Raw genomic sequence first — 56089 nt, forward strand, 5'->3', positions numbered from 1 at the left:
CTGCTGGTGACCCTGGCCAAGGCCGGCCGCTACCTGGCGGTGGCGGCGCTGACCCTGGGCCTGGCCTGAGGCTATTTCTTCTTCAGGCAGTCGCTGAGGAAGGCCTTGCGCTCATCGCCCTTGAGGGCCTTCTCGCTGGCGGTCTTGTTGCAGCTGATCATCTTCTCCTGCTGGGTCGCCTTGAGGCAGTTGCTCATGAAGGTCTTGCGCGCATCGCCCTTGAGTTCCTGGGCGGTGGCCTCGGCGTTGCAGCTCTTCATCTTCTCCTGCTGGGTCGCGGCGAAACCCTGGCTGGCGGCCAGCAACGCGAGTACGAGCAGGGGCAGGCGGATCGACTTCATGGGTGGTCTCCCGGGTGGTCCATGGGGGCATGACGAAGCGTCGACTGGAGTCTAGCCACTGCGACGAACTGCGCCTCGCCGCCTGAGCAAAGCGCCTTCGGCTCGCGTACACTGCGCGGCCGTTTTTTCCACCGGACTTCTCGCGCCATGAGCAACTTCACCGCAGCCCGTGCCCTGGGCATCGACTTCGGCACCTCCAACTCCACCGTCGGCTGGTGGCGCCCGGACGTGGAGCCGCTGATCGCACTGGAAGACGGCAAGATCACCCTGCCCTCGGTGATCTTCTTCAACATCGAAGAGCGCCGCCCGGTCTATGGCCGCCTGGCCCTGCACGAGTACCTGGAAGGCTACGAAGGCCGCCTGATGCGCTCGCTGAAGAGCCTGCTGGGCTCCACGCTGCTGAAGAGCGAGACCACCGTGCTGGGCAGCGCCATGCCCTTCAAGGACCTGCTGGGCCTGTTCATCGGCGAGCTGAAGAAGCGTGCCGAGGCGCTCGCCGGCCATGAGTTCGACCAGGTGGTGCTGGGCCGCCCGGTGTTCTTCGTCGACGACGACCCGGCCGCCGACCAGGAAGCCCAGGCGACCCTGGTGGCCGTGGCCAACAAGCTCGGCTTCAAGGACGTCTCCTTCCAGTTCGAACCCATCGCCGCCGCCTTCGACTACGAGCGCAGCATCGAGCGCGAAGAGCTGGTGCTGATCGTCGACATCGGCGGGGGTACGTCCGACTTCTCCCTGGTGCGCCTGTCCCCCGAGCGTCGCGACGTGGCCGACCGCCAGGGCGACATCCTCGCCACCGGCGGCGTGCACGTGGGCGGCACCGACTTCGACAAGCAGCTCAGCCTGCAAGGCGTGATGCCGCAATTCGGCTACGGCAGCCGCATGAAGAGCGATGCCCTCATGCCCACCAGCTACCACCTCAACCTCGCCACCTGGCACACCATCAACGCCGTCTATGCGCAGAAGTCGCAGCTGTCGCTGAAGAACATGCGCTACGACATCGTCGACACCCGTGGCATCGACCGCCTGTTCCGCCTGATCGAGCAACGCGCCGGGCACTGGCTGGCGATGCAGGTGGAAGACAGCAAGATCGAGCTGACCGAAGCGCGTCACCGCGTGATCGACCTCGAACGCATCGAGCCGGGCCTGCGCGTGGAACTGACCCGCCACCTGTTCGAAGACGCCATCGAGCCGCTGCTGCAGCGCATCCGCGACAGCGTCACGCGCCTGCTGGCCGATGCCGGCATCGGCGTGGAACAGGTGGACACGGTGTTCTTCACCGGCGGTTCCAGCGGCATCCCCGCCCTGCGTGACAGCGTCGCCGCCCTGCTGCCCAATGCCCGCCATGTCGAAGGCAACACCTTCGGCAGCATCGGCAGCGGCCTGGCCATCGAGGCGCGCAAACGCTACGGCTGAGCCGGACGTCGGGCGCCCCACGACGTTCGTGCGGCGCCCCTGGCGGCGACCCCGCCGCTGGATTACCTTCGCCGGCATCGCCCACCTGCGGAGCCCCGCCATGAAACGCCTGCTGACCTGCCTCCCCTTCCTCCTGCTCGCCGGCTGCGGCCTCGGCGAAACCGCCGCCACCGGTGCGGCCCAGGCCAAGCTGCAAGCCGAGCAGGCGCAGCAGGCCCAGCAGCAGATGGACCAGCTCAAGCAGCAGATCGACCAGGCCAACGCCGTCAACCAGCAGCGCCTGCAGGATGCCGAGAAGGCCGCCCAGTAGCCCGGGGCGACAAATTCTTCGAACTCGTCTGGCCATTCGCCACTCAGAAGTCGTGACGGCTTCAACGGCCACTACGAGGAAAAACACCATGTACAAGGAAACGCTCGCGGCAGTGTTCGTGCTGGCATCGGTAGCCGGTTGCAGCACCAAGTTCGAGAACCCCACCGACTACGTCACCTACCGCCATGAACCCCTGGTGGAAAAGGTCGAGGACGGCATGACCAAGGACCAGGTGCTGACCATCGGCGGCCCGCCGTCCACTGAAATCCAGCGCACCGTGCACCCCGGCACCTGCAACAACTACGTGCTGAACAAGGAGGGCCACCAGCAGCCCTACTACGTCAGCTTCAGCGATGCCGGCCGAGTCGACAGCAAGGGTTTCATGACCTGCGAGCAATGGCAGAAACACGAAGCCGAGGCGGCGAAGATCTGATCCGTTGCGGCGCCCGGATCACCGGGCGCCGCAGTGGCCAAATGCCAGAATTGCCAACCCACGCACAGCCCCGGCGCAAATAAATAGCGAACCGGCGAGCCTCGTTGATGTCCAAGCGCTGTTATTTACAGCGGATCATCGAGGACCATCAGCATGTTCAAGCGCGCGCTCCTGCTCGCGGCCGCTCTGGGCTCGGTGTCCGGTTGCGCCAGCAAGATCGAGAACCCCACCGACTACATCACCTACCGCAACGAACCCCTGGTGCGGCAGGTGGAAGAAGGTATGACCAAGGAGCAGGTACAGGCCATCGGCGGGCGCCCCTCCTCCATCGTCCAGCGCAGCGTGCACCCCGGCTCCTGCAACAACTACATCCTCAATCACGAGGGCCACCAGCAGGCCTACCACGTCAGCTTCGGCGCCAGCGGCCGGGTCCAGCACATGGGGTTCATGACCTGCAGGCAGCGCGAGAACGTGGAACGCGATCGCCTGGACTGACGCCCCGGGTGCGCAGATTTCCTAAACTTTTCCCGCTGCGTATCACTCACATCCCAGGTAGGGCCCACGACGCCACCGGCCGCCAGAGCCAGGCACCCGGGCCTGATTAGCCAAGGAGAACCCTGATGAGTGATGTGCAACTGACCGATGTGAACACCCTGCGTCAGCGCGCCCGGCAGAACGTGCTGGACGGCGCCGTGACCGAGGGCTACCACGCTGACCGCGCCACCGTGCTGCGCCTGCTCAACGAGTCGCTGGCCACCGAGCTGGTCTGCTACCTGCGCTACAAGCGCCACTACTACATGGCCACCGGGCTGAAGGCGAGCATCGCTGCCAGCGAATTCCTCGAACACGCCCAGCAGGAACAGCAGCATGCCGACCGCCTGGCCGAACGCATCGTGCAACTGGGTGGCGAACCGGACTTCAACCCCGCCGGCCTGGAGGCCCGCTCCCATGCCCAATACGTCGCCGGAGAAAACCTGCGCGAGATGGTCACCGAAGACCTGATCGCCGAGCGCATCGCCGTCGACAGCTACCGCGAGATCATCCAGTACCTCGGCGACAAGGACCCGACCACCCGCCGCCTGTTCGAAGAAATCCTCGAGCAGGAGGAAGAACACGCCGACGACATGGCCGATATCCTCGCCGACCTGAAGTAACCCTCCCCCACCCCGTCGCCCGGGCTTCAGCCCGGGTCACGGGCACCCCACCAGCCCCCGCACGAACGTCGCAACCGGGTAGCCCGGGCTTCAGCCCGGGAGTCACGAGCACCGCACTAGCCCGCGCACGTGCTTCCCGCAGGTTGGGTAGAGGCACGAAACCCAACGCAGCGATGCCAAGCGCCGCATCGTTGGGCCTCGCTACGCTCGGCGCCAACCTACGGAAAGCCCCCGCCTCAATTGGCCTTGCGCATCTTCTCCAGCAGCGGCGTGCAGGTGTTGGTGACATCGCCGCCGCCACTGGGGGCGACCAGGGCCAGCAGCCCGGCGGCCGGGGCCACCACGGCGCCCAGCACCACCATGCCGGCGCCACGGGCGATCAGCGGCACCGCCTTGACCCCTGCATCCGGTTTCTTGAAGGTGCCGCGCACATAGAGCGGCGAGCGCAGGGAGAAGATGCGCACGCCCTTTGATTCCGGGGTGACGGTCATGTCCAGGCGCTCGCTGGCGAGGTTGGCCGACCCGTCGATCTGGATCAGCGCGTTCTCGGTATCGAAGATGAACACCCGTGGCGTCACCAGGCCCTTGGTCAGCTTGAGGTCGGCAGCGGCGCAGTTGATCTTCACCTCGTCGTCGCCGAACAGCTTGCCCACCAGGTAGTTGCCCACGTTGAGCCCGGCGATCTCCATCAGCCCACGGCTCACCGCACCGTCGTTGATCAGCAGCTTGAGGTTGCCGTTGGCGCTGCCCAGCAAAGCCGCCACCGAGTTGCCGGTGCCCGCCAGGTCGGCGTCACCGTTGAGTTCACCGAAGCTGGTGCGCATGGGCTCGAAGCTGGGGAACAGCTGCTTGAGCTTGAAGTGCCGCGCGCTGAGCCGGGCACTGCCCTGCAGGGGCACGCTGCTGCCGTCCAGGCGGATGGTGGAATCCAGGCTGCCGCCGGCCATGCCGAAGCGCAGGGGCTCCAGGCTCAGCTTGCCGTCGTTGAGCACCACGTGGGTGTCGAGGTCATTGAAGGGCAGCTTGTCGCTGTGGACGATGCGCTTGCCGGTGAAGCGCACGTCGGCATCCATCTGCCGCCAGCGCTCGGTGCGGAATTCCTCCACCGGCAGCACCTTGTCCGCCGGCTGCTTGCTGGCCACGCCGCGCTCCTTCTTCTCGGCATTGGAGTCGGCACCGATCAGCGGCGCCAGGTCGGCGAAGCGCAGCTGGTTGGAGGTCAGCGCACCGGACAGCTTGGGCCGGGGCTGGCGGGCGACGAAGTGCAGGTCGCCATGGATGTCACTGTCGCCAATGGCACCGTTGAAGCCCTGGTAGTGGAACTGCGGGCCCGCCGGGTCCTGCAGCTGCGCCACCAGGCGGCCATCGGTGGAATAGGCCGGCGTATCGGGCAGGGTCACGCCGGTCAGCGGGTAGAGGTTGCCCAGGCTGTTGCCGGCCAGTTTCAGGCGCAGGTCCAGGGCGCCCAGGTGGGTCGGGTCGGTGAGGGTACCGGCCAGGGCGATGCGGGTGGCGCCGATGCGCAGGTCGGCCTGCAGGGGGAAGGGCTTGCGCGCGTCCTGGAGCGCCAGCAGCCCGCCGATCTTGCCGCTGCCATCCAGCGCCTGGCCCTTGTAGCTGCCCTTGACCTTCCAGCCGAAGGCGTAGTCCTGGGGCGCGTCGCCCTGCTCCGCCGCCTTGCCGGCGACCTTCTCGCCAACGATGTCGCTGAAGGGGATCGGCTTGCCCAGCGGGTCCACCAGCACTTCCAGGCGCGTCTGCGTGGGCTGGTCGTCCACCTTCACCTGGCCCTTGTCGAAACCGATGGCGCCGATGTCCAGGGTCCAGGCGGAGGGTTTCTCGTCGGCCTGCTCGGGGGTGCTGGCGAGCTTATCGAACGTCCAGTTGTTGCTGCCGTCGGCGCGGCGCTTGAGGTCGGCGCGCGGCTCGGTCAGGTCGATACGCGGGATGGTCACGGTCTTCCACAGCAACGGCAGTGGCGACAGGCTCGCCTCCACGCGCGCGAGGGTGACGAACTGCTGCTCCTTGGCCCATTCGGGGTTGCCCAGGGTCAGGTCCTCGGCCTTCACGTGGGGCCAGGGCACCCAGGCGCGCAGGCCCTCTTCCTCCGGCTCGCGCTGCCACCTCACGCTAAGGTCGCCATTGATGGCGAAGGGGCGGCCCAGGGTTTCGGAAACCCGGGCATTGAGCGTCGGCTTGATGCGGTTCCAATCGAAGGTGGCGACGAACACCACCAGGGCGGCCAACAGCAGCACCAGGCTGGCGGTGGTCCAGGCGAGGATCCTGCGTCCACGCGACATGCACGTCTCCTTCTTATGGCGGCATCGGGCCCCGGAGGCGGGTTCGATACACGAGGCTTGTTGATCTATCGACTGGCAAACGCGGCGGATGACTCCGGTAAATACAGGCGGAAATTCACCGGGGCGCGCAGCTTAAACCGCCCAAGGCCCCCTCAGGAAGCGCCATGGAAACAAGCAAACGATTGATTCGAAAGCGCTTTTCCAATCATCACCGGCGTCGATGCCGACTATCGCGAGTGATCACTTTTTAATCGCCTGGCCGTCCGTAACATGGGCCCCGTAGCCACTTGCTACCCCCCACAACCCAGGAGATACCGACATGAAAACCCAAGCCCTCGCCACCCTGTTCCTCACCGGCCTGTTCGCCATCCCGGTCGTCCAATCCGCTGTTTCCTATCCGCTGGTCGCTGAAGGGGAAGGCGCCTACATGGTCATCGACCGCGTCGCCGAGGGCGGTGCAGAGCGCACCCTGAACCGTGTTGCCGAAGGTGGCGCCGAACGTACTCCTGGCTTCCGTGTCGCTGAAGGCGGCGCTGAACGTACCCCTGGCTTCCGTGTCGCTGAAGGCGGCGCCGAACGTACCCCTGGCTTCCGTGTCGCCGAAGGCGGCGCCGAACGTACCCCTGGCTTCCGCGTTGCTGAAGGTGGTGCCGAACGTACCCTGAACCGCGTTGCCGAAGGTGGCGCCGAACGCACCCCGGCTTTCCGTGTCGCTGAAGGCGGTGCCGAACGCACCCTGAACCGTGTTGCCGAAGGTGGCTCCGACCGTCTGCTGCAAGCCCACGGCGTGGTCTGACAGCACCCCTGCTTCACCCTGCAGTCAAAGCCCGGCACCGGCCGGGCTTTTTATTGCCCGCCATTCAACTCCGCTCCGATAACCGCTACACCCTGCCCGACACCCACGCGGGCTTCACCCGCCCTGCGCCCCCATCATCGGTAACCGGAACCTGTAGGTCGGGTCCAACGCGCGCGCATCCATCGCTCACCGACTGCCACGGCCCGCATCACCGCCATCGATGAGAAGCCCGAAAAGCCTGTTCCAGGCCTGCGAAGAAGTGCCCAAAAAACATTCAACCCATTGATCTTGAATGGAAAATTCAACCATTAAAGAGATCGATGCTCACTATCGCCCGCCTTCACTTCTGGCCTTTCCGGGGGCTCCGTAACATTGGCTCCGTAGTCACTTACCAGCCCCCCACGAGGAGCCACAGATCATGAAAGCCCATGCCATTGCCGCCCTGTTCCTGACCAGCCTTTCCGCCACCGCCTTTGCCCTGCCCTCCGAGCCGCAACCGGTTCTGGGCGAATCCCGCGACAACAGCGGCTTCATCCAGGTCGTCGAGCCGGTTGCCGAAAACGGCTCCGATCGCACCCCCGGCCTGCGCGTTGCTGAAGGCGGTGCCGAACGCACCCTGAACCGTGTCGCCGAAGGTGGCGCCGAACGTACTCCCGGCTTCCGCGTTGCCGAAGACGGCGCTGACCGCACCCCTGGCTTCCGCGTTGCTGAAGACGGTTCCGATCGCACCCCGGGGTTCCGCGTCGCTGAAGGCGGTGCCGAACGCACCCTGAATCGTGTCGCCGAAGGCGGCGCCGAACGTACTCCCGGCTTCCGTGTTGCCGAAGACGGCGCTGATCGCACTCCTGGCTTCCGTGTTGCCGAAGACGGTTCCGATCGCACCCCGGGCTTCCGTGTTGCCGAAGACGGTTCCGATCGTACCCCGGGCTTCCGCGTCGCTGAAGGCGGTTCCGACCGTACCCCTGGCTTCCGCGCCGTTTGAGGTGGGTTCGCTCACCGAGGCGAAAACCTGCACGCCGCCCGATCGGCACTCCTCCACAGACTGAAAGCCCGGCACACGCCGGGCTTTCGCATTTCTGGGGTCAGGCCGGGACGGCCGCCGGTGGCGAACGGTAGATCCAGATGCGCTTGAGCACGGTGGCGAACTGCGCCGAGAGCAGGCCGCTGTTGTAGACCTGGCCGTAACGCCGGGCGATCTCCCTCACCTCCCGCGACAGGGCGGCATAGCGACGCGCCGGCAGGTCGGGGAACAGGTGGTGCTCGATCTGGTGGCTGAGATTGCCGGTGAGGATATGCAGCAGCGGCCCACCGGCGAGGTTGCTGGAGCCGCGCAGCTGGCGCAGGTACCACTGGCCCCGGGTCTCGCCTTCCAGCACTTCGGGCGGGAACACCACGGCCTGCTCGGTGAAGTGACCGCAGAAGATCACGGTGAAGGTCCACAGGTTGCGGATCAGGTTGGCCAGGGCATTGCCCGCCACCACCGCCCAGGCGTTGGCACCCAGCGCCAGCGCGACCATTGGGAAGAACAGGTAGTCCTTGACCAGCTGGCGCAGCACCTTGGCATTGAACTGGCGCAGGCGCGGGCGCAGCTCATCGCGGCTCATGCGGCCCTTGAAGTACTGGTCCAGGCGCAGGTGCTGCACCGCCACGGAGAACTGGAACAGCAGCGCCTGCAAGGTCACCCACAGCGGCTGCCAGCGGTAGAAGGGCTTCCAGCGCTGCTCGGGGAACAGCCGCACCAGGCCATAGCCGACATCGTCGTCGCGGCCCAGCACATTGGTATAGGTGTGATGGATGTGGTTGTGGGTGTGCCGCCAGAAATCCCCCGGCCCGACGATGTCCCACTCGTAGCGCTGCCCGGAGAATTCCGGGTCGTTCATCCAGTCGTACTGGCCGTGCATCACGTTGTGGCCCAGTTCCATGTTCTCGAGGATCTTGCCCAGCCCCAGCAGGGCGCTGCCCAGCAGCCAGGTGGGCGGGAACCAGCCGAGCAGCAACAGCAGCCGGCCGGCCCAGCAACAGGCGCGGGTCACGGCACGGATGCGGCGGATGTAGCGGGCGTCCGCCTCGCCCAGGTCGTCCAGGGTGCGCTGGCGCAAGGCGTCCAGTTCGGCAGCGAAGGCCTGCAACTCTGCGGGGCCCAATTCTCGGTCGATACGCATGTCGTTCTCGCTCGTTGAGGCGTTGTCGGCGTCGCGCCGGTTCAGAGGTCGATCACCAGGTCGCTGTGGGGCGCGCTGACGCACAGGCGAATGGGCTGGCCCGGTTCGGCGAACAACGCGCCGGTGCGCAGGTCGCGCACCGTGCCGCTGACCAGCTGGCAGGTGCAGGCGGTGCACACGCCCTGGCGGCAACCGTGGGCCGGGCGCAGGCCATGGGCCTCGGCCTGCTCCAGCAGGTTGTAGCGGCTGTCGCCCTGCATCTCGCTGCGGGCGCGGGCGAAGCCCAGGCGCACCTGGCGCGCGGGCTCCGCCGTGTTCACCGGCGCGGCACTGAAGGCCTCCAGCTGCACGCTGCCCTGGCGCGGTTCGGCCTGCCACCACTGGCGCACCAGGGAAACGAAACCATGGGGCCCGCAGGCCAACAAGTCGCTGGCGACGCTGTGCCGCACATGATCGGCCTGGAAGCGCCCGGTCAGCTCATCGGCAACCGGCGCTTCACCACTGATGGACCAGCGCACAGTGAAGTTCGGGTAGCGCCGCGCCAACGCCTGCAGCTCATCGGCGAAGGCCCGCTGGCCGCGCTGGCGCACGTAGTGCAGCAAGGTCACCGGCGCGGTGAAGCCCTGGGCCAGTGCCTCGCGCAGCATGCCCAGCACCGGCGTGATGCCGCTGCCGGCGGCCAGCAGCAACACGCCGGCAGCCTCCTGCGGCCAGTGCAGTTCGCCATCGGCCTGGCCCATCTCCACCAGCGTGCCGATCTCGAGGAAATCCACCAGGCGGTTGGACAGGCGCCCGCCGGGCTGGCGCTTGATCGCCAGCTCCACGCGGCCATCGCCGTGCACGGCGGTCAGGCTGTAGCTGCGCCCCAGGCGTACACCATCGAGGGTCTGGTGCAGTTGCACATGCTGACCGGGGCGCCAGCCCCGGGCGTTGCCGTTGACGCGAAAGGTCAACGCCAGCATGTCGTCCGCGACCCATTGGCGCGCCTCCAGCCGGGCGAAGACACGGTTCAGGCGCAACAGCGGGTGCAGCGCGGCGAGAAAGAAATCGACCTCGGCTTCACGCAGCCAGGCACGCTCGGCGAGCGCCCGCAGGGGCTTCAGGCCGGGCGCCAGGTGGCGGGCGAGGGACAGGGGAATGAGGGGCATCGGCAACACCAGTGAACACTTGTTCACTAGCCTGCATGAGCGCCCCGCTTTCAGTCAACAACTGTTCACTGAAAGCGGTTCGCACCGACAGGGGGCATTTGCTAGAGTGCGGCGCAACCTCACCCCGCGAACCGGCTCCATGACCCCACGCTCGGAACAGAAACAGCAGACCCGTCAGGCCCTGATGGATGCCGCGCGCATGCTGATGGACAGCGGCCGCGGTTTCGGCAGCCTGAGCCTGCGCGAAGTGGCGCGCACCGCCGGCATCGTGCCCACGGGCTTCTATCGCCACTTCGTCGACATGGACCAGCTCGGCCTGGAACTGGTCAGCGAAGTGGGCGAGACCTTTCGCGACACCATCCGCATGGTTCGCCACAACGAATTCGAGATGGGCGGCATCATCGACGCCTCGGTGCGCATCTTCCTCGACGCGGTGCAAGCCAATCGCGGCCAGTTCCTGTTCCTCGCCCGCGAGCAGTACGGTGGCTCGCAGCTGGTGCGCCAGGCCATCGCCACCCTGCGCCAGCGCATCACCGACGACCTCGCCGCCGACCTGCGCCTGATCAACCGCATGCCGCACCTGGACGAGCCCGCCCTGGACGTGATCTCCGACCTGGTGGTGAAGACGGTGTTCGCCACCCTGCCGGAACTCATCGACCCGCCCGCCCAGGGCCTGCCCGCGCACCTCACCCCCGAGGTGAAAATGATCCAGCAGCTGCGCTTCATCATGGTCGGCGGCAAGCACTGGCAAGGCCTCGGCAAGGCGAAAAGCTGACCGAGCCGACAGCGCGCACCAAAACGGAACAGCGCGCACCAGGACAACGCAGAACCACGCCCCGATAACAGGCAGCCTCTGCCCCAGAGCCCGCGCTGCGGGGCTCTGCTGTGTCTTGGCAAGCACCTTGCTCTAGCACCGGCATTGCACACTGCCGGAACCACCCCATGCTGGTCATCCAGGAAAGAACCGAAGCCCGCGCGCGCTGGGACGAAGAACTGCTGCTCACCTATGAGGCGCGCAGCAAGAGCCGCCTGCGCTGCTTCAGCGTCAAGGGTGAAGACGTCGGCCTGTTCCTCGAGCGCGGCCAACCGCCCCTGCGCGATGGCGACTGCCTGCTGGCCCAGGACGGCCGCGTGGTGCGGGTGTGCGCCCGCCCCGAGGCGCTGCTCCACGTCACCTGCGCCAATGCCTTCGAGCTGACCCGCGCCGCCTACCACCTGGGCAACCGCCATGTCGCCCTGCAGATCGGCGATGGCTGGCTGCGCCTGCTGGACGACTACGTGCTGCTGGCCATGCTCGAACAGCTCGGCGCCCAGGTCGAACGCATCGAAGCCGGCTTCCAGCCGGAGCACGGTGCCTACGGCGGCGGCCACCACCACTCCCACCACGGCGACGCCGACTTCAACTACGCCCCGCGCCTGCACCAGTTCGGAGTGCGGACGTGAACAACGCCTGGCAACTGTTGCGCCTGGCCAGCCCGCAACTGCCCATCGGTGGCTACAGCTACTCCCAAGGGCTGGAGCTGGCGGTGGACCAGGGCCAGGTGCATGACGCGCAGAGCGCCGAACGCTGGATCGCCGACCAGCTGCGCCTCAACCTCGCTCGCTTCGAAGCCCCGCTGCTGCTGGCGCTTTGCGAAGCCGCCGCCGAGGAAGACTGGGCCGGCCTCGCGCAACTGGGCGGCTGCCAGCGCGCCAGCCGCGAAACCCGAGAGCTGCAGCTGGAAAACCGGCAGATGGGCTACTCGTTGCAGCAGTTGCTCGAAGGCCTGCCCGAGCTGGACGAAGCCGGTCGCAACGCCCTCACCGCCCTCGACGAACCGGTGCTAGGCGTGGCCTGGGCCCTGGCCGCCCGCGCCTGGGGCATCCCCCCGCAGGACGCCCTCGCCGCCTGGCTCTGGGGCTGGCTGGAAAACCAGCTGGCGGTGCTGATGAAAACCCTGCCGCTGGGCCAGCAAGCCGCCCAGCGCCTGACGTCCACCTTGTTGCCGGCCCTGCAGAAGGCGCAGGAGACGGCCAGCGAGATTCCCGAAAACCAGTGGGGCAGCGCCGCCTTCGGCCTGGCCCTGGCGAGCATGGCGCACGAGCGCCAGTACAGCCGTCTGTTCCGTTCCTAGGAGAGCAACATGCACAGCCAACCCCTGCGCGTCGGCATCGGCGGCCCCGTCGGTTCCGGCAAGACCGCCCTCACCCTGGCCCTCTGCCGCGCCCTGCGCGACCGCTACAACCTGGCCGTGGTGACCAACGACATCTACACCCAGGAAGACGCCCAGTTCCTGGTGCGCAACGAGGCCCTGGACCCCGAGCGCATCATCGGCGTGGAAACCGGCGGCTGCCCGCACACGGCTATCCGCGAAGACGCCTCGATCAACCTCGAAGCCGTCGACCAGCTCAACCGCCGCTTCCCCGGCCTGGAGCTAATCATCGTCGAGTCCGGTGGCGACAACCTCTCCGCCACTTTCAGCCCGGAGCTGTCGGACCTGACCCTCTACGTGATCGACGTCTCCGCCGGCGACAAGCTGCCGCGCAAGGGTGGCCCGGGCATCTGCAAGTCCGACCTGCTGGTGATCAACAAGGTCGACCTGGCGCCCATGGTCGGCGCCTCCCTTGAGGTGATGGACCGCGACGCCCGCAAGATGCGCGGCGACAAGCCCTTCGTCTTCAGCAACCAGAAGGTCGGCCAGGGTCTCGACGAGATCATCGCCTTCATCGAGAAGCAGGGCCTGCTCGGCGCTGCCTGACCCGCACAACAAGGAGCCACACATGACCCTTCGCAAAGCCCTCTACGCCCTAGCCCTGTTCCTCACCCCGGCGCTGGCCTTCGCCCACCCCGGGCATGATTCCTCGGGCCTGATGGCGGGCGTCGCCCACCCCATCACCGGTCTCGACCACCTGCTGGCCATGCTCGCCGTGGGCCTCTGGGCCGCGCAGCAGCAGGGTGCCGCGCGCTGGGCGCTGCCGGTGACCTTCGTCGGCACCATGCTGCTCGGCGGCCTGCTGGGCTTCGAAGGCCTGGAGCTGCCCTTCATGGAAACCGGCATCGCCGCCTCGGTGCTCGCCCTCGGCCTGCTGGTTGCCGTGGCCGTGCGCCCGCCGATGTTCGTCGCCGTCAGCCTGACCGCCCTGTTCGCCCTGGCCCACGGCGTCGCCCACGGCCTGGAGTTGCCTGACCTCTCCAGCCCCTGGGGCTATGCCGCCGGCTTCGTCGCTGCCACCGCCGCCCTGCACGCCGCCGGCTACGGCCTGGTGCGCGTGCTGCCGCAAGCCGCCGCACCCCTGGTTCGCGTTGCCGGTGGCGCCTCCGCCGTGGCCGGTGCCTGGCTGCTGGCGGGCTGATTTCCCCCCGCGTTGCAGCGGCTGGCCAGGGGCTCCCCCATCCTTCCCTGGCCGGCCGCTCTCCTCTGCTCCCGCCGTGTTTCCCCCGTGTGCACAAGCGCAGCGGCAGGGCCTCGCCTTCCCGTCACACCTTTGTCATAGTCCTCGCGTCTGATTCGGCACGCCCGTCCCTCTTCCTCGGAATATCGCCATGCGTTTCGCCCGTTTCCTGCTCATTCCCCTGCTGCTGATCGCCGTCGCCATCGTGGTACTCGCCTTGACCAGCCAACCGGCCTCGCCGCCGCCGGTGATCCAGGCCCTGGGCGACCAGCCGCTGGTGATCGCCCATCGCGGTGGCCGCGGCCTGTGGCCGGAGAACACGCTGTTCGCCTTCGAGCGCGCCGATGCGCTGGGCGTGGACATGCTGGAGATGGACATCCGCCTGACCGCCGACGGCCAGATGGTGGTGCTGCATGACGAAGACGTGGACCGCACCACCGATGGCAGCGGCCCCATCGCCGGGCTGACCCTGGAGCGCGCGCAACAGCTGGACGCCGGCTACCACTGGACTGCCGACGGTGACGAGAACCACCCCTATCGTGGCCAGGGCATCCGCATCCCCACCTTGCAGGCGGTGCTGCAGCGCTTCCCGGACAGGGCCAAGGTCATCGAAATCAAGGTGCCCGACGTGGGCCTGGAGGATCGCCTCTGCGCGGCGCTGACCGAGGCGAAGCAGCACGACAAAGTGATAGTCGGCAGCTTCTACGAGCGCAGCCTGAAACGCTTCCGCGAGCAGTGCCCGGACGTGGCCACCTCGGCCAGCCCGGGCTCGGTGAAGCTGCTGCTGGCGTTGAACTGGGTGGGCCTCGGCCGCCTGCTGTCACCCTCCTACCAGGCGCTGCAGATTCCCGAGCGCAGCAGTGGCCTGGAAGTGGCCACGCCGAGCCTGCTGGCCACCGCCCTCGACCGCGGCCTCAACGTGCAGCTGTGGACCATCAACGAGCAACCGGCCATGCGCCACCTGCTGGACATGGGCGCGAACGGCCTGATCACCGACTACCCGGATCGCGCCCTGCAACTGCTCGGGCGCTCGACCCGCATCACTTCACTGAGCGATCAATAGAGAAGCCGGCCCAGGTCTGGCTCACCGGCATCAGCTCCAGGGTGTTGATGTTGATGTGTGCCGGCTGGTTCAGCACCCAGAAGATGGTCTCGGCGATGTCCTGCGGCTGGATTGGCTCGGCGCCCGCGTAGGTGGCGTCGTACTTGGCCTGATCGCCGCCGAAGCGCACCAGGGAGAACTCGCTCTCGCACAACCCCGGCTCGATGTCGGTGACGCGCACGCCGGTGCCCACCAGGTCGTTGCGCAGGTTCAGCGAGAACTGCCGCACGAAGGCCTTGGTGCCGCCATACACGTGGCTGCCCGGATAGGGGTAGCTGCCGGCGATGGAGCCGAGGTTGACGATGCCGGCGCCGCGCCCGTGGGCGATCAGCTTCGGCAGCAGCAGGCGGGTGGTGTAGAGCAGGCCCTTGATGTTGGTGTCGACCATGGTGTCCCAGTCATCCAGGCTGCACTTGGGCGCCGGGTCGGTACCCAGGGCCAGGCCGGCGTTGTTGATCAGGCCACGCAGCTTGCCGAAACGCTCCGGCAGGCCACCGATGGCCGCCTCCATTGCCGCACGGTCACGCACGTCGACCACCAGCGGCAACACCTCGACCTTCTCGCCAAGCTCCTCGGCCAGTGCCTGCAGGCGCTCCTCGCGGCGGCCGGTGATCACCAGCGACCAGCCCGCCTCGGCGAAACGACGGGCGCAAGCCTCGCCAAAGCCGGAAGTGGCACCGGTGATGAACAGGGTGGACGTCATGGAAATCTCCTCGGATCGTTGGCCATTGGACGCATCAGGCAGCGCTCGGCCGGATGGGCATGCAAGGTATCCACAGTGCCAGAAACCGGCGCCCTTCTCATAGCCCGGGCAACGCCGGCCGGACGATGGCTGCACAGTTTGGCGGAGCCCTTGCCAGGCCTGCATCAGGGCCATCCATACCCAGCTTATCCACAGCTCGATAACAGCTTGATCCACAGCGATTGGGGACAAGTCCGCGCTTAGCGCAGACGCGCCCGCAGAGTTTCCCGAAAACCCTCAAACCCAGCATTAGCGCTGCCTGCAGGCCGGCACCCAGGACAAGAGCGGCTGATTTTCGACCAGCCCGCGCCAGCCCCTGGCGATACTGGCGCCTGGCCAGGGCTCCAGAGCTTGCCCACAGAGTTATCCACAGCTCGCGGGGATAACTGCAGGAGCACTTCAAGGGTCTCCGCCAAGTAACTGTTCCGCTTGAAAAAAGCATGACTGTACGAATCTCGACCAGACCGCCCGGACGACCGCCGGTCCGGCCTGGCAGCCACCTGCCCACACCTTTTCCACAGTTCGCTCCACAGATTTTGTGGGTGGCCCAGCTCGGTTCAAGGCGCGATGGCCGGTCTCACGTAGGGCAGCCCGACACGGCGTCCGGCCTGCAACGCTGTAGGGGCGAATTCATTGGCTATGTCTGCGTTAGCTGTTGCACTGGATAGCCGCCGAGCGATTCCTCCATACAAATCAACGGGTTGAGATCATTTCCATAACGCTCGAGCAGGCGTCGCCAGCCCAGGTAGTTCTCCAGGTACTTGGTCGCGACACCGTTGAAGCGCTTCATCCAGAGCTTCAAGCGGCCGTGATAGGCGTTGACGTTCTGGATGTGAAAGGCGCCATCGGTGCGGCGCTTCTGGCGCAGATTCACGCGATGGTGGGTAATGCCCTCTGCCTTGGCGAAGCTCTGGTAGATCGCGGCGCTGTCCGTGCACAGCACCGCGTCGGGATCGAGCAACGGCCGTAGCACTTCACCTATGTGCGCGGCATTGAGTTGTTTCAACTGGAAGTCGGCGTGCTGCCCACTCCGATCACGTACCACCAGGACCGGGATCTGCTCGGCCGTGAATCCTTTGCGCCGTGCTCTGCCCCCGCGCTTGCGGGCCTGACGTGACAGTTTTCGCTGACCTTTGAATGACTCCAGGAAGAAAGTCTCGTCGGCCTCGACAATCCCTGATTCATGCTGTGCTCGATGCTCGGCGATCAAGCGCAAGAAACGGTGCCTCCAGCGGAATGCGGTGTTCTTGTGAACCTCGCAATGTTCAGCGGCTTTGCGCACCGTCAGGCTTTTCACCATGGCTTCGGCATAGCGCCCCCAACACTCCCGATGACGCAGTCGAGCCAATGGCGTGCCCGTCAGCGCATTGCACGTGCGCCTGCAGGTTCGGCATCGGTAGCGGGCCAAGCCGTGACTGGAACCCCATGGGCATAAGGCCGTGGCTTGGCAATGGGGGCAATGCTCGGGAGGCTCCAGCGCCTCCTCCAGCATGCCCTGGGTGCAGGACAGCTGCGTTTGAAGCTGATCCCGCTGGGTTTGGTTGAGCTGAGTCAGGCGAGATAGCCAGCTCCGAAACTCTGTCGCACGCATGGCAGACCTCCTGAAAGAGATGCCGTAACGACAAGTCTAGAAGCTAGCAACACTTAACGCAGACAGAGCCAATTCATTCGCCCAGGCAGCACAAGGCGCCGCCCAGAGGCTTCGCGAGCAGAGCTCGCTCCTACAGGGCGTGTCCCGGTGTGAGGTCGGTGGTGGGATCGAACTCCGTTGGTGGATGAAAAGAGCGTCATCCACCCTACAAAGCCCCTAGATCAGGCGCTGGCCAGCAGCAGGCGTGCCGCCACCAGGTCTTCCAGGGCATAGCCCACGGACTTGAACAGGGTGATTTCCTCGGCGTTACGCCGGTGGCCACGGCCGTGCAGAAGCTCGCGCAGCTCGGTGCCGATCGCGTCTTCGTCGAGCAGGCCGTCGGCGATGGCGAAGAGCAGGTCGCCGGCTTCCTCCAAGGCTCCCTCGCGGGTGTCGACGACGATGCGCGCGCGGGCCACGGCGGCGGAGTCGGTCTCGCGCATGCTGGGCAGGAAGGCACCCACCAGGTCCAGATGGGTGCCGGGGCGCAGCCAGTCGCCCAGCACCAGCGGCGAGCGCGAAGTGGTGACGCAACTGATGCAGTCGGCCTGCTGCACCAGGCTTTGCAGGTCGCCGCCCACCTGCACCGGGTAGCCCTCTTCACGCAGGGCCGCCACCAGCTGGGCGGACTTGTCGGCGTCACGCCCCCAGATATCCACACGCCGGTAATCACGCACCTGGCAATGGGCACGGACCATGTGCGTGGCCAGGGTGCCATTGCCCACTACCAGCAGGCGCTCGGCGTCTTCGCGCACCAGGTGAGCGGCCGCCAGCGCCGAGGTGCAGGCGGTGCGGCGAGCGGTGAGCTCCGAGGCTTCGAGCACGGCCAGGGGCTGGCCGGTCTCGTCATCGAACAGGGTGAACAACGCCGCAACCGACGGCAGCCCCCGCGCGCCATTGCCGGGGAACACGGTGACCAGCTTGACGCCGACACCCTGCCCCGCCTGCCACACCGGCATGGTCAGCAGGGACGCGCCCTCCGGCAGCTCATGACAGCCCCGCATCGGCGCCGCGCAAGGCTCGGCGAGGCCAACCCGCAGCGCTTCGATCAGAGCGGGATAGCCGAGGGCACCGGCGACCTCGGCGTTGGTGAAGAAACGAAGGTGGGACATTCACATTCTCCGAATGAGCCGGAAGCCAGAAGCTGGAAGCCTGAAGCGAGCGGCTCCTACCTCCAGCTTCTGGCTTCCAGCTGCTTTAGTGCCCCCCCAGATACGCGTTGCGCACGTCCTGGTTGCCGAGCAGTTCCTCACCCGTGCCGCTCATGCGGATTTCCCCGGTGACCATCACGTAGGCGCGGTCGGAGAGGCGCAGGGCGTGGTTGGCGTTTTGCTCCACCAGGAAGATGGTCATGCCGCTCTTCGCCAGCTCGCGCAGGGTCTGGAAGATCTGCTTGACCACGATGGGCGCGAGGCCCAGGGAGGGTTCGTCGAGCAGCAGCAACCGGGGCCGGCTCATCAGCGCGCGGGCGATGGCGAGCATCTGCTGTTCGCCACCGGACATGGTCATGGCGCGCTGGTTGCGCCGTTCCTTGAGCCGCGGGAAGAGGTCGAACATGCGCTGCATGTCCTCGTCCGCGTGCTCGGCGCCGATGGGGATGGTGCCCATCAGCAGGTTCTCCTCCACGCTCATGTCGGGGAATACCCGGCGCCCTTCCGGCGACTGCGCGATGCCGTTGGAGGCCACGTAGTGCGAGGACTTGCGCGAGATATCCACACCGCCGTAGAGGATCTCCCCGGCGGCGGCGCGGGGCTGGCCGAAGATCGACATCAGCAGCGTCGACTTGCCCGCGCCGTTGGAGCCGATGAGGCTCACCGTCTCGCCTTCGTTGATGTGCAGGCTGACCTTCTTCAGCGCCTGGATGGGGCCGTAGAAGACGTCGACGTCCTTGAATGCCAGGAGGGGTGCGGTCATGCCACTTCCTCCTCGTCGGCGCCCAGGTAGGCGGCTATCACCTTCGGATCGTTGCGGATCGCCTCGGGGCCGCCCTGGGCGATCACCACGCCGTGGTCCAGCACCACGATGTGGTCGGAAATGCTCATTACCATGCCCATGTCGTGCTCGATCAGCAGTACGGTCAGTTCGTGTTCGTCGCGCAGCTTGCGGATGATCCGGCTGAGCGCCTCGGTTTCCGCCGGGTTGAGGCCGGCGGCGGGTTCGTCCAGGCAGATCAGTTGCGGCCGCGTGCACATGGCGCGGGCGATCTCCAGGCGGCGTTGCTGCCCGTAGGAGAGTTCGCCGGCCAGGCGGTTGGCGCAGTCCACCAGGTCCACCACCTCCAGCCAGTAGAAGGCGTGGTTCAGCGCGTCTTCCTCGGCGCGGCGGAAGCCCGGGGTGTTGAGGATGCCGGCCAGCAGGTTGCGGTTGACCCACATGTGCTGGGCCACCAGCAGGTTTTCCACCACCGACATCTCCCGGAACAGGCGGATGTTCTGGAAGGTGCGCGCGAGGCCGGCGCGGTTCACCAGGTGGGTGCCGCCGAACATCTTGAACCAGAGGCGGCTGCCGAACTGCGCCGGGTTGATGAAGTCGGTGGCCTGGAAGGGTTCGCCCAGCACCTTGATCACGTCGGTGCTGGTGCCCCGGGCGTTGAGCTTGATGCTGCCGCCGGTGGCCTTGTAGAAGCCGGTGAGGCAGTTGAACACCGTGGTCTTGCCGGCGCCGTTGGGGCCGATCAGGGCGGAAATGGAATGGCGCTTGATGTCGAGGCTGACGTCGTTGAGCGCCTTGATGCCGCCGAAGTGCATCATCAGGCGTTCGACGCTGAGGATGTTGTCGTCGCTCATGGCGCTACTCCTTTACGCGGGGTGAAGCCACTGCGGCTGATGCGGATCAGCCCGCGCGGTCGCCAGATCATCATCACCACCATGAGGATGCCGAACAGCAGCACGCGGTAGTCGGCGAAGCTGCGCAGCAACTCCGGAGCGACGGTGAGGACGAAGGCGGCGATCACCACGCCCACGGTCGAGCCCATGCCGCCCAGCACCACGATGGCGAGGATCAGCGCCGACTCGAAGAAGGTGAAGGACGACGGGTTGACGAAGCCCTGGTAGCTGGCGAAGAACACCCCGGCCAGGCCGGCGGTGGAGGCACCCAGGGTGAAGGCGGAGAGTTTCACCAGCACGTGGTTGAGGCCCAGGGAACGGCAGGCGATCTCATCCTCGCGCAGCGCTTCCCAGGCGCGGCCGACGGGCATGCGGGTCAGGCGGTGCTTGATGTAGAGCACCAGCATCACCACCAGGAACAGCACCACGTAGATGAACAGGAACTTCAGGTTGGGGTTGTAGGCGATGCCGAAGAACTCATGGAAAGGCACGCCCCCGTCCTTGGCGCGACGGCCGAATTCCAGGCCGAGGAAGGTCGGCGACGGCACCGGCATGCCGTTGGGGCCACCGGTGAAGTTCAGCCAGTTGTTGAGCACCAGGCGAATGATCTCGCCGAAGCCCAGGGTGACGATGGCCAGGTAGTCGCCGTGCATGCGCAGCACCGGGAAGCCCAGCAGGCAACCCGCCAGCGCGGCGGCCAGGGCCGACAGCGGCAGCACCGTCCAGAAGCCCAGCCCCAGGTACTGGTAGCCGAGCGCCAGGCCATAGGCGCCTATGGCGTAGAAGGCAACGTAGCCCAGGTCGAGCAGGCCGGCGAGGCCGACCACGATGTTCAACCCCAGGCCCAGTAGCACGTAGATCAGCCCGAGGATGACCACCGCCAGCAGGTACTTGCTGGCGAAGAACGGGAAGATCACCGCCGCCACCAGGATCAGCGGCAGCACCCAGCGCAGGTTGCTCTTGAAGTCCGGCGAGCGCACATGGACGCCGGAGCCGGCGCTTTCGAAACGCTCCAGCAACGCGGCGCCACCGGCGCTCTGCAGGTACAGGCTGAGCAGGAAGCGGCCGAGCATGACGATGCCGACCATCCAGCCGACACGGCCGAACTCCAGGTTGAAGCTGTAGCCGTCGAGCACCACGCCGACGATGGGGCCGAAGACGATGAGCGCCAGCAGCCCGGCGAGCACCGCATCGACGATGCACTTCTTGATATCGATGGGTTTTCTAGCGATGGCAGAGGACATGCTTACACCTTGGCGACATGCGGGCGGCCAAGCAGGCCTTGGGGACGGAAGATCAGGATCAGCACCAGCAGGGAGAAGCTGAACACGTCCTTGTAGTCGGTGTTGACCATGCCGGAGAACTGCGCCTCGGCAATGCCGAGGATGATCCCGCCGAGCATCGCGCCGGGCAGCGAGCCGATGCCGCCGAGCACCGCGGCGGTGAAGGCCTTGATGCCGATGATGAAGCCGGCATAGAAGTCGAAGGTGCCGTAGTTCATGGTGATCAGCACGCCGGCCAGCGCGGCCATGGCGGCGCCGATGACGAACACGTAGGAGATCACCCGGTCGGTGTTGATGCCGAGGATCGAGGCCATCTTGCGATCCTGCTGGGTGGCGCGGCACATGCGGCCGAGCTTGGTGCGCTGGATCACATAGGTCAGCACGCCCATGCCGAGGAAGGCGGCCACCAGGATGAACACCTTGGTGTAGGTGAGCTGGACGAAGCCGTCACCGACATGGAACTTCAGCGCGCCGTCGAGCAGCGTGGGCACGCCCTGCTGGCGAGCGCCCTGGCTGATCTGCACGTAGTTCTGCAGGATCAGCGACATGCCGATGGCGGAGATCAGGGGCGCCAGGCGCGTGGAGTTGCGCAGGGGCTTGTAGGCGATGCGTTCGATCACGAAACCGTATACGCCGGTCACCGTGATGGTGAACAGCAAGGTGCCGAGGATCAGCAGCGGGAAGGATTCGAGCCCGAAGAACGCCAGCAGCGCCAGGGTGATGGCAGAGAGGTAGGCGGAGATCATGTACACCTCGCCGTGGGCGAAGTTGATCATGCCGATGATGCCGTAAACCATGGTGTAGCCGATGGCGATCAGGCCGTAGACGGACCCGAGGGTCAGGCCGTTGATCAGCTGTTGCAGGAAGATACCGTCCATCATTCAGTCTCGTCTTCTGGGGGACCGGCCTGGGGTTCGGCCAGCCTCCGCGAGTGGAATCAGACGGGTACCACTGAACTGGATCACTGGATTACGTCGGCAGTCATCTGCGCGGCACAAGCAGGGAGAGGTTTCAGCAGCCACCCGGAATACACCGGCTGGCCGAGCGCGTGTGGCGCCTGGTCAGCCGGCCGAGCCAGTACAGCAAACGAAGAGCCGGGGCTGAGCGAGCCGGAGCCGAGCGGCCCCAGCCGACGCGCAGCCAGCGCGCGCTTACTGCTGGTGGTACTTGCCTTGTTCATCCCATTCGTAGATCACGTAGTCGGAGACCTTCAGGTCGCCCTTGCCGTCCCACTCCTTCTTGCCCATCACGGTTTGCACCGGGTTCGCCTTCAGCCACTCGCTGGCCTTGGCGCCTTCGTTGGCACCGGCGCCGTTGAACGCGGCGGCGAGGGCCTGCAGGGAGGCATAGGCGTACAGGGTGTAGCCCTCCGGCTCGAAGCCGCCGGCACGGAATTTCTCGATCACGGCCTTGCCGTCGGCGATCTTGCGGGGGTCGGCGCCGAAGGTCATCAGCACGCCCTTGGTGTACTGCGGGCCGCCGGCGGTGGTGACCAGTTCGTCGGTGACGATGCCGTCGCCGGAGAGGAACTTGGCGGTCAGGCCCTGCTCGCGCATCTGCCGGACCAGCGGGCCGGCTTCGGGGTGCAGGCCACCGAAATAGACGACCTCGGCACCGGTGGCGCGGATCTTGGTGACCAGGGCGTTGAAGTCCTTCTCGCCACGGGTCAGGCCTTCGTACAGCACTTCCTTCACGCCGCGCTTGGCCAGTTGCGCCTTGGTGGCGTCGGCCAGGCCCTGCCCGTAGGTGTCCTTGTCGTGGATGATCGCGACCTTCTTGGCCTTGAGCACATCGACGATGTAGTCACCGGCGACGATGCCCTGCTGGTCGTCACGGCCGCACATGCGGAACATGCCAGTCAGGCCGCGCTCGGTGACCTGCGGGTTGGTGGAACCGGGGGTGATGGCGATGATGCCGGCCTCGTCGTAGATTTCCGACGCCGGGATAGTGGAGGAGGAGCAGAAGTGACCGACCACGCCGATGGCCTTGTCCTGGTCCACCAGGCGGTTGGCCACGGCCACGGCCTGCTTGGGTTCGCAGGCGTCGTCCGCCTTGACCAGCTTGATCTTCTCGCCGTTGACCCCACCGGCGGCGTTGATGTCCTCGGCGGCCTGGCTCGCACCGCGCCAGTACTGCTCACCGAAGGAGGCGTTGGCGCCGGTGTGAGGACCGGCGACGCCGATGACCACGTCAGCGAAAGCAAGGTTGGACAAGCTCAGAACACTGGTAACCGCAACAGCCAAAATACCTTTCTTGAAAGTCTTGTGAGGCATGGGAGTTTTGCTCCTGAGGGGTTATGTGATGGCGCGATACTCGAACTAACGGGAAGTTCCTCAACTAACAGGAAGTTCTTTGAGCAAGCGTCGTGCCACTCATTTTTTGTTGTAGGAAAAAACCCTGGGCAGCCCGCCCACCCCCTCTGAAATGCGGAGCGGCGCGCACGTGCAACCCGGCAAAAACACTTGGTGCAACCTAGCGCAACCCAACGCAAAGCCAGGCTCGCAAAGGAATAGCAACCCACTGCGCGAAAAGCGCAACCTGCCGTAACCGTCACTGTCACCGAAGTGCACACCGCTGGTGCGCGGCAAGCGCGCTGACGCACCAATACAGGCTAGTGCATGGCGGCCAGGACGGCCGCTCCATGTCGATGCAGTGTGAAGAAAACCCGTTTCAGATCACCACGCGCAGGCACTGGCCCGCGTGGTACAGCGAGAAGCCGAGCTCGTAGAGCCCACTGCGCAGCGCCGGTGCGCCGACATCGCGCATCGGCTGGAAGGGCATGGGCAGCGAGGCGGCGGAACCGCTGCTGAGGAAGTCGGCGAAGGCCTGGCCGACCACGGTGCCGGTGGTCACGCCACGGCCGTTGTAACCGGTCACCGCCACCAGGCCCGGCGCCGGCTCGAACAGGCGCATCAGGTGGTCGGGGGTGAAGGCGATGCAGCCGGTCCAGCTGAAGTCCCACTGCACCTTGCCCAGGTAGGGGAAGTAATGGCCCTGGATGCGATCGGCCCAGGCCTGGAGGAACCACAAGGGCTTGCGCGTGCCGTTGCCCAGGCTGCCCAGCAGCAGGCGGCCGTCGGCGTCGCGGCGGATGCTGCTGAGCACCTGGCGCGTGTCCCAGGAACCCTGCCCGCCCGGCAGGATGCGCGCCGCCGCCTCGCCGTGCAGGGGCTCGGAGGCGACCTGGTAGTAGTAGCCGGGGAAGAAGTTGCGGCGCAGCTCGGTCCACTCGCCTTCGGTGTAGGCGTTGGAGGCGATCACCACCTGCGGGGCGATCACGCTGCCGTGTTCGGTGACCACACACCAGGCATCGCCCTGGCGCTCCAGGCGGGACACGGCGCTGTGCTGGAACAGCGAGCCGCCCAGGTAGCGCACCGCCTGGGCCAGGCCGCGGGTGTAGGCCATGGGGTTGAGGGTGCCGGCGCGACGGTCGAGCAGCGCGGCAGCGATACGCTCGGTGCCGGTGGCATCCCGGCAGGCCTGGCCGGTGAGCAGTTCCACCGGCGCGCCACGGCGCTGCCATTGCTCGCAGCGGCTGGCGAGGTCGGCCTGGCCCCGGACGTTGTGGGCCATGTGCAGGGTGCCTTCGCGACGCAACTGGCACTCGATGCCGTACTTCTCGATCACCGCGAAGACCTTCGCCGGCGCGCCGCCCAGGGTGCGGTTGAGCTGGGCACCGACCTGCTCGCCCAGGCCCGCTTCGATCTCGTCCGGCGGAATCCACAGCCCGGCATTGACCAGCCCGACGTTGCGCCCCGAACCGCCGTGGCCCACTTCATGGGCCTCCAGCACGCAGACCCGCTTGCCCTGTTCCAGCAGGCGGATGGCGGCGTTGAGCCCGGTGATGCCGCCGCCGATGACGCAGACATCGGCGCGAACCTCGCCGTTCAGCGTCTCGGTCTTCGGCAGCGCCGGCGTCAGATACTCCCAGAGGCACTCCTGGCGCAGGGGCATGGACGGCATTCCTTAGGGCGGCGGCCCGGTCAGTCGAAGGTGATGCCCTGGGCCAGCGGCAGTTCGTGGGAGTAGTTCACCGTGGCGGTCTGCCGGCGCATGTAGGCCTTCCAGGAATCCGAGCCGGACTCGCGCCCGCCACCGGTCTCCTTCTCGCCACCGAAGGCGCCGCCGATCTCCGCGCCGCTGGGGCCGATGTTGACGTTGGCGATGCCGCAGTCGCTGCCCACCGCCGAGGTGAACAGCTCGGCCTCGCGCACATCGGTGGTGAACAGGCAGGACGACAGGCCCTGGGGCACTTCGTTGTTGAGGCGTAGCGCGTCGTCGAAATCGCGGTAGCCGACCACATAGAGGATCGGCGCGAAGGTCTCGTGGCGCACCACTGCGCTCTGCCCGGGCATCTGCACGATGGCCGGCGAGACGTAATAGGCGTCGGGGAATTCGCCGGCCAGCTGGCGCTCGCCACCGAACACCTCGCCCCCCTCGGCACGGGCCTGTTCCAGGGCGCGCTGCATGGCGTCGAAACCGGCCTTGTCGATCAGCGGGCCGATCAGGTTGCCCTGCAGCGGGTGGCCGATGCGCACCTTGGCGTAGGCGGCCTGCAGGCGGCGGACGATTTCGTCGCGCACCGACTCGTGGGCGATCAGCCGGCGCAGGGTGGTGCAGCGCTGGCCGGCGGTGCCGACGGCGCTGAAGAGGATGGCGCGCACCGCCAGGTCGAGGTCGGCGCTGGGGGCCAGGATCATCGCGTTGTTACCGCCCAACTCGAGGATGCTGCGGGCGAAGCGGGAGGCCACGCGCGGTGCCACTTCGCGGCCCATGCGGGTGCTGCCGGTGGCGCTGACCAGGGCCACGCGGGGGTCGTCCACCAGCGCCTCGCCGGCTTCGCGGTCACCGATCAGCACCTGGCTGAGGTGTGCAGGGGCACCGTCGAAGTTCTTCGCCACGCGCTCGAACAGCGCCTGGCAGGCCAGGGCGGTGAGCGGGGTCTTCTCCGAGGGCTTCCACAGCACCGGGTTGCCGCAGACCAGCGCCAGCGCGGCGTTCCACGACCAGACCGCGACGGGGAAGTTGAAGGCGCTGATGATGCCGACCACGCCCAGGGGCTGCCAGGTCTCGCGCATGTGGTGGCCGGGGCGCTCGGAGGCGATGGTCAGGCCGTAGAGCTGGCGCGACAGGCCGACGGCGAAGTCGCAGATATCGATCATTTCCTGCACTTCGCCCAGGCCTTCCTGGGTGATCTTGCCGGCTTCCCAGGACACCAGCTCGCCGAGGGCGGCCTTGTGCTCACGGAGCACCTCGCCAAACTGGCGGATCAGCTCGCCACGGCGCGGCGCCGGCACCTTGCGCCAGGCCTGGAAGGCTTCGGCGGCGAGGGCGATCTTGCCCTCGACCTCGGCGCGGCCCTCCAGCTGCACACGGGCGATGCGGCTGCCGTCGATGGGGGTGTGCACGGCGTGGTCGCCCTGTTGGTAGAGCTTCGGGTCGACGCCTAGGCGGTCTAGCAATGCAGCAACCATTGGAACTCCTGGAAAGCGCTTCGGAAAAAGGTCGGCGCCAGTATTAGCCGCACCGGGGGCTTGCCAACAAACGACCTTTGCTCCACATATCATTCCTTTTGCTCATGAACCCGCGGACCCGAACATGCTCAAGCGCCACATGCCCTCCCTCACCGCCCTGCAGTGCTTCGAAGCCGTGGCGCGCCACCTCAGCTTCACACGCGCCTCCGAGGAACTGGCCCTGACCCAGAGCGCGGTCAGCAAGCAGGTGGCGCAGCTGGAGGAGATGCTCCAGCACCTGCTGTTCCGCCGTGTGCGCCGGCGCCTGCAACTGACCCCGGCGGGCTCGCTGTACCTCTCCGAGGTGCGCAAGATCCTCACCCAGGTGGAGATGTCCACCCACTACATGCTGTCCTACGGCGGCGAAACCGAGGTGCTGCGCGTGGCCACCCCGCCCACCTTCGGCGCGCGCTGGCTGATCCCCCGGCTCAAGGGCTGGCGCCTGCGCCACCCCAATATCCACCTGGACGTGCGCAACGAGCTGGAGCCGGATGCCCTGCTCCAGGGCCGCGCCGACGTGGCGCTGTTCTTCGGCCAGGGCGCGCTGCCGGGGGCGGAGTGCATCCGCCTGTTCAGCGAGGAAGTGGTACCGGTCTGCGCGCCGTCGGCCCTGCCCGCCGAGCCCTTCACCGACCCCGCCCAGCTCACCACCCTGGTGCTGCTGCAGAACGCCACCCGCCCGGAGGCCTGGCACGAGTGGTTCCAGAACCAGGGCCGGCACACCGAGCACAGCTACCACGGGCCGCGCTTCGACACCTCCTACATGTGCATCCGCGCGGCCCAGGCCGGCTGCGGCGTGGCGCTGCTGCCACGCTTCCTGGTGGAAGAGGAGCTGGACGAGGGCAAGCTGGTGATCCCCTGGGACCACGCCATGCCCAGCCGCAACGCCTATTACCTGGCCTACCCCGAGCACGCCGCCGAGGTGCCCAAGGTGCGCGACTTCGTGCGCTGGATGCTGGAGCAGCTGGATAACGAGGCCTAGGCAGCGCCAGCCGCTCATTCAGGAAAAAACGGAATGAACCCGCCGGATTTTTTCGTTTGCCCCGCGCCCGCCCGGCTGCTTGGATAGCAGGCCCGTACAGCCACCCCCGAGCCCGTGCCGATGAACACCCGTGAACGCCTCCTGCCCCTGGTCGCCCATGTGCTCGGCGAGCCCGCCGCCCGCTGGGTCGATGCCCATGTCGAGGTGCCCGCCGCCCTGGACGGTTTCGCGTTCGAGACGGGGCGCATCCATCGCGCCTGGCTGGCCGAGGCGCTCAACCTGTGCCTGTTCCACAAGCTGGTGGAGGCGGTGCCCATCGGCCGCACCTACGTCGAGGAACAACGGGCCGCCGGCCGCCAGGTGCTGTTCGACCACGGCGCCATCCGCACCGTGGACTGGCCCGACAACGGCGCCCTGCCCCGTGGCCGCCAGGCCTTCGTGCGCATCCTCGAGCCCCTGGGCTTCACCGATGTACGCACCTACCCGCTGACCCGCCTGAACATGACCGGCTACGCCTACCGGCAGATGGACCTGCCCGAGGACATCGCCCAGTTCTTCGTCTCCGAGCTGCACCCGGGACGCTTCAGCGAGGCCTTCCAGCTCGCGGTCAGCCGCGTGGTGGGCGCCAGCCGCGACCCGCTGCAACCCCGCCACCTGGCGACGCTCGATGAACTCTGGCGCACCCGCCACTGCAGCCGCGAGCAGGCCCTCGACCTGCTGCCGGCGCTGTTCGACGCCTTCGGCTGCCAACACGATGCGCCGCTGGAAAGCGACTACGAGCTGCTGCGCGAGGAAAGCGCCGAGATGGCCTGGATCGTCACCGAGGGCAACATGTTCAACCACCTGACCGACCGCGTCGCCGACCTGGAACAGGTGGTCGCCGGGCAGAATGCCAAGGGCCGGCCGATGAAGGCCAGCATCGAGGTCTCCAGCTCCGGCCGGGTGATGCAGACCGCCTACCGCGCGGTGCAGGTGGAGCGCGAATTCATCGACGCGACCGGCGCCACGGTGCAGCGCCAGGTGCCCGGTTCCTTCGTCGAATTCATCCAGCGCAAGGTCGACGAGGACAACGGCCGCATCGACCTCGCCTTCGACAGCAGCAACGCCCAGGGCATCTTCAAGATGACGGCGGGGGCCTAGCAGGGCCTCCCAGCCCACGCAGGGTGGAGTCGTTTTACCTCCAACCTGTGTGCGAATTCATTGGCTCTGTTAAGTGTTGCTAGAAGAGTTGAGCCCAGCTGATTGCCGAGTTCTGCTGATGCTTCTGGTTTCGCCCACCCGGGCGAGTCCCTTTTTTCAGTCGCCAAAAAAGGAACCAAAAACGCTTGCCCCTCCATACGGGTCTGGCTGAAGCCAGACTTCCCTCGCTCCATCATCGTTCCAGGGGCACGCCGCGAAGGGCCATCCCTGGCCCATCGCGGCTCTCGCGACATCCATGTCGCTCAACCCCTTCCACGACGATTCGCTCGGCCTCCTGGGAAGGGGCGTTTGGCGGCTGCTCCAACTTTCTTCGCCCAACGAATGACCATGTGGTGCGCGCGGGCTTTCGTAGGATGGGTAGAGCGGAGCGAAACCCATGCGGTGGAGGTAGCACAAACCCTCGGGCGTTCGGAAAGGGCCGTGCTTGAGCGCCGGCATTAAAACCACAACAGCTAACGGCCAATTCATTCGCGATGGAGTGCCCCACACTCGAAGAGCGTCATTGCGCGCATTCATCCAGGATCGGGCGCAGAAAGGAGCGGTGGGCTGAAGCCCACCCTACGCCCACCCCACCCTGCAAGGTGCTCGCCAGCGAGGAGTACATGAGACGAAGCTCCGCCCGGTGGATGAAAAAAGCGTCATCCCCCCTACCCAGCTACCACCCTTGTGCTGGCGTGAGCGGTTTTCGCCGGGCATGAAAAAGGCCGCTTCACGGAGCGGCCTCTTGTCTTCGCCTGTCGGGTCAGTCGACCAGGGCCAGGGTGCCCTTCATCATCGAGACGTGGCCGGGGAACGAGCAGAAGAACTCGTAGCTCTCGCCAGCAGCCAGCTTGGATACGTCGATGGTGGTGCTCGCGGTCTCGCCGCCACCGATCAGCTTGGTGTGAGCGATGATGCGGGCGTCGTCGGCCTTGATGTAGTCCTTGTCGACACCGGCGGTCATGCCTTCGGTAGCGATAGGCTGGGCATCAGCGGTCTTGCTCAGGACCCAGTTGTGGCCCATCACGTTCTTCGGCAGCTTGCCGACGTGCTTGAGGTTCACGGTGAAGGTCTTGCAGCTTTTGCTGACCTTGATTTCCTTCGTGTTGAAGGTCATCTGATCAGTGCCTTCCACGTCCACCGAACATTCAGCAGCCAGCAGAGGTGCACTGGCCAGGGCCAGCACGGATGCAACGACGAGCTTGCGAATCATTGGAGTCTCCTTGGCAGGTAGGGCCGGATCAGCCCAGAGGGGAGACTGCCTGAGTCGGCGCCGAGTTCCCATAACCTGCGTCAACAAACCGCAGGAATTCCATGCCCGGCGCAAGGTCTATCACGGCCATCGAGACAATCTAAGAGCGCCGGTTCCAGGCGGCGCGGAAAATGGCCGCACCCCAACCGAGGAGCGCCACCATGAACGTCCTGCAAAGCCTGCTCGCCGCCTATGCCGCCGGTGCCAGTGGCAACTGCGACGACTGATCGCCCCACTGCGCCCACTACCGTTCGGAAGCTGCGTCCACGCGCCGCTTCCGGGACGCCGCCCGAGCCGCTAATCTTGCCGACTTTTTTCGGGAGTCGACCATGACCTTGCGCTCCGTGTGCGTATTCTGCGGTGCCAGCCCCGGCGCCAACCCCATCTACCAACGTGCCGCCAGCGACCTCGGTCGTACCCTGGCCGAGCGCGGCCTGACCCTGGTCTACGGCGGCGGTGCCGTCGGCCTGATGGGCACCGTGGCCGATGCTGCACTGGCGGCTGGTGGCGAGGTGATCGGCATCATCCCGCAGAGCCTCAAGGAAGCCGAGATCGGCCACACGGGCCTGACCCGCCTGGAAGTGGTGGACGGCATGCACGCGCGCAAGGCTCGCATGGCCGAGCTGGCCGACGCCTTCATCGCCCTGCCCGGCGGCCTGGGCACCCTGGAAGAACTCTTCGAGATCTGGACCTGGGGCCAGCTCGGCTACCACAGCAAGCCCCTGGGCCTGCTGGAAGTGAACAGCTTCTACGGCAAGCTCACCGAGTTCCTCGACCACCTGGTGGAAGAGCGCTTCGTGCGTGACCAGCACCGCGGCATGCTGCAGGTCGGCGGCACCCCGGAAAGCCTGCTGGAACGCCTGGATGCCTGGCGCCCCACCGTGGCGCCGAAGTGGGTCGACCGCAAAACCCACTGACCCCTCTGGACAGCCCGGACGGCCTTGCCCCAGCATGCCGCCTGGGCTGACCCGGCCCGCCGAACGGACGTGGCCCGCCCCATGAAGAAGCTCTTCATCGCCCTGCTTGTGGGCCTTGCGCTCTATGGCGTGCAACAGCGCCATCCCGGCCTGCTCCAGGGCCTCACCGGCGCCCCCGCCACCACCGCATCCAGCACCAGCGCCCAGCTGCGCCAGGCCTACGAGGATCGCCGCAGCGACCTGCAGGTCGAAGGCCGCGCCGTGGTCACCCGCGTGCTGCGCGACGACCTCAAGGGCAGTCGCCACCAACGCTTCCTGATGCGCACCGACGACGGCCTGAGCCTGCTGGTGGCGCACAACATCGACCTGGCGCCGCGCGTCGAGGGCCTGCGCGAAGGCGACGAGATCGAGTTCGCCGGCGAATACGAATGGAACGACAAGGGCGGGGTGATCCACTGGACCCACCACGACCCGCGCGGCCGCCACCCGGGTGGCTGGCTGAAGCACAACGGCAGGACCTATCGATAGGGAGCGGGTGATGAGCGAGGAAGAAGCACGCATCAAGGTCTACTACAACAGCGCCTGCCCGGTGTGCCGGGCGGGCATCGACGGGCAGAAGGACAAGACCACCGCCTGCCAGGTGGAGTGGGCTGACGTGCACGCCGACAACCAGGCGGTGGAGGAAATAGGCGAGGAGCTGGAGTACGTCCGCGAGCGCCTGCACCTGGTGGACGAGCAGGGCGTGAAACGTATGGGCGTGGACGCCTTCATCGTGCTCTGGCGCCACTCCCCCAGGGAGCGCTGGAAGGCCCGCCTGCTGTCCCTGCCGCTGATCCACGGGCTGGCACAGCTGGGCTACAAGGCCTTCGCCCGCCTGCTCTATCTCTGGAACCGCTCGAAGCGGCATTGGTGAACATGAAGCACCTCGAACAGATCGAACAGATCGACGACAGCGACCGCCAGCGCCTGGTGGAGGTCTGGGAGGCTGCCGTGCGCGCCACCCACCACTTTCTCGTCGAGGACGACATCCAGTTCTTCAAACCCCTGGTGCGCGACGCCTACCTGGACTCGGTGAAACTGGCCTGCAGCCGCGACGCCGACGGGCGTATCCAGGGCTTCATCGGCACCGCCGGTGGCACGGTGGAGATGCTCTTCGTCGACCCGGCGCAGCACGGCAAGGGCATCGGCCGCGCCCTGCTGCTCCACGCCATCGACCACAAAGGTGCGACGACGGTGGACGTGAACGAGCAGAACCCGCAGGCGGTGGGCTTCTACCTGCGCATGGGCTTCGAAGTGGCCAGCCGCTCGGAGCTGGATGGCTCGGGCAAGCCGTTTCCCATCCTGCATCTGCGCTTGAAAGGGTCGTAGCGTCGGGAGCAGCAGCGTTTCGTAGGTTGGCGCCGAGCACAGCGAGGCACCAACGGTGCAGAGTTCAGGCCCGCCAGACGCTCCTGGGCTGAAGCCCGGGCTACGCGGCTGCGTTCGTCGCGAACGGAGCCCGGCGGGAGCACCGCTGGTGGATGAAAAGAGCGTCATCCCCCCTACAAAAGCGAGACTCCGCGCCGATCACTTCACTCGCCCGGCCTAGCCCTGCTGCACGATCACCGTCTGCGCCGGCATGGGTGCGGGGAAGTCGGCGCCGAGGGCGTCCTTGATGGTGCGGTTGGTGTCGAAGTACACCTGCCAGTAGTGGTCGTTGTGGCAGTAGGGGCGCACCGCCAGCACCGGGCCCACCAGGTTGAATTCGAGGATTTCCACCTCCACCGGCGGCTCGGCCAGCACGTTGGCGATGGCCGCCACCCGCGCCTTGAGCAAGGCCACGGCCGCTGCATGGTCCGCCGCGCCGGAGAGCTGCGCCTTGAGGTCGACGCGGCGGTAGGCGTTGTGGGTGAAGTTCTGGATGTTGTCGGTGAAGATCTTGTTGTTGCCCACCAGGGTCATCACGTTGTCCGGCGTGTTGATGGCGGTGGCGAACAGGCCGATCTCCTTCACCGTGCCGGTGACACCGCCGGCGCTGATGAAGTCGCCGACCTTGAACGGCCGCAGCACGATGATGAAACCGCCCGCCGCGAGGTTGGCCAGCAGCCCCGACCAGGCCATGCCGATGGCCAGGCCGACCGCCGCGATCAGTGCCGCCAGGCTGGTGGTCTGCACGCCGAAGTAGCCGAGGATGCCCACCACCAGCAGGATGTTCAGGGTCACGGTGATGAAGGAACCGACGTAGCGCAGCACCGTGGGGTCGACCCGCTGGCGCTCCAGGGACTTCTGCACCAGGCCCACCGCGAAGCCGATCAGCCAGCGCCCCAGCACCCAGAAGAGGATGGCGACGATGATCTTCACGCCGAAGCTGGTGGCGTATTGCATGACGGTGCTCATGAAGGCGCTGACCTTCTCGGTCCCGACCGTCACTATCGTTGTTTCGTCCATGGCGAGCGCTCCGTGGCAGGTGGCTCGTTTGACGCTAGCAACGCCCGGCCCAAGCGCAACGGCAGACACGCAAAATACCCCGCCCCCGTTGCCGCCAGCGGGCCGGGTGTTTCAGCGTTGAGACAGACGTGGGCGCCGGAGCGCCCCTAGGGTTTGTAAAAAAGTCGTCGAGCGACGGTCAGGCGAGGCGCAACGACCAACGGGAGTAACAGCCGGAGGCTGGCCCGAAGGGCGCGCGCCAGTGTGTAAAAAAGGGTGAGGAAGCGCAGTTTACGAGCTGTAAATGAGCATTCCGAACCCGTTTTTAACGAAGCATCACCGAGCGCAGGCACTTTCCTTACAGAGCCTAGATGGCCACTTCCCAGAGCGGCATCACCGTCACCCGCACTTCTGGGTCATGACTGCCGCCGCCGAGGATCACCCCACGCAAGGGGGATACATCGGAGAAGTCGCGGCCCCAGCCCAGGGTGATGTGCTCGAGGTCGGGAAGGATGTTGTTGGTGGGGTCGAAATCCACCCAGCCGTTGCGCGGGCAGTACACCGACACCCAGGCGTGGGAGGCGTCAGCACCGATCAGCCGGGGTTGGCCGGGGGGCGGCTGGGTCAGCAGGTAGCCGCTGACGTAGCGGGCGGCCAGGCCCTTGGAGCGCAGGCAGGCGAGCATCAGGTGGGCGAAGTCCTGGCACACGCCGCGACGGCGCTCCAGCACCTCGGTCAGCGGGGTCGCCACCTGGGTGGCCTCGGCGTCGAAGTCGAAGCCGGTGAAGATCTTCTCCATCAGCGCGGCGGCGCAGAGCAGCAGCGGCCGGCCGAGGGGGAAGCAGTCCTCGGCGAAGTCGGCGAACTGGCGCTTGATGCGCACATAGGGTGATTCCACCCGGTAGCGGCAGGCCTCCAGCACCTCGGCACCCAGGGGGCGCCCGGTGAAGGTCTGGCCGGCCAGGGCCAGCTCCCAGGGGGGCGAGCTGTCCAGGGCGTGGGGGCCGCGGGGCAGCACTTCCACCAGCAGCCGCGCGTTGACCTGCAGTTCGTCATGGGGCCGTTCGAAGGCCAGGCGGCACAGGGGGTTGCCGAACACGTCCAGCCCATCGCTGCGGGAAGACGGCGTCGGGTTGATCTCCAGGTCTTGCCCGCTGCACAGCTGCCAGGGGCACTCGCGGGGCCACAGGTGCACCAGTTGCTGGGCCAGCGACACCGGCGCGGCATAGCGGTAGTGGGTGTCGTGGAACACCTGGTAGCGCGCGCCCTGGGGGGCGAGGGAGGCGGCTCGGGATTGCATCACGCGGACACCGTTTGCTGGCTGACGTCGTCGACATGGGCAAAATAGCGCAAAGCGAGGCGATCCGAGACCTGGCCGACCATCTGGCCGATGTCGCCCAGCAGTTGCGCCAGCCCTTCCAGCACCTCGTCGAGGCTGTCGCTGCCGAACAAGGGGTTTTCCAGGGTGCCCAGGTCGAAGGCCAGCAGGCGCCCGATCAGGCCGCTGAGCATCAGTTCCTGGGGTGCACCGAACTCCTCGTGCAGGCGGCCCAGGGAACGCTCCAGGGCCTGCAGCTGGAAGCGCAGGGCGTGGGGGTTCTGCTCGTGCAGCAGGAGCAGGTCGAGCACCGGGATCAGCTGCGGCGAGGCCAGGTAGCGCGAACGGTAGGTGATGGTGCTGTTGCCCAGTTCCAGCAGCCACTCCAGGGCACCCGGGTCCCAGGCGGCGCCGCCGCGCAGGAAGCCGGCGATGCTGTCGGCGAAGAAGCGCACGCGCTCGATGCGCCGACCGATCATCAGGAAACGCCAGCCGTCGTCACGGGTCATGTCGTCGAGGGCGAAGCCGGAGAGTGCGGCCAGGGACATCAGCAGGCGGCTGAGGAAGTCCAGGGCGTCGCCCAGGTCCATGCACGCCGGGTCGAGGCCCTGCACCTCCTGCTGCAGCTCCAGCACCGCGTGCCAGTTCTCCCGCGACAGGCGCCCGCGCACCTGGGCTGCGGCCCAGTGCAGGCGGCGCAGGTTGCTGCGCAGGCTGAGGGGCCAGTCGTCATCGAGCAGGGCGTTGAGCAGGCGCCGGTCCAGGGGCTCGTCACCGGCCGGCAGCTGGCCCAGGACCTCGGCCAGCTCCAGGGCGGCCTGCCGGGCCTGTTCGTCGCCATCGGCATCGACATAGCGTGAGAGCACCACGCGCAGCAGCCGCGCGGCATCGTCGCAACGCTCGGTGTAGCGGCCGAACCAGAACAGGTTTTCCACCACCCGCGACGGCAGGTAGGGGTCCTGGCGGATCAGGTCGCGCACGCCAAGGGTGCGCGGCCGCAGGGGTTCGCCGGTCACCGGGCGATCGGCCAGCACCCAGGTGTCCTTGCTGGCACCGCCGCGCTGCATGGAGACCACTTCGGCATTGGCCTCGGAGGCGACCCGGGTCAGCCCGCCGGGCATCACCCAGTAGCCGCCATCGGCGGTGGCCACGGCGAACACGCGCATGCCGATGGCCCGCGAATGCAGGGCACCGCGCTCGCCCTCGGCCTGCCACACCGGCGCCTGGGAGAGCTGCGCCTGGCGCTGGGCGACGTAGGCATGGGGGCGCGCCTGCAGGCGTTTGCGCAGGGCGTCCTGGGCGTGGGGTGGCAGGTTGTGGCCGAACACCGGTTCGAAGCTCTGCGAGGGGAAAGCCGGCTTGATCACCAGGTGATCCAGGCCGTCGAGGGTTTCCTGCAGCACGCCGGGGGTGCCACACCAGCGGGTGCCGACGGTGGGCAGCAGCAGCTCTTCGCCGAACAGGCGGCGGTTGACGGCGGGCAGGAAGCCCAGCAGGCCGGGGGACTCCAGCACGCCGCTGCCCAGGGCGTTGGCCACCAGCACGCGGCCACGGCGCACGGCATCCAGCAGGCCGGGCACGCCGAGGGTGGAGTCGGTGCGCAACTCCAGGGGGTCACAGAAGTCGTCGTCCAGGCGCCGTAGCACGGCATGCACGCGCTTCAGGCCGCCCAGGGTCTTGAGGTAGAGGGTGGCGTCGCGCACCGTCAGGTCGTGGCCCTCCACCAGCGGGAAGCCCAGCTGGCGCGCCAGGTAGAGGTGCTCGAAATAGGTTTCGTTGAAGCGCCCGGGGGTGAGCAGCACCACCAGGGGCGTTTCGCCGTCGCTGGGGGCCTGGCGGATCAGGGTTTCCTGCAGGGCACGGAAATAGCCGGCCAGGTATTGCACGCGCAGGTCACGGTAGAGCTCCGGGAAGGCACGGGAAACGATCTGCCGGTTCTCCAGCACATAGCCGGCACCGGAGGGTGCCTGGGTGCGATCGGCCAGCACGTGCCAGTGGCCGTCGGCGTCACGGGCCAGGTCCACCGCGTAGCTGTGCAGGTAGGTGCCGTTTATGGCCTGGATGCCCTGGCAGGGCCAGAGGAAGCTGGTGTGGCCGAACACCAGCTCACTGGGCAGCAGGCCTTCGGCGATGAGCTTCTGTTCGCCATAGACATCCGCCAGCACGGCGTTGAGCAGGCGCGCGCGCTGGGCCACGCCCTGGGCGATGGGCTGCCACTCCTCGGCGGAAAGCAGGTTGGGCAGCAGGTCCAGCTCCCAGGGGCGGTCGGTGCCCTTGGGATCGGCGTAGACGTTGTAGGTGACGCCGTTTTCCTGGATCTGCCGCGCCAGCAGCTCCTGGCGCTGGCGCAGCTGGGCGGCGCTGCTGCGCTGCAGTTGGCGGTACAGGCGCTGCCAGTGCGGGCGCACGTCGCCGTTGGCGTCGAGCAGCTCGTGGTAGGCCGTGGCGGTCAGGGGGTAGTGGGCAAGCAGGTCGGACATCTGGTACTCGCGAATGGATGCGCCCGTTCTCAACTGTGGACCAAGGTACCGCCGACAACTGGCCGGATGCCAGCTGCGGCGGTGCCCAGCTTAATGGCGGCGCAGGTCCAGGGTCATTGGCAGCTCGTCGTCCCTTTGCGGCGGCTCCACCTGGAGCTTGCCGGGGCTGTGGCCGAGGCGGAAGAAGCGCGCCAGGCGACGGCTTTCCGCTTCATAGGCGTTGACCGGGAAGCTGTCGTAGTTGCGCCCGCCGGGGTGGGCGACGTGGTACTGGCAGCCGCCGAGGGAGCGTTGCATCCAGGTGTCCACCAGGTCGAACACCAGGGGCGCGTGCACGCCGATGGTGGGTTGCAGGCAGGAGGCCGGCTGCCAGGCGCGGTAGCGCACGCCGCCGATGAACTCGCCGACCCGGCCGGTGGACTGCAGGGGCACCGCCTCGCCGTTGCAGGTGAGCACGTAGCGGTCCGGCGCCAGGCCGGAGAGCTTGAGCTGCACCCGCTCCAGGGACGAATCCACGTAGCGCACGGTGCCGCCGGCGGCGCCCTCCTCGCCCAGCACGTGCCAGGGCTCCAGGGCCTGGCGCAGCTCCAGGTCGATGCCCTTGACCATGAAGTCGCCGTACTTGGGGAAGCGGAATTCGAAGTGCGGCGCGAACCACTCGCCACGCACCGGGTAGCCGGCCTGGTTGAGCTCGTGCACCACGTCGTCGAAATCCTGCTGGACGAAGTGCGGGAGGAGGAAGCGGTCGTGCAGTTCGGTGCCCCAGCGCGCCAGTTTCGGCGGTGCGTAGGGCTCCTCCCAGAAGCGCGCCACCAGGCCGCGCAACAGCAGTTGCTGGGCCAGGCTCATGCGCGCGTGGGGCGGCATCTCGAAGGCGCGCAGCTCCAGCAGGCCGAGGCGGCCGGAGGCGCTGTCGGGCGAGTAGAGCTTGTCGATGCAGAACTCGGCACGGTGGGTGTTGCCGCTGACGTCCACCAGCAGGTTGCGCAGCAGGCGGTCCACCAGCCAGGGCGGGCATTCGGCGCCCGGCTCGGGCATCTGCGCGAAGGCCACTTCCAGCTCGTAGAGGGCGTCGTTGCGCGCCTCGTCCACCCGCGGTGCCTGGGAGGTGGGGCCGATGAACAGGCCGGAGAACAGGTAGGACAGCGAGGGGTGGTTGTGCCAGTAGCTGATCAGGCTGCGCAGCAGGTCGGGCCGGCGCAGGAAGGGCGAGTCGCCCGGGGTGGCGCCACCGAGGACGAAGTGGTTGCCGCCGCCGGTGCCGACGTGGCGACCATCCACCATGAATTTCTCGCTGGCCAGGCGCGTCTGCCGCGCGGCCTCGTAGAGGAATTCGGTGCGTTCCACCAGTTCGTCCCAGTTGCCGGACGGGTGGATGTTCACTTCGATCACGCCCGGGTCGGGGGTGACGCGGAAGGTGTTCAGGCGCGGGTCGCCGGGGGGCTCGTAGCCTTCCAGCAGCACCGGGCATTCCAGCTCGCGAGCGGTGGCTTCGATGGCGGCCACCAGCTCCAGCCAGTTGTCGAGCTCCGCCAGGGGCGGCATGAAGAGGTACAGGCGCCCGTCGCGGGGTTCGGCGCAGATCGCGGTGCGGGTAACATCAGCCGCCGACTGATACAGCTCCGGTGCGCGCGCGGGCTCGCCCTTGCCCGGGGCAGCACGGCGCGGCTGGGTACGGATCTCGGCGGCACGGCGCAGCGGCGGGAAGGCCTGGCCGGGGTCGGCGGCGTGGATATAGGGGTAATCGGCCTCGCTGACCCAGGGTTGCGAGTCCAGCGGCAGGCGGTAGCCCATGGCCGAGTCGCCGGGGAGCAGGCGGCAGTGTTCGTCGCGCAGGAACCAGGACCCGGTCTGCCAGCCGTCGTCTTCGCTGTTGCGGCCCAGGGGCAGCACCTGGCCAACGATTTCGCCGAGGCCCTGCTCGAAGACCTTGCGCAGGCGTTCGCGCTCCAGCGGGTCAGCCAGGCGCGGGTCTTCCGGGGTGACGTTGGCCGGCAGCCGGCGCTCGCGCCAGAGGTAGTAGTACCAGTCTTCGTAGGCCGGGAAGATGCCGTCGTCGGCAAGCCCCAGGCGCTCGGCCAGTTGGGCGAGGAAGCGCCCGGCCAGCTCGGCGCTGGCGTCGTAGCTGCGGGTCTCGTCGGCAAACAGCGCCGGGTCGTTCCAGATCGGTTCGCCGTCACGGCGCCAGAAGCAGTTCAGCGACCAGCGCGGCAACTGCTCGCCCGGGTACCACTTGCCCTGGCCGAAATGCACCAGGCCGTTGGGGGCGTATTGCCCGCGCAGGCGGTGGAACAGCTCGGCGGCCAGGCGTCGCTTGTTGGGGCCGAGGGCGGCGGTGTTCCACTCCGGGTCATCGGGGTGGTCGATGGAGACGAAGGTGGGCTCGCCGCCCATGGTCAGGCGCACGTCGCGGGCCAGCAGGTCGCGGTCGATGCGCCGGCCGAGGTCGAGGATCGCCGCCCACTGCTCGTCGCTGTAGGGCCGGGTGACCCGGGGCGCTTCCCAGACGCGCTCGACGCGCATCTCGTGGGAGAACTCGCACTCGCATTCATCCACCGCACCGCTGATGGGCGCCGCCGATGACGGTTCGGGGCTGCAGGCCAGCGGCACGTGGCCTTCGCCGGCGAACAGACCGGACGTGGGGTCGAGGCCGATCCAGCCGGCACCGGGCAGGTAGACCTCGCACCAGGCGTGCAGGTCGGTAAAGTCCACCTCGGTGCCGCTGGGACCGTCGAGGGCCTTCTGGTCGGCGGTGAGCTGGATCAGGTAGCCGGAAACGAAGCGTGCGGCCAGGCCGATGTGGCGCAGCAGCTGCACCAGCAGCCAGGCGGAATCACGGCAGGAGCCGGAGCCCAGCTCCAGGCTCTGCTCGGGCGTCTGCACGCCGGGTTCCATGCGGATGAGGTAGCGGATGTCGCGGGAGACGCGCTGGTTGAGCGCCACCAGGAAGTCGACGCTGGCACGCGGCGTGAGGTCGACAGCGGCGAGGTATTTGGCGAACAGCGGCGTGGCCGGCTGGCGGCTGAGGTAGGGCGCCAGCTCGCGCTGCTCGTCGGCGGTGTAGACGAAGGGCGCCTGCTCGGCATAGGGCTCGAGGAAGAAGTCGAAGGGGTTGAACACCGCCATTTCGACCACCAGGTCCACCTCGACCTTGAGTTCGCGGGTCTTCTCCGGGAACACCAGGCGCGCCAGGTAGTTGCCTTGCGGGTCCTGCTGCCAGTTGATGAAGTGCTTGCCCGGCTCGACCTTCAGCGAGTAGCCGAGGACGCGCGTGCGGCTGTGGGGCGCCGGGCGCAAGCGGACGATCTGCGGGCCGAGGGCGACCTCGCGGTCGTAGCGATAGTGGGTGACGTGGTGCAGTGCGACGTGGATCGACACGGCGTGCCTCCTGCGAGCCTGAGCGATGGCCTTGCTGCGCAAGTCTCATGCCAGCGCGCAAGGTGCTGTTTTGTCGATGGGTGCGCCCCGCGCCGGCACTGGAACGGGGCTCGGGCCGCACTGCTTCGAACGGCGTGCACGAAAATGGTTCGTGTCGCGTGCCGACGACCATGAAGTGCGGGTGAGCATAGACAGGGAAGATGACGGGGATGGTGCCCTGTGGGAGCGAATTCATTCGCGATCAGCGCCGTGCACGCCCATCGCGGTTGAAACCGCTCCCACAGAGGCCCCGGCGCCCCCAAACCGCCTGCCGCTAGCTGCGGCAGGCACCGGGCAGGCCGGCGATCCAGCGCTCCAGCAGGTCGAGGCCTTCGCGGTGGACGGCGGAGCGGCCGAGCTCGGGCATCATCACGCTGGGGTCGGTGCTTTCGACGCGGTAGGTGAGGACCGACTCCTCGGGCTTGCCCGGGTGGATGTCCACCAGGCGGTCGCCGGAGCCCTTGCCGGCGGCCACGGGCTGCTTGCAAAGGCCGTAGTTGATGCCCATCTGCGCGGCGGCGTCGAGGAACAGGCCGGAAGTGCGTGCCGGGCCCTTGGGGTTGTGGCAGTGGCCGCAGTTGGCGTCGAGGTAGCTGCGCGCCTGCAGCTCCAGGCTTTCACCGTCACGGGGCTGGCCGAACAGGGCGTTGCGCGGGATGCCGGCCGCCTCGGGCAGGCCCGTGAGGAAGCCGCGCTTCTGCCAATGGGCGAGCTGGTTGTCGAGGCCATCGGCGTAGGCCAGGTCCTTGTTCAGGTGCCGCGCCTTGGGGCCGAGGGGGCGCACGCCTTCGCCATGGCGCTCTTCATGGCAGCCGGCGCACTGGTTGGCGTCGGGCACCTGGTAGTCGACGGCGAGTCGCTGGCCCTTCTCGTCCAGCAGTTCCAGGTCGAAGCTGGCACCGGCCCATTCCAGGGTGGCTTCCTTCTGCGCTTCGTCCCAGACGTAGGGCAGCGCCATCCAGCCGTCCCTCTGCCGCAGCAGGATGCGCGTTTCCACCAGGCGCACACGGTCCAGGGCCAGGCCTTCACGGGGGTCGCGGTCGTCCTGGCCGTTCTTCAGCAGGCGGCCCTGTTCGTCGCGGGGGTAGTAGAAGGTCTTGGTCAGCACGGTGCCGACGGGGTAGTCGAAGTGGTCCTCGCCGTATTGCGCCGCCTGCCCTTCGGGCATCCACAGGGTGCGCATCTTGTGCGCGTAGTCGGTGAACAGCGGGGTGTTGAGGTCATAGGGCAGCACGGCGGCCACCGGCTGCAGGTGGCCGTCGGCCAGGCGCAGCATGCCCCACTCGCTGAGTTTCTCGGGGTAGGCGTCACCTTCGGGCATGAACCGCGGCTCCGGCTGCCGGCCGCAAGCGGCCAGCAGCAGGAGGGCGATCAACAGCAGGCCTCGCTTCATGCGCCGGGCGCCTCCTTGGCCGAGCCGAGGACGATTTCCGGCAGCGCCGGCAGCTTGCAGCGGTGGTCGGTCATGTCGGTGGTGATGTTCTTGTAGCCGTTGGGGCCGTCGACGTTGATCAGCGTGGCTTCGCCGTTGTCGACGCAGATGCCCTGATCCGCCGGGAGCTTGCCGTCCACCAGCTTGGCCGGGTTGACGTAGCCGTCCCAGAGGATGTCGGGCAGGCGCCCGCTAAGGCCGAACTTGGCCACCTTGAGGGCCTTGAGCTCGAGGTTGTCCGGGCTGTCGCCGCCGGGGCCGAAGCGGTTGCCGTGGATGGCGATGCGCTCGGGATAGGGGTCGAAGTTCTCCGAGGTGGAGAGGTTGGTGTAGCCGGTGCTGAAGTAGCTGCTGACGATGATGTTGGCGGTGCGGTGGCCGCTAATGTCGTTGTCGAAGATTTCCACATCGTCGTTGGAGTTGATCACCACGCCGGAGCCGGCCGGCACGCTGGCCACCGGGGTGCCCTTGTGGCCGAAGTTGTCGTGGCCGTTGTCCTTGACCTGGTTGCGGTAGACGCGGGTGCCGTGCCCCGGTTGCTGCAGGTTGGGCATGTTGAATACGAGGATGCCGCCGGTGTTGCCGGTGGCGAGGTTGTCGTAGACGTCGGCGCCGATGGTGTTCTCGATCTCGATGCCGGCGACGTTGCGCTCGGCGCGGCTGTTGCGCACCACGACGTTGCGCGACTGGCCGACGTAGATGCCGGCGTCGGAGGCGCCGATGGCCACGGCGCCTTCGATCAGGGTGTTTTCGGTCTGCACCGGGTAGATGCCGTAGGCGCCGTTCTCGGTGGCCGGGCCGTTGGTCCATTCGGTGCGCACGTTGCGGATGACGATGTTCTTGCCACCCACCACCTTGAGCGCGTCGCCCTTGGTGTCTTCCAGGGCGAGGTCTTCGATGGTGAAGTCGGAGGCGTCCACCAGCAGCCCTTCGGCTCCGGCCTTCTGGCCCTTGAAGTTGAGGATGGTCTTGTCCATCCCGGCGCCCTTGATGGTGACGCCGCTGGCCTTGAGGCTGAGGCTGCGGTCGAGCTGGTAGGTGCCGGCGGGTATTTCGATGACGGTGCCCGGCTTGGCCTTGATCAGCTTGGCCTGCAGTTCTTTCTGGAAATCCACGTGGGTGGTGGGCGTCTTGTCCTGCTCGCCGCAGCCGGCCAGCAGTACCGACAGTGCGAGAAGGGAAAGGGAGGCGATACGCATGGCGGGCTCCGTCGTTGTTTTTATGAGATTGGAACTATAGTGCCAAGAACATTTTGTAACTAGTCCCTTCAGCGAAGCCTATTTCGCAGAGAACGGCGGGCGACTGGCATCGCCCCCGCACCCCGTGGACAGTGACCGGAAATGAAAACGCCAGCTCGGGGCTGGCGTTTTCGCAGGGCAGGTCGATCAGCGCGGTACGGCGGGGCGCTTGCCGGGCTTCTTGCCGCCCTTGCCGGCGCCGCCCTTCTCCGCCTGGCGACGGGCCTGGGCCGCGGCCTTGGCTTCCTCGCGCTTGTCCCAGGGCTTGCTGCCATCGCTGGCGCGGGGCGGCAGGCCGGTGTGCTGGGTGAGCATGGCCTTGCCGACCTTCTTGCTGCCGGCCGGGGTGGAGTTCTTGCGGCGGGCGCTCTGGTAGCTGTCGGTTTCCGGCTGGTAGGACGGGATCAGCTGGTGCTTGCCGTTGCCGATGAGGTCGGCGCGGCCCATGCGCTCCAGCGCGGCACGCAGCATCGGCCAGCCCTTGGGATCGTGGTAGCGCAGGAAGGCCTTGTGCAGGCGGCGCTGCTCCTCGCTCTTGACGATGGTCACGCCGTCGCTCTTGTAGGTGACCTTGCGCAGGGGGTTCTTGCCCGAGTGGTACATGGCGGTGGCGCTGGCCATGGGCGAGGGGTAGAAAGCCTGCACCTGGTCGGCGCGGAAGCCATTGCCCTTGAGCCACAGGGCGAGGTTCATCATGTCTTCGTCGGTGGTGCCCGGGTGCGCGGCGATGAAGTAGGGGATCAGGTACTGCTCTTTCCCGGCCTCCTTGGAGTACTTCTCGAACATGCGCTTGAAGCGGTCATAGCTGCCGATACCCGGTTTCATCATCTGGTTGAGCGGACCTTCCTCGGTGTGTTCCGGGGCGATCTTCAGGTAGCCACCGACGTGGTGGGTGACCAGCTCCTTGACGTATTCCGGCGACTCGACGGCGAGGTCATAGCGCAGGCCCGAGGCGATGAGGATCTTCTTCACCCCCGGCAGCGCGCGGGCGCTGCGGTACAGCTGGATCAGCGAGGAGTGATCGGTGTTCAGGTTCGGGCAGATGCCGGGGAACACGCAGGACGGCTTGCGGCACGCGGATTCGATTTCCGGGCTCTTGCAGGCGATGCGGTACATGTTGGCGGTGGGGCCACCGAGGTCGGAAATGACGCCGGTGAAGCCGGGCACCTTGTCACGGATCTCTTCGATCTCGCGGATGATCGATTCTTCCGAGCGGTTCTGGATGATGCGGCCTTCGTGCTCGGTGATGGAGCAGAAAGTGCAGCCGCCGAAGCAGCCACGCATGATGTTCACCGAGAAACGGATCATCTCGTAGGCGGGGATCTTTTCCTTGCCATAGGCCGGGTGCGGCACCCGGGCGTAGGGCATGCCGAACACGTAGTCCATTTCCTCGGTGGTCATGGGGATGGGCGGCGGGTTGAACCACACGTCCGTCTCGCCATGACGCTGCACCAGCGCACGGGCGTTGCCCGGGTTGGTTTCCAGGTGCAGCACGCGGTTGGCGTGGGCGTAGAGCACCGGGTCGTTGCGCACCTTCTCGAAGGACGGCAGGCGGATCACGGTCTTTTCGCGGGTCATGCGCGGGCTGGCCAGCAGCTGCACGACCTTGGGTTCGTTCGGGTCTTCGACCGGGGCCTTTTCCTGCTCGATGGCGCAGGCTTCGGTGTCCTGGGTGTTGACGTAGGGGTTGATGATCTTGTCGACCTTGCCCGGGCGATCGATGCGCGTGGAGTCGACCTCGTACCAGCCCTCGGGCGTATCACGGCGGATGAACGCGGTGCCGCGGATGTCGGTGATCGAGTCGATCTTCTCGCCGTAGGCCATGCGCTGGGCGATTTCCACCACGGCGCGCTCGGCGTTGCCGTAGAGCAGGATGTCGGCGCAGGCGTCGATCAGGATCGAGTGGCGGACCTTGTCCTGCCAGTAGTCGTAGTGCGCGATGCGGCGCAGCGAGGCCTCGATGCCACCGAGCACGATGGGCACGTGGGTGTAGGCCTCCTTGCAGCGCTGGCTGTACACCAGGCTGGCGCGGTCCGGGCGCTTGCCCGCCAGGCCGCCGGGGGTGTAGGCGTCGTCGGAGCGGATCTTCTTGTCGGCGGTGTAGCGGTTGATCATCGAGTCCATGTTGCCGGCGGCGACGCCGAAGAACAGGTTGGGCTCGCCGAGCTTCATGAAGTCGTCTTTCGAGCGCCAGTCGGGCTGGGCGATGATGCCGACGCGGAAGCCCTGGGCCTCCAGCAGGCGGCCGATGATCGCCATGCCGAACGAAGGATGATCGACGTAGGCATCACCGGTGACGATGATGATGTCGCAGGAATCCCAGCCAAGTTGGTCCATCTCCGCCCGGCTCATTGGCAGGAAAGGTGCAGGACCGAAACACTCGGCCCAGTACTTCTGATAGTCGAACAGCGGCTTGGCGGCTTGCATGGCAGGGACCGTCGGATCTCAGGTGAAAAAGCGGGCGCGAAATATAGCACAAAAAATGAACAAGTCCGACTTCCCCACTGGGTTTTACACAGCCTTTTGCACCAGGCGACATATAGCTGTCATCACTCTGATACCTAATGGCTATACTCCTGCCGATAACAATACCGCCCGCCCCTCCAGAGGTTACGGGCACAAGGAGCGTGCGGTGCTTCGCTTAATCCATCTATCAGTGTTTCTGCTGGGCATCCTTGGCCTCTGCGGCCAGACCAGTGCGGCCCCTTTCCTGTTGCAGGCCGATAGCAGCGGCACGCCCCTGAATACCCATATAGAGCTGCTGGAAGACCCCAGCGGCAGCCTCGGCATCGCCGACATGGCCGATCCGGCGGTGCAGTCGCGCTTCGTTCCCGCAGACGGCCGCGCCTCTGTGGGGCAGAGCCGCAGCGCCTGGTGGGTGAAAGTGCAACTGGCCCGCGCCGCCGATGCGCCCGCCCAGTGGTGGCTGGAGAACTCCGGCATCACCGTGTTCCGCGTGCGCCTGTACCTGCCCGACGGCCAGGGCGGCTGGACCGAGCGCGAGACCAGCGAGAGCGTGCCCTTCGCCGAGGGCCGTGATTTCGACTACCGGCGCATGGTGTTCCGCCTGCCGGACCTCGGCACAGAGCCCCTGACCTTCTACTTCCGCAGCTACGACCCGGCCGGCAACTCCTTTCCGCTCAAGGCCTGGCAGCTGGATGACCTGCAGGACCTGCGCGCCACCGAGGACATGGGCTTCGGCCTGATCTACGGGGTGATCCTGGCGCTGTTCCTCTACAACCTGTTCATACTCGTGGCCCTGCGCGACAAGGCCTACCTCTGGTACGTGCTGGCCACCGGCTGCGCGCTGGTGTTCATCCTCAGCATGACCGGCCATGGCTTCCAGTATTTCTGGGGCGGCTCGCCGGTGCCCTTCTGGCTCGACCGCATCAGCCTGCCCTCGCTCTGGGGCATCTTCGTCATGCGCTTCACCCAGGAGCTGCTGTACACCCGGCGCGGCCTGGTCTGGGCCGACCGCGCCTTCAACGTCAGCTGCGTGCTCTACGCCATCGCCATCCTCATCAACGCCTTCGGCTACCGCGCCGAGGGCGCCCTGTTGATCGCCATCACGCCCATTGTCACCGTGCCCACCGCGCTGGTGAGCGCCGGTGTGCGCTGGTACCAGGGCTTCATTCCGGCGCGCTTCTACCTGGTCGGCTACGGCACCGTGCTGGTCAGCACCGCAGTGCTGGTGATGCGCGCGGCGGGGATCATCCAGCCCACCAACTTCACCGCCTACATGTTCCCCATCGCCGTGGCGGCGGAGTCGATCCTGTTCTCCTTCGCCCTCGCCTACCGCATCCAGATGCTCAAGCAGGAGAAAGCCGCCGCACTGGAGCAGGTGGACCGCGAGAAGACCGCGCGCCTGGCGCAGATGCAGGCCAGCGCCGACGAGCTGCAGGCCGCCGTGGCCAACCGCACCGCCGAGCTGGCGGCCGCCAACCTGCGCCTGTGCGAGCGCGAGCAGGAGCTGGAGCACGCGGCCTTCCATGACGCCCTGACCGACCTGCCCAACCGCCGCTACCTGATCGAACGCGCCGAGACCGCCCTGGCCAACGCCGGCCGTCGTGGCGAGACGGTGGCGCTGATGCTGATCGACCTGGACCACTTCAAGCCGATCAACGACAAGTACGGGCACGACGCCGGCGACGCGATGCTGCGTACCATCGGCCAGCGCCTGCGCGAGCATGTACGCGGCGGCGACAGCGTGGCGCGCCTGGGCGGCGACGAATTCGCGGTGCTGATCTGCGGGCCGGATTCCGAGCCCCATGCCCGGGAGATCGCCGAGCGGCTGCTGGCTGAACTGGCGGAGCCAGTGCTCTACGGCACCCAGCGCCTGACGGTGACCATCAGCATAGGCGTGGCGCTCTACCCGCAACATGCGCGGCAGTTCGCCGGCCTCTACAAGACCGCCGACCAGGCGATGTACAAGGTCAAGGAGAAGGGCCGCTCGGGCTTCGCGATCTTCGGCGCCGACGGCGAGCTGTCCAGCGAGGCACGCCTGGAGCTGGACGTGCTCAAGGTGCCGAGCGGGCTGGTCTGAGCCTTAGCTCAGGTAGCGCCGCGGCACCCGCGCGGTGACCTTCGTGAGCAGCTCGTAGCCGATGGTGCCGCAGGCTGCCGCCAGCTCGTCCACCGGCAACTGCTTGCCCCACAGCTCCACGGCATCGCCTTCGACGGCTTCCGGCAGGTCGCTGAGGTCCACCGCGAGCATGTCCATCGACACCCTCCCCGCCAGGGGCACGCGCTGCCCGCGAATCACCACCGGCGTGCCGCTGGGGGCATTGCGCGGGTAGCCGTCGGCATAACCGCAGCTGACGATGCCGATGCGCGAAGGGCGCTCGGCGACCCAGGTGGCGCCATAGCCGACACTTTCCCCAACCGCGACATCACGCACGGCGATCAGCTCGGCGGTCAGGCTCATGGCCGGCTTGAGCCCCAGCTCGCGCGCGGTGAGGTCGGCGAACGGCGTGGCGCCGTAGAGCATGATGCCGGGGCGCACCCAGTCCATGTGCGCGGCGGGAATGGTGAGGATGGCGGCGGAGTTGGCCAGGCTGCGCTGGTCGAAATCCAGGTCCAGCAGGCCGAGGAAACACTCCACCTGCTGCTCGGTGAGTACGTGGCCGCGCTCGTCGGCGCAGGCGAAGTGGCTGATCAGGTTGAGTTCGGCGACCTTGCTGGCGCCACGCAGGAGCCCGTGCCACTCGCGCAGGGCCTCGGCATCGAAACCGAGGCGGTGCATGCCGGAATCCAGCTTCAGCCAGACATTCAGCGGGCGGCTGGTCTCGGCAGCCAGCAGGGCCTCGGCCTGGCGTTCGCCCTGCACCACCACATCCAGTCCCAGCTGGGCGGCGATCAGGTACTCGCGGGGCTCGAAGCAGCCCTCCAACAGCAGGATGCGCGCGCGGTCGTCCATGGCACGGACCTCCGCCGCCTCCTCCAGGCAGGCCACTGCGTAGCCATCGGCGACGTCGTGCAGCACGCTGACCACCTCACGCACGCCGTGCCCATAGGCATTGGCCTTGACCACCGCAAACACCTGGCGCTCCGGCGCACAGCGCTTGGCGACGGCATGGTTGTGGCGGATGGCGGAAAGGTCGACAGCGGCGATCAGCGGGCGCATGGGCATGGCTCAGGAACGAAAACGGGTGTCCATGATAACTGCACGGCGCCTATCTTCATTGATCCATGGCGGGATTGAAGCTGGAAGCTGGAAGCTGGAAGCTGGAAGCTGGAAGCTGGAAGCTGGAAGCTGGAAGCTGGAAGCTGGAAGCTGGAAGCTGGAAGCTGGAAGCTGGAAGCTGGAAGCTGGAAGAGCCTGGGGGATCGGCGGATATAGTCAACGCCTGGGCTTATTTATTTCCGCACCCCGCACGTAGCCCGGGCTTCAGCCCGGGACAGCGCCGCATCAAAGCTTGGGGAACAAGTAAGTTAAGCCTGACCACGATGTAACCGGTGGGCTGAAGCCCACCCTACGCGCGCGCATCCAGCTTCAGGCTTCAGGCTCAAGCCTTATTCATCTTCGAAGTTGTAGCTGCCCGGCGCGAGGTTTTCGAAGCGCGAGTATTTGCCGAGGAAGGCCAGGCGCGCGGTGCCGAGGGGGCCGTTACGCTGCTTGCCGATGATGATCTCGGCCACGCCCTTGTACTCGGTCTCCGGGTGGTAGACCTCGTCGCGGTAGACGAAGAGGATGATGTCGGCGTCCTGCTCGATGGCCCCGGATTCGCGAAGGTCGGAGTTGATCGGGCGTTTGTTCGGGCGCTGTTCCAGGCCCCGGTTGAGCTGCGACAGGGCGATGACCGGGCAGTTGAATTCCTTGGCCAGGCCCTTGAGCGAGCGGGATATCTCGGAGATCTCGTTCACCCGGCTGTCGCCACTGGAGCCGGGGATCTGCATCAGCTGCAGGTAGTCGACCATGATCAGGCCGATCTCGCCGTGTTCGCGGGCCAGGCGGCGGGTGCGCGCGCGCATCTCCGACGGCGAGATGCCGGCGGTGTCGTCGATGAACAGCTTGCGGTCGTTGAGCAGGTTGACCGCGGAGGTGAGGCGCGGCCAGTCGTCGTCGTCCAGGCGGCCGGCGCGGACCTTGGTCTGGTCGATGCGCCCGAGGGACGCGAGCATACGGATGACGATGGATTCGGAGGGCATTTCCAGCGAGTAGACGAGGATCGACTTGTCGCTGCGCATCAGCGCGTTCTCCACCAGGTTCATGGCGAAGGTGGTCTTACCCATGGAGGGACGGCCGGCGACGATGATCATGTCGGCCGGCTGCAGGCCGCTGGTGAGGCTGTCCAGTTCGTCGAAGCCGGTGGACAGGCCGGTGATGGCATCGCCGTTGTTGAACAGCTCGTCGATGCGGTCGATGGCCTTGACCAGGATGTCGTTGATGCCCACCGGGCCGCCGGTCTTAGGGCGCGCCTCGGCGATCTGGAAGATCAGCCGCTCGGCTTCGTCGAGAATCTCTTCGCCCGTGCGCCCCTGCGGTGCGTAGGCGCTGTCGGCGATCTCGGTGCTGATGCCGATCAGCTGGCGCAGGGTGGCGCGCTCGCGAATGATCTGCGCATAGGCCTTGATGTTGGCCACCGAGGGGGTGTTCTTCGCCAGTTCGCCCAGGTAGGCGAGGCCACCGACCTGGGGCAGCTGCCCTTCCTTGTCCAGCTGCTCGGACAGGGTCACCACGTCGAAGGGCGCGTTGCGCTCGGCGAGCTTGAAGATGGCGCGGAAGATCAGGCGGTGGTCATGGCGATAGAAGTCGCTATCGGAGACCTGGTCGAGTACCCGCTCCCATGCGTTGTTGTCGAGCATCAGGCCCCCCAGCACTGCCTGCTCGGCCTCAATGGAGTGCGGCGGCACCTTGAGGGCGGAGGTTTCCAGGTCGAACTGTTCGGGAAGGCTGATTTCGTTCATGGGCTCGGGAATGCATGCGGTAGAAAGACAACGGGCACGTCACCGCTCTCGCAATGACGTGCCCGATTGTTAGCGTGCTCGCACCTGAGTGCAAGCATGCTCCGCCTGGACGGCGCGAACGCCGACCAGGCGCGCTGACTTAGGCAGCGATGACGATCAGCTTGACGGTCGCTTCAACGTCGGTGTGCAGGTGCACAGCTACGTCGTACTCGCCAACCTGACGGATGGTGCCGTTCGGCAGACGAACTTCGGCTTTGGCAACCTCAACGCCGGAGGCGGTCAGGGCGTCAGCGATGTCGTGGGTACCGATGGAACCGAACAGCTTGCCTTCGTCACCGGCGGTGGCAGTGATGGTCACTTCCAGCTCAGCCAGTTGGGCAGCGCGAGTTTCAGCCGAAGCTTTCTTCTCGGCAGCCAGTTTTTCCAGCTCAGCGCGGCGAGCTTCGAACGCAGCAACGTTCTCGGCGGTAGCGCGGGTGGCCTTGCCTTGCGGCAGCAGGTAGTTACGACCGTAACCAGCCTTGACGTTCACCTTGTCGCCCAGGTTGCCCAGGTTGGCGATTTTTTCGAGCAGAATGATTTCCATTTGGGAATCCTCTTAACTATTAACCTTCACCGTTCGCGGGACCGGCGCCGTTCTTACGTGCCAGGCGTCCGCGAAAATCAAACAGGCTGTCGATCACAGCCAAAAGACAGATCAAGTTCCCGATCAGCAGCACGGCCAGGTACAGCACTATCAGCCAGCCACCCGACAGGCGCTTCAGGGCGATGAGCCCGTGCCCGAGGGCAGCACCTGCGAACAACAGCGGCACGCTGCACAGCGGCCCAAGCAACGCGGCTCGTGCATCCAGCGCCGGGATCAGAATGCATCCCAGCAGCAGGGCCACGGCAACCGCGGGCCTCAGGCGCAGACTCCGGAATTCACGACCGAAGCCGCCCGGGTTGTACAACGCCGCTTGCCAATAGCGCGCCAGCACCAGGCAAAGGAGGCAGGTGGCCTGCAGCGAAGACGCCATGACCCCGGTAAGGGTCGGCACCATCGCAGCCTGCAACCTGTCGAGTTCCTCACCCGACAGCTGGGCATCGCCGCGGACCTGGGCCAGCACCTTGGTGACCTCGGTCGCCAGCACCCCGATCATCTCGGAGTAGGCGTTGCCGAGCACCAGTGCGAACACCAGGCCCAATGCCACGCTGCCAATCAGCACATGGCTCCAGGACTCGCTGACACGCAGAATCTGCGCCAGCGTCAGGGTCCCGAGCAGGGCCAGAAGGATGCTCGGATCACCCAGGTACCACCAGCACGCAGCCGGCAGTACCGCCCAGGCCAGGATGCCGAAGGCATCACTGAAGCCCCGCCGCAGCAGCACCAGGCTACCTGCGGAGGCACTCAGCCAGAACAACAACGGAACCAGTGCAGCGCCAGCCACGGCCAGCGTTGCCTGCATACGGCCTCGCATGGTGAATTCAGCCAGTGCGCGCATGCGATCTATCCTTTGAAGCGTCGACTACCCGGTCTCAACGGCCGTGGCTGTCGGTGTAGGGCAGCAGGGCCAGGTAGCGGGCGCGCTTGATAGCGGTAGCCAGCTGACGCTGATACTTGGCTTTGGTACCGGTGATACGGCTAGGAACGATCTTGCCGGTTTCGGAGATGTACGCCTTCAGGGTGTTGAGATCCTTGAAGTCGATCTCTTTCACGCCTTCAGCGGTGAAACGGCAGAACTTACGACGACGGAAGAAACGTGCCATGAACTTGGCTCCTCAATAGATCCGTGGATTACTCGTCAGCGTTGTCGCTGTCGTTGTCGCTGTCGCTGTCATCGCCATCGGTGGCGGAGTCAGTTTCAACGCGCTCACGGCGCTCGCGGCGCTCGTTGCGGTTTTCCTCGGCCTTGAGCATCTCGGACTGACCGGTAACGGCTTCGTCGCGACGGATGACCAGGTTACGCAGGACGGCATCGTTGTAGCGGAAGTTGTCTTCCAGCTCGGCCAGGGCCTTGCCGCTGCACTCGACGTTCAGCATCACGTAGTGAGCCTTGTGAACGTTGTTGATTGCATAGGCCAGTTGACGACGGCCCCAATCTTCCAGGCGATGAATCTTGCCACCGTCTTCTTCGATCAGCTTGGTATAGCGCTCGACCATGCCGCCAACCTGCTCGCTCTGGTCCGGGTGAACCAGGAAGATGATTTCGTAATGACGCATAAATGCTCCTTACGGGTTGTAGCCTGCCAACTATGTGGTCAGGCAAGGAGTGAATGTTTCGTTTTGGCTTGCCGGCGAGGAAGGCGCGCAAACGCCCGCCGGTGCGGCAAGGGGCGCCATTCTAGAGAAGCGCCCGGGGGCGCGCAAGAAAAACTGGTGAATATTTGAACAGCGCCGGGGCGCTGGAAGCTGGAAGCTGGAAGCTGGAAGCTGGAAGCTGGAAGCTGGAAGCTGGAAGCTGGAAGCTGGAAGCTGGAAGCTGGAAGCTGGAAGCTGGAAGCTGGAAGCTGGAAGCTGGAAGCTGGAAGCTGGAAGAGCCTGGGGGATCGACGGAGACCGTCAACCCCTGGGCTCATCTGTTTTCGGAGCCTGGACGTAGGGTGGACCACGCTTCACCGGTCCACCGCAACGGAGCCGCGATCGGCACCGCTGGTGGATGCAAAGAGCGGCATCCACCTTACGCGCAAAACCCGCTTCAGGCTTCAGCCCGGGAAAGCCTCACACCAGCGCCAGGGTCACACACAACGGAGACATGGCGGCATCCGCCCACTCACTTCCAGCTTCAGGCTTCAGGCTTCAGGCTTCGCTTTCATCTTGCGCTGGCGTACCGCCTCGAACAGACAGACGCCAGTGGCGACCGAGACGTTGAGGCTGCTGACGCTGCCGGACATCGGCAGCTTCACCAGGTAGTCGCAGTGCTCGCGGGTGAGGCGGCGCATGCCCTTGCCTTCCGCACCCATGATGAGCACGGTCGGGCCGGTCAGGTCCTGCTGGTAAAGTTCCTGCTCGGCTTCGCCGGCGGTGCCGACGGTCCACAGGCCTTTCTTCTGCAGCTTCTCCAGGGTGCGCGCGAGGTTGGTCACGGCGACCAGGGGAATCACTTCGGCGGCACCGCAGGCCACCTTGCGCACGGTGGCGTTGAGGGTGGCGGACTTGTCCTTGGGCACGATCACCGCCAGCGCGCCGGCGGCATCGGCGGTGCGCAGGCAGGCGCCGAGGTTGTGCGGGTCGGTCACACCGTCGAGCACCAGCAGCAGGGGCGGCCCTTCAGCCCCCTCCAGCAGTTCGTCGAGCATGTTCTCGCCCCACACCTGGCTGGGGCTGACCTCGGCGACCACACCCTGGTGGACGCCTTCGGCCCATTCATCCAGCTCGCGCCGATCCTTCTGCCCAACGGGCACACGGAATTGACCAGCAAGCTCGACCAGCGCCTGGACGCGTGGATCATGCCGGCTTTCCGCCAGCCACAGCTGCTTGACCCGCTTGGGGTGGTGGCGCAACAGCGCTTCCACGGCATGCACGCCGTAGACCTTTTCCAAATCACTCATGGTTTGACCTTGTCACTGCCGCCAGCGGCTTTCGTCTTGGACGGTCCCTTGCGGTGCTTGGTCGGCTTGCCGGGCTTGCTCGCCGGCTTGGCCTTCTTCGGCTTGCCGCCGCTTGGTTTGCTGCCTGGCTTGCTTCCTGGTTTGGCGTCGCGATCCTTGGCGGCCGGATCCTGGCCACCCGCGCCGAAAGGCGCCCCCTTGGCGGGACGGGACTGGGCCTTGCCGCCTTGAGGCTTGCCACCACGGGGCTTCTCACCCCCATGACGCGCCTCGCTGAGCAACGCCTGTTTCAACGCGCGGCTGCGGTTGACGTCGGTGTTGCCAAGCATTTCGTCGGCCTGGGCGAGGATTTCCGGCGATACGGCCGGCAGTGCCTGGACCTTGCCCGCCTTGCTGCGGCGCGGCGCCACGGCGACGCCGGGGGCCAGTTGCTCGGGCTGCGGGTCGCGTGCGGCGGCCTTCTTCGCCAGGGCCGCAGGCTTGCTGCCGCGGCTCCGGGTCTTGGAACCTTTGGCCGGCTTGACCTCGGGAGCGGGCGCGGACTTCTCGGCACCGCGCTTCTTGCGGCCGCCCGGTGCATTAAGGGGATTCTCGGCCAGCTCGAAGTCGATCTTGCGCTCGTCCAGGTCGACGCGCGCGATCAGCACTTCGATCGTGTCGCCCAGGCGGAAGCTGCGACCGCTGCGCTCACCTGCCAGGCGGTGGTGGATCGGGTCGAAGTGGTAGTAGTCACCCGGCAATGCTGTGACGTGCACCAGGCCTTCTACATAGATGTCGGTCAGTTCGACGAACAGGCCGAAGCCGGTCACCGCCGAGATCACCCCGGGGAAGGTCTCGCCCACGCGCTCGCGCATGTACTCGCACTTCAGCCAGTTGGTGACGTCACGGGTGGCTTCGTCGGCGCGGCGCTCGGTCATCGAGCACTGCTCGCCGAGCTTCTCCAGGGCGGCCTCGTCGTACGGGTAGATACGCGCCTTGACCATGGCCGTGGCGCCGGCACGCTTGACGTGCACCGTCTCGCGCTTGGAGCGGACCACGCTACGGATGGCACGGTGCACCAGCAGGTCCGGATAACGACGGATCGGCGAGGTGAAGTGGGTGTAGGCGTCGTAGTTGAGGCCGAAGTGGCCCTGGTTGTCGGCGCTGTACACCGCCTGGCTCAGGGAGCGCAGCATCACGGTCTGGATCAGGTGATAGTCCGGGCGCCCGCGGATGGTTTCCAGCAGAGCCTGGTAATCACTCGGTGTGGGTTCGCCCTTGCCGCGATTGAGGGTCAGGCCCAGCTCACCAAGGAACAGGCGCAGCTTGTCCAGGCGCTCAGCCGGCGGGCCGTCGTGCACACGGTAGAGGGAGGGGATGTCGTGGTCCTGCATGAAACGGGCGGTGGCCACGTTCGCGCAGAGCATGCATTCCTCGATCAGCTTGTGGGCGTCGTTGCGCTGGGTCGGGCGGATCTCGGCGATCTTGCGATCGGCGCCGAAGACGATGCGCGTCTCCTGGGTTTCGAAATCGATGGCGCCGCGCACCTGGCGCGCTGCCAGCAGCACCTTGTAGAGCTTGTAGAGCTGCTGCAGGTGCGGAACGACCTGGGGCATCTGCTCGGCAAGCTGCTTGCCTTCGATGGAGTCCGGGGTTTCCAGCAGCTGGCTGACCTTGTTGTAGGTCAGCCGCGCGTGGGAGTGGATCACCGCTTCGTAGAACTCGTAGCCGGTCATCTTGCCCGCGCGGGACAGGGTCATCTCGCAGACCATGGCCAGGCGATCGACCAGCGGGTTCAGCGAGCAGAGGCCGTTGGACAGCGCCTCCGGCAGCATCGGGATGACCTTCTCGGGGAAGTACACCGAGTTGCCGCGCTTGGCAGCCTCTTCGTCCAGCGCCGAGCCCACCTTTACATAGTGGGAAACGTCGGCGATGGCCACGAACAGGCGCCAGCCGCCACCCTTGCGGGCTTCGGCATAGACGGCGTCGTCGAAGTCACGGGCGTCTTCGCCATCGATGGTCACCAAAGG

The 56089-nt window shown here is 66.6% G+C and carries 52 protein-coding genes (2 of these 52 only partly in view); 22 read left to right on the forward strand and 30 right to left on the reverse strand.

Translation table 11 applies throughout. The features are described 5' to 3' along the window. Positions 1–69, forward strand: the 3' end of a protein-coding gene (locus PI990_RS28225) for a YqaA family protein (protein ID WP_043243591.1). 369 nt of this gene lie to the left of the window's left edge; 69 of the gene's 438 nt are visible here — the last part of the coding sequence; the start codon falls outside the window, past its left edge; the stop codon is at positions 67–69. Positions 70–71: 2 nt separating this feature from the next. Here PI990_RS28225 and PI990_RS28230 read toward each other — a convergent pair whose 3' ends face one another. Next, positions 72–341: a PsiF family protein gene (locus tag PI990_RS28230; RefSeq protein WP_021222407.1), complete on the reverse strand. Its 270-nt coding sequence runs from the start codon at positions 339–341 to the stop codon at positions 72–74. A gap of 147 nt (positions 342–488) precedes the next feature. On the opposite strand from PI990_RS28230, the gene PI990_RS28235 reads away from it, so the two are divergent. The 5 genes from PI990_RS28235 (at position 489) to PI990_RS28255 (ending at position 3651) form a co-directional block, all read left to right on the forward strand. After that, positions 489–1754, forward strand: coding sequence for an Hsp70 family protein (locus PI990_RS28235; protein ID WP_021222408.1), 1266 nt, complete (start codon positions 489–491; stop codon positions 1752–1754). A gap of 100 nt (positions 1755–1854) precedes the next feature. Then, complete coding sequence (locus PI990_RS28240) at positions 1855–2064, forward strand: hypothetical protein (RefSeq protein ID WP_021222409.1); 210 nt, start codon at positions 1855–1857, stop codon at positions 2062–2064. Positions 2065–2152: 88 nt separating this feature from the next. Further along, complete coding sequence (gene osmE, locus PI990_RS28245; RefSeq protein WP_021222410.1) at positions 2153–2497, forward strand: osmotically-inducible lipoprotein OsmE; 345 nt, start codon at positions 2153–2155, stop codon at positions 2495–2497. A 153-nt stretch (positions 2498–2650) separates the two neighbouring features. Next, positions 2651–2992 carry an osmotically-inducible lipoprotein OsmE gene (gene osmE / locus PI990_RS28250; RefSeq protein WP_021222411.1) on the forward strand — a complete coding sequence of 114 codons (342 nt, stop codon included), beginning with the start codon at positions 2651–2653 and terminating at the stop codon, positions 2990–2992. 125 nt (positions 2993–3117) lie between these two features. After that, positions 3118–3651, forward strand: a complete 534-nt coding sequence (locus PI990_RS28255) for a ferritin-like domain-containing protein (protein ID WP_021222412.1) — start codon at positions 3118–3120, stop codon at positions 3649–3651. A 236-nt stretch (positions 3652–3887) separates the two neighbouring features. Here PI990_RS28255 and PI990_RS28260 read toward each other — a convergent pair whose 3' ends face one another. Further along, complete coding sequence (locus PI990_RS28260; protein ID WP_271659151.1) at positions 3888–5951, reverse strand: AsmA family protein; 2064 nt, start codon at positions 5949–5951, stop codon at positions 3888–3890. A gap of 319 nt (positions 5952–6270) precedes the next feature. On the opposite strand from PI990_RS28260, the gene PI990_RS28265 reads away from it, so the two are divergent. Both PI990_RS28265 and PI990_RS28270 read left to right on the forward strand, forming a co-directional pair. Then, a complete protein-coding gene (locus PI990_RS28265; protein WP_271659152.1) occupies positions 6271–6747 on the forward strand; it encodes a phage infection protein in 477 nt (158 codons plus the stop codon). Between the two features lie 418 nt (positions 6748–7165). After that, positions 7166–7729 (forward strand): hypothetical protein, encoded by a 564-nt coding sequence (locus PI990_RS28270; protein ID WP_271659153.1) that lies wholly within the window; start codon positions 7166–7168, stop codon positions 7727–7729. A 100-nt stretch (positions 7730–7829) separates the two neighbouring features. On the opposite strand, the gene PI990_RS28275 is transcribed toward PI990_RS28270, so the two are convergent. Both PI990_RS28275 and PI990_RS28280 read right to left on the reverse strand, forming a co-directional pair. Further along, the gene (locus PI990_RS28275; RefSeq protein ID WP_271659154.1) at positions 7830–8909 is read right to left on the reverse strand and encodes a fatty acid desaturase family protein; all 1080 of its coding nucleotides are present in this window, start codon (positions 8907–8909) and stop codon (positions 7830–7832) included. A gap of 41 nt (positions 8910–8950) precedes the next feature. After that, on the reverse strand, positions 8951–10057 hold the full coding sequence (locus PI990_RS28280; protein ID WP_271659155.1) for a ferredoxin reductase: 1107 nt from the start codon (positions 10055–10057) through the stop codon (positions 8951–8953). 139 nt (positions 10058–10196) lie between these two features. Between PI990_RS28280 and PI990_RS28285 the strand changes: the two genes are divergently transcribed. The 6 genes from PI990_RS28285 to PI990_RS28310 all read left to right on the forward strand — a co-directional run bounded on the left by PI990_RS28285 (position 10197) and on the right by PI990_RS28310 (position 14492). After that, positions 10197–10832 (forward strand): TetR family transcriptional regulator, encoded by a 636-nt coding sequence (locus PI990_RS28285; protein ID WP_271659156.1) that lies wholly within the window; start codon positions 10197–10199, stop codon positions 10830–10832. 167 nt (positions 10833–10999) lie between these two features. Further along, positions 11000–11500 (forward strand): urease accessory protein UreE, encoded by a 501-nt coding sequence (ureE, locus tag PI990_RS28290; protein WP_271659157.1) that lies wholly within the window; start codon positions 11000–11002, stop codon positions 11498–11500. Then, positions 11497–12171, forward strand: a complete 675-nt coding sequence (locus PI990_RS28295) for an urease accessory protein UreF (protein WP_271659158.1) — start codon at positions 11497–11499, stop codon at positions 12169–12171. The genes ureE and PI990_RS28295 overlap by 4 nt, the downstream gene beginning before the upstream one ends. Before the next feature lie 9 nt (positions 12172–12180). After that, entirely contained in the window at positions 12181–12795 is a 615-nt protein-coding gene (gene ureG, locus PI990_RS28300; RefSeq protein WP_021222421.1) for an urease accessory protein UreG, read from the forward strand. Positions 12796–12817: 22 nt separating this feature from the next. Beyond that, positions 12818–13390 (forward strand): HupE/UreJ family protein, encoded by a 573-nt coding sequence (locus PI990_RS28305; RefSeq protein ID WP_271659159.1) that lies wholly within the window; start codon positions 12818–12820, stop codon positions 13388–13390. Between the two features lie 190 nt (positions 13391–13580). Further along, positions 13581–14492, forward strand: coding sequence for a glycerophosphodiester phosphodiesterase (locus tag PI990_RS28310; RefSeq protein WP_021222423.1), 912 nt, complete (start codon positions 13581–13583; stop codon positions 14490–14492). Here PI990_RS28310 and PI990_RS28315 read toward each other — a convergent pair. The 10 genes from PI990_RS28315 to amaB all read right to left on the reverse strand — a co-directional run bounded on the left by PI990_RS28315 (position 14470) and on the right by amaB (position 26485). Further along, positions 14470–15234 (reverse strand): SDR family oxidoreductase, encoded by a 765-nt coding sequence (locus PI990_RS28315; protein WP_021222424.1) that lies wholly within the window; start codon positions 15232–15234, stop codon positions 14470–14472. The genes PI990_RS28310 and PI990_RS28315 overlap by 23 nt on opposite strands. 676 nt (positions 15235–15910) lie before the next feature. Continuing rightward, positions 15911–16864 (reverse strand): IS1595 family transposase, encoded by a 954-nt coding sequence (locus tag PI990_RS28320; RefSeq protein WP_271659160.1) that lies wholly within the window; start codon positions 16862–16864, stop codon positions 15911–15913. A gap of 221 nt (positions 16865–17085) precedes the next feature. Further along, positions 17086–18015, reverse strand: coding sequence for an ornithine cyclodeaminase family protein (locus PI990_RS28325; RefSeq protein ID WP_271659161.1), 930 nt, complete (start codon positions 18013–18015; stop codon positions 17086–17088). Between the two features lie 85 nt (positions 18016–18100). Next, the gene (locus tag PI990_RS28330) at positions 18101–18817 is read right to left on the reverse strand and encodes an ABC transporter ATP-binding protein (RefSeq protein WP_271659162.1); all 717 of its coding nucleotides are present in this window, start codon (positions 18815–18817) and stop codon (positions 18101–18103) included. Then, positions 18814–19689 (reverse strand): ATP-binding cassette domain-containing protein, encoded by an 876-nt coding sequence (locus tag PI990_RS28335; protein WP_271659163.1) that lies wholly within the window; start codon positions 19687–19689, stop codon positions 18814–18816. The genes PI990_RS28330 and PI990_RS28335 overlap by 4 nt, the downstream gene beginning before the upstream one ends. Continuing rightward, positions 19686–20972, reverse strand: coding sequence for a high-affinity branched-chain amino acid ABC transporter permease LivM (gene livM, locus PI990_RS28340; protein ID WP_271659164.1), 1287 nt, complete (start codon positions 20970–20972; stop codon positions 19686–19688). The genes PI990_RS28335 and livM overlap by 4 nt, the downstream gene beginning before the upstream one ends. A 2-nt stretch (positions 20973–20974) precedes the next feature. Beyond that, the gene (locus PI990_RS28345; protein ID WP_031286958.1) at positions 20975–21889 is read right to left on the reverse strand and encodes an ABC transporter permease subunit; all 915 of its coding nucleotides are present in this window, start codon (positions 21887–21889) and stop codon (positions 20975–20977) included. 273 nt (positions 21890–22162) lie between these two features. Then, the gene (locus PI990_RS28350; RefSeq protein WP_031286957.1) at positions 22163–23284 is read right to left on the reverse strand and encodes a branched-chain amino acid ABC transporter substrate-binding protein; all 1122 of its coding nucleotides are present in this window, start codon (positions 23282–23284) and stop codon (positions 22163–22165) included. 397 nt (positions 23285–23681) lie between these two features. Then, entirely contained in the window at positions 23682–24965 is a 1284-nt protein-coding gene (gene amaA, locus PI990_RS28355) for an L-pipecolate oxidase (RefSeq protein ID WP_271659165.1), read from the reverse strand. A gap of 29 nt (positions 24966–24994) precedes the next feature. Further along, positions 24995–26485 carry an L-piperidine-6-carboxylate dehydrogenase gene (gene amaB / locus PI990_RS28360; RefSeq protein ID WP_333945555.1) on the reverse strand — a complete coding sequence of 497 codons (1491 nt, stop codon included), beginning with the start codon at positions 26483–26485 and terminating at the stop codon, positions 24995–24997. A 124-nt stretch (positions 26486–26609) separates the two neighbouring features. Here amaB and PI990_RS28365 point away from each other — a divergent pair, with 124 nt between their 5' ends. Continuing rightward, a complete protein-coding gene (locus tag PI990_RS28365) occupies positions 26610–27506 on the forward strand; it encodes a LysR substrate-binding domain-containing protein (RefSeq protein WP_021217195.1) in 897 nt (298 codons plus the stop codon). A gap of 120 nt (positions 27507–27626) precedes the next feature. Then, positions 27627–28646 carry a DUF1338 domain-containing protein gene (locus PI990_RS28370; protein WP_271659166.1) on the forward strand — a complete coding sequence of 340 codons (1020 nt, stop codon included), beginning with the start codon at positions 27627–27629 and terminating at the stop codon, positions 28644–28646. An 802-nt stretch (positions 28647–29448) separates the two neighbouring features. Here PI990_RS28370 and azu read toward each other — a convergent pair. Continuing rightward, the gene (azu, locus tag PI990_RS28375) at positions 29449–29898 is read right to left on the reverse strand and encodes an azurin (RefSeq protein ID WP_271659167.1); all 450 of its coding nucleotides are present in this window, start codon (positions 29896–29898) and stop codon (positions 29449–29451) included. A gap of 368 nt (positions 29899–30266) precedes the next feature. Here azu and PI990_RS28380 point away from each other — a divergent pair, with 368 nt between their 5' ends. From PI990_RS28380 to PI990_RS28395, 4 genes are all read left to right on the forward strand, one after another. Next, positions 30267–30854, forward strand: coding sequence for a TIGR00730 family Rossman fold protein (locus PI990_RS28380; RefSeq protein ID WP_271659168.1), 588 nt, complete (start codon positions 30267–30269; stop codon positions 30852–30854). Between the two features lie 81 nt (positions 30855–30935). After that, positions 30936–31382, forward strand: a complete 447-nt coding sequence (locus PI990_RS28385; protein ID WP_271659169.1) for a DUF3465 domain-containing protein — start codon at positions 30936–30938, stop codon at positions 31380–31382. A gap of 10 nt (positions 31383–31392) precedes the next feature. After that, on the forward strand, positions 31393–31767 hold the full coding sequence (locus tag PI990_RS28390; RefSeq protein WP_184490520.1) for a thiol-disulfide oxidoreductase DCC family protein: 375 nt from the start codon (positions 31393–31395) through the stop codon (positions 31765–31767). 2 nt (positions 31768–31769) lie between these two features. Next, positions 31770–32222 carry an acetyltransferase gene (locus PI990_RS28395; RefSeq protein WP_271659170.1) on the forward strand — a complete coding sequence of 151 codons (453 nt, stop codon included), beginning with the start codon at positions 31770–31772 and terminating at the stop codon, positions 32220–32222. A gap of 216 nt (positions 32223–32438) precedes the next feature. On the opposite strand, the gene PI990_RS28400 is transcribed toward PI990_RS28395, so the two are convergent. The 7 genes from PI990_RS28400 to PI990_RS28430 form a co-directional block, all read right to left on the reverse strand. Next, on the reverse strand, positions 32439–33281 hold the full coding sequence (locus PI990_RS28400) for a mechanosensitive ion channel family protein (protein ID WP_184490522.1): 843 nt from the start codon (positions 33279–33281) through the stop codon (positions 32439–32441). A gap of 346 nt (positions 33282–33627) precedes the next feature. Next, complete coding sequence (locus tag PI990_RS28405) at positions 33628–34560, reverse strand: transglutaminase family protein (RefSeq protein WP_271659171.1); 933 nt, start codon at positions 34558–34560, stop codon at positions 33628–33630. Next, positions 34560–37058, reverse strand: coding sequence for a circularly permuted type 2 ATP-grasp protein (locus PI990_RS28410; protein WP_271659172.1), 2499 nt, complete (start codon positions 37056–37058; stop codon positions 34560–34562). Before PI990_RS28410 ends, PI990_RS28405 begins: the two co-directional genes overlap by 1 nt. 90 nt (positions 37059–37148) lie before the next feature. Further along, entirely contained in the window at positions 37149–40436 is a 3288-nt protein-coding gene (locus PI990_RS28415) for a transglutaminase family protein (protein WP_271659173.1), read from the reverse strand. A gap of 313 nt (positions 40437–40749) precedes the next feature. Beyond that, positions 40750–41868, reverse strand: coding sequence for an SO2930 family diheme c-type cytochrome (locus PI990_RS28420; protein WP_271659174.1), 1119 nt, complete (start codon positions 41866–41868; stop codon positions 40750–40752). Next, positions 41865–43106 carry a parallel beta-helix domain-containing protein gene (locus PI990_RS28425; RefSeq protein WP_043243563.1) on the reverse strand — a complete coding sequence of 414 codons (1242 nt, stop codon included), beginning with the start codon at positions 43104–43106 and terminating at the stop codon, positions 41865–41867. The genes PI990_RS28420 and PI990_RS28425 overlap by 4 nt, the downstream gene beginning before the upstream one ends. A gap of 186 nt (positions 43107–43292) precedes the next feature. Beyond that, entirely contained in the window at positions 43293–45572 is a 2280-nt protein-coding gene (locus PI990_RS28430) for a YgiQ family radical SAM protein (RefSeq protein ID WP_031288538.1), read from the reverse strand. 205 nt (positions 45573–45777) lie between these two features. Between PI990_RS28430 and PI990_RS28435 the strand changes: the two genes are divergently transcribed. Beyond that, positions 45778–47688, forward strand: a complete 1911-nt coding sequence (locus tag PI990_RS28435) for a diguanylate cyclase domain-containing protein (protein ID WP_442969305.1) — start codon at positions 45778–45780, stop codon at positions 47686–47688. 3 nt (positions 47689–47691) lie between these two features. On the opposite strand, the gene alr is transcribed toward PI990_RS28435, so the two are convergent. Beyond that, positions 47692–48768, reverse strand: a complete 1077-nt coding sequence (alr, locus tag PI990_RS28440; protein ID WP_271659175.1) for an alanine racemase — start codon at positions 48766–48768, stop codon at positions 47692–47694. 4 nt (positions 48769–48772) lie between these two features. Here alr and PI990_RS28445 point away from each other — a divergent pair, with 4 nt between their 5' ends. After that, complete coding sequence (locus PI990_RS28445; RefSeq protein ID WP_271659176.1) at positions 48773–49024, forward strand: hypothetical protein; 252 nt, start codon at positions 48773–48775, stop codon at positions 49022–49024. 133 nt (positions 49025–49157) lie between these two features. Here PI990_RS28445 and dnaB read toward each other — a convergent pair whose 3' ends face one another. The 7 genes from dnaB to rnr all read right to left on the reverse strand — a co-directional run. Then, positions 49158–50552, reverse strand: coding sequence for a replicative DNA helicase (dnaB, locus tag PI990_RS28450; protein WP_043242456.1), 1395 nt, complete (start codon positions 50550–50552; stop codon positions 49158–49160). A gap of 139 nt (positions 50553–50691) precedes the next feature. Next, positions 50692–51138, reverse strand: a complete 447-nt coding sequence (rplI, locus tag PI990_RS28455; protein WP_021217373.1) for a 50S ribosomal protein L9 — start codon at positions 51136–51138, stop codon at positions 50692–50694. A 19-nt stretch (positions 51139–51157) separates the two neighbouring features. Further along, positions 51158–52033: a hypothetical protein gene (locus PI990_RS28460; RefSeq protein WP_021217372.1), complete on the reverse strand. Its 876-nt coding sequence runs from the start codon at positions 52031–52033 to the stop codon at positions 51158–51160. 34 nt (positions 52034–52067) lie between these two features. Beyond that, positions 52068–52298 (reverse strand): 30S ribosomal protein S18, encoded by a 231-nt coding sequence (gene rpsR, locus PI990_RS28465; protein WP_003452992.1) that lies wholly within the window; start codon positions 52296–52298, stop codon positions 52068–52070. Positions 52299–52326: 28 nt separating this feature from the next. Continuing rightward, positions 52327–52752: a 30S ribosomal protein S6 gene (gene rpsF, locus PI990_RS28470; RefSeq protein ID WP_271659177.1), complete on the reverse strand. Its 426-nt coding sequence runs from the start codon at positions 52750–52752 to the stop codon at positions 52327–52329. A gap of 569 nt (positions 52753–53321) precedes the next feature. Then, positions 53322–54080, reverse strand: coding sequence for a 23S rRNA (guanosine(2251)-2'-O)-methyltransferase RlmB (gene rlmB, locus PI990_RS28475; protein ID WP_184490530.1), 759 nt, complete (start codon positions 54078–54080; stop codon positions 53322–53324). After that, positions 54077–56089: the 3' portion of a ribonuclease R gene (gene rnr / locus PI990_RS28480; protein WP_271659178.1), read on the reverse strand. Its footprint extends 810 nt past the window's final position; 2013 of the gene's 2823 nt are visible here — the last part of the coding sequence; the start codon falls outside the window, past its right edge; it ends in the stop codon at positions 54077–54079. The genes rlmB and rnr overlap by 4 nt, the downstream gene beginning before the upstream one ends.

The organism is Pseudomonas sp. TUM22785 (assembly GCF_028198105.1).
GTDB classification, from domain to species: domain Bacteria; phylum Pseudomonadota; class Gammaproteobacteria; order Pseudomonadales; family Pseudomonadaceae; genus Metapseudomonas; species Metapseudomonas solani.

Bases quoted from the DNA above. Each gene is read 5' to 3' on its own strand.
- PI990_RS28235 (WP_021222408.1), top strand. From the start codon at position 489: ATGAGCAACTTCACCGCAGCCCGTGCCCTGGGCATCGACTTCGGCACC.
- PI990_RS28385 (WP_271659169.1), top strand. From the start codon at position 30,936: ATGAAGAAGCTCTTCATCGCCCTGCTTGTGGGCCTTGCGCTCTATGGC.
- PI990_RS28275 (WP_271659154.1), bottom strand. From the start codon at position 8,909: ATGCGTATCGACCGAGAATTGGGCCCCGCAGAGTTGCAGGCCTTCGCT.
- PI990_RS28405 (WP_271659171.1), bottom strand. From the start codon at position 34,560: ATGCAATCCCGAGCCGCCTCCCTCGCCCCCCAGGGCGCGCGCTACCAG.
- livM (WP_271659164.1), bottom strand. From the start codon at position 20,972: ATGTCCTCTGCCATCGCTAGAAAACCCATCGATATCAAGAAGTGCATC.
- PI990_RS28230 (WP_021222407.1), bottom strand. From the start codon at position 341: ATGAAGTCGATCCGCCTGCCCCTGCTCGTACTCGCGTTGCTGGCCGCC.
- PI990_RS28345 (WP_031286958.1), bottom strand. From the start codon at position 21,889: ATGGACGGTATCTTCCTGCAACAGCTGATCAACGGCCTGACCCTCGGG.
- PI990_RS28400 (WP_184490522.1), bottom strand. From the start codon at position 33,281: ATGGACGAAACAACGATAGTGACGGTCGGGACCGAGAAGGTCAGCGCC.
- PI990_RS28425 (WP_043243563.1), bottom strand. From the start codon at position 43,106: ATGCGTATCGCCTCCCTTTCCCTTCTCGCACTGTCGGTACTGCTGGCC.
- PI990_RS28315 (WP_021222424.1), bottom strand. From the start codon at position 15,234: ATGACGTCCACCCTGTTCATCACCGGTGCCACTTCCGGCTTTGGCGAG.
- rplI (WP_021217373.1), bottom strand. From the start codon at position 51,138: ATGGAAATCATTCTGCTCGAAAAAATCGCCAACCTGGGCAACCTGGGC.
- PI990_RS28380 (WP_271659168.1), top strand. From the start codon at position 30,267: ATGACCTTGCGCTCCGTGTGCGTATTCTGCGGTGCCAGCCCCGGCGCC.
- PI990_RS28395 (WP_271659170.1), top strand. From the start codon at position 31,770: ATGAAGCACCTCGAACAGATCGAACAGATCGACGACAGCGACCGCCAG.
- PI990_RS28280 (WP_271659155.1), bottom strand. From the start codon at position 10,057: ATGCCCCTCATTCCCCTGTCCCTCGCCCGCCACCTGGCGCCCGGCCTG.
- PI990_RS28305 (WP_271659159.1), top strand. From the start codon at position 12,818: ATGACCCTTCGCAAAGCCCTCTACGCCCTAGCCCTGTTCCTCACCCCG.
- PI990_RS28240 (WP_021222409.1), top strand. From the start codon at position 1,855: ATGAAACGCCTGCTGACCTGCCTCCCCTTCCTCCTGCTCGCCGGCTGC.
- rpsF (WP_271659177.1), bottom strand. From the start codon at position 52,752: ATGCGTCATTACGAAATCATCTTCCTGGTTCACCCGGACCAGAGCGAG.
- PI990_RS28430 (WP_031288538.1), bottom strand. From the start codon at position 45,572: ATGCAAGCCGCCAAGCCGCTGTTCGACTATCAGAAGTACTGGGCCGAG.
- ureE (WP_271659157.1), top strand. From the start codon at position 11,000: ATGCTGGTCATCCAGGAAAGAACCGAAGCCCGCGCGCGCTGGGACGAA.
- PI990_RS28335 (WP_271659163.1), bottom strand. From the start codon at position 19,689: ATGAGCGACGACAACATCCTCAGCGTCGAACGCCTGATGATGCACTTC.
- PI990_RS28285 (WP_271659156.1), top strand. From the start codon at position 10,197: ATGACCCCACGCTCGGAACAGAAACAGCAGACCCGTCAGGCCCTGATG.
- alr (WP_271659175.1), bottom strand. From the start codon at position 48,768: ATGCGCCCGCTGATCGCCGCTGTCGACCTTTCCGCCATCCGCCACAAC.
- PI990_RS28330 (WP_271659162.1), bottom strand. From the start codon at position 18,817: ATGACCGCACCCCTCCTGGCATTCAAGGACGTCGACGTCTTCTACGGC.
- PI990_RS28390 (WP_184490520.1), top strand. From the start codon at position 31,393: ATGAGCGAGGAAGAAGCACGCATCAAGGTCTACTACAACAGCGCCTGC.
- ureG (WP_021222421.1), top strand. From the start codon at position 12,181: ATGCACAGCCAACCCCTGCGCGTCGGCATCGGCGGCCCCGTCGGTTCC.
- rpsR (WP_003452992.1), bottom strand. From the start codon at position 52,298: ATGGCACGTTTCTTCCGTCGTCGTAAGTTCTGCCGTTTCACCGCTGAA.
- PI990_RS28420 (WP_271659174.1), bottom strand. From the start codon at position 41,868: ATGAAGCGAGGCCTGCTGTTGATCGCCCTCCTGCTGCTGGCCGCTTGC.
- amaA (WP_271659165.1), bottom strand. From the start codon at position 24,965: ATGCCCCTGCGCCAGGAGTGCCTCTGGGAGTATCTGACGCCGGCGCTG.
- PI990_RS28320 (WP_271659160.1), bottom strand. From the start codon at position 16,864: ATGCGTGCGACAGAGTTTCGGAGCTGGCTATCTCGCCTGACTCAGCTC.
- PI990_RS28445 (WP_271659176.1), top strand. From the start codon at position 48,773: ATGGCTCAGGAACGAAAACGGGTGTCCATGATAACTGCACGGCGCCTA.
- PI990_RS28370 (WP_271659166.1), top strand. From the start codon at position 27,627: ATGAACACCCGTGAACGCCTCCTGCCCCTGGTCGCCCATGTGCTCGGC.
- PI990_RS28255 (WP_021222412.1), top strand. From the start codon at position 3,118: ATGAGTGATGTGCAACTGACCGATGTGAACACCCTGCGTCAGCGCGCC.
- amaB (WP_333945555.1), bottom strand. From the start codon at position 26,485: ATGGTTGCTGCATTGCTAGACCGCCTAGGCGTCGACCCGAAGCTCTAC.
- osmE (WP_021222411.1), top strand. From the start codon at position 2,651: ATGTTCAAGCGCGCGCTCCTGCTCGCGGCCGCTCTGGGCTCGGTGTCC.
- osmE (WP_021222410.1), top strand. From the start codon at position 2,153: ATGTACAAGGAAACGCTCGCGGCAGTGTTCGTGCTGGCATCGGTAGCC.
- PI990_RS28410 (WP_271659172.1), bottom strand. From the start codon at position 37,058: ATGTCCGACCTGCTTGCCCACTACCCCCTGACCGCCACGGCCTACCAC.
- PI990_RS28270 (WP_271659153.1), top strand. From the start codon at position 7,166: ATGAAAGCCCATGCCATTGCCGCCCTGTTCCTGACCAGCCTTTCCGCC.
- dnaB (WP_043242456.1), bottom strand. From the start codon at position 50,552: ATGAACGAAATCAGCCTTCCCGAACAGTTCGACCTGGAAACCTCCGCC.
- rlmB (WP_184490530.1), bottom strand. From the start codon at position 54,080: ATGAGTGATTTGGAAAAGGTCTACGGCGTGCATGCCGTGGAAGCGCTG.
- PI990_RS28310 (WP_021222423.1), top strand. From the start codon at position 13,581: ATGCGTTTCGCCCGTTTCCTGCTCATTCCCCTGCTGCTGATCGCCGTC.
- PI990_RS28365 (WP_021217195.1), top strand. From the start codon at position 26,610: ATGCTCAAGCGCCACATGCCCTCCCTCACCGCCCTGCAGTGCTTCGAA.
- azu (WP_271659167.1), bottom strand. From the start codon at position 29,898: ATGATTCGCAAGCTCGTCGTTGCATCCGTGCTGGCCCTGGCCAGTGCA.
- PI990_RS28350 (WP_031286957.1), bottom strand. From the start codon at position 23,284: ATGCCTCACAAGACTTTCAAGAAAGGTATTTTGGCTGTTGCGGTTACC.
- PI990_RS28325 (WP_271659161.1), bottom strand. From the start codon at position 18,015: ATGTCCCACCTTCGTTTCTTCACCAACGCCGAGGTCGCCGGTGCCCTC.
- PI990_RS28460 (WP_021217372.1), bottom strand. From the start codon at position 52,033: ATGCGCGCACTGGCTGAATTCACCATGCGAGGCCGTATGCAGGCAACG.
- PI990_RS28260 (WP_271659151.1), bottom strand. From the start codon at position 5,951: ATGTCGCGTGGACGCAGGATCCTCGCCTGGACCACCGCCAGCCTGGTG.
- PI990_RS28265 (WP_271659152.1), top strand. From the start codon at position 6,271: ATGAAAACCCAAGCCCTCGCCACCCTGTTCCTCACCGGCCTGTTCGCC.